The 57,475-nt window shown below is 71.3% G+C and carries 47 protein-coding genes, 2 pseudogenes and 1 riboswitch (2 of these 50 only partly in view); of the genes and pseudogenes, 17 read left to right on the top strand and 32 right to left on the bottom strand.

Annotated features, from left to right (window positions below; all coding sequences use genetic code 11):
• A protein-coding gene (locus LRD69_RS20005) for an SWIM zinc finger family protein (RefSeq protein ID WP_277327918.1) crosses the window boundary here: on the top strand, positions 1-461 show its final stretch. The gene continues 949 nt to the left of window position 1, outside the view; the window shows 461 of its 1,410 coding nt (coding positions 950-1,410); the start codon falls outside the window, past its left edge; it ends in the stop codon at positions 459-461.
• A gap of 16 nt (positions 462-477) precedes the next feature.
• On the top strand, positions 478-2,100 hold the full coding sequence (locus LRD69_RS20000; RefSeq protein ID WP_277327917.1) for a DUF5691 domain-containing protein: 1,623 nt from the start codon (positions 478-480) through the stop codon (positions 2,098-2,100).
• A 251-nt stretch (positions 2,101-2,351) separates the two neighbouring features.
• On the opposite strand, the gene LRD69_RS19995 is transcribed toward LRD69_RS20000, so the two are convergent.
• The gene (locus LRD69_RS19995; protein WP_277327916.1) at positions 2,352-2,765 is read right to left on the bottom strand and encodes a cobalamin B12-binding domain-containing protein; all 414 of its coding nucleotides are present in this window, start codon (positions 2,763-2,765) and stop codon (positions 2,352-2,354) included.
• Positions 2,766-3,127: 362 nt separating this feature from the next.
• Between LRD69_RS19995 and LRD69_RS19990 the strand changes: the two genes are divergently transcribed.
• Positions 3,128-3,991 carry an alpha/beta fold hydrolase gene (locus tag LRD69_RS19990; protein ID WP_277329802.1) on the top strand — a complete coding sequence of 288 codons (864 nt, stop codon included), beginning with the start codon at positions 3,128-3,130 and terminating at the stop codon, positions 3,989-3,991.
• A 360-nt stretch (positions 3,992-4,351) separates the two neighbouring features.
• On the top strand, positions 4,352-5,857 hold the full coding sequence (locus LRD69_RS19985; RefSeq protein ID WP_277327915.1) for a M23 family metallopeptidase: 1,506 nt from the start codon (positions 4,352-4,354) through the stop codon (positions 5,855-5,857).
• 65 nt (positions 5,858-5,922) lie between these two features.
• Here the strand turns inward: LRD69_RS19985 and pcrA are convergent.
• Positions 5,923-8,362 (bottom strand): annotated as a pseudogene (gene pcrA / locus LRD69_RS19980) (DNA helicase PcrA).
• A 271-nt stretch (positions 8,363-8,633) separates the two neighbouring features.
• A riboswitch (cyclic di-AMP (ydaO/yuaA leader) is annotated at positions 8,634-8,798 on the top strand.
• Between pcrA and LRD69_RS19975 the strand changes: the two are divergent.
• Complete coding sequence (locus tag LRD69_RS19975; protein WP_277327914.1) at positions 8,797-9,951, top strand: C40 family peptidase; 1,155 nt, start codon at positions 8,797-8,799, stop codon at positions 9,949-9,951. It overlaps the preceding riboswitch by 2 nt.
• Before the next feature lie 89 nt (positions 9,952-10,040).
• On the opposite strand, the gene LRD69_RS19970 is transcribed toward LRD69_RS19975, so the two are convergent.
• Positions 10,041-10,394: a hypothetical protein gene (locus LRD69_RS19970; protein ID WP_277327913.1), complete on the bottom strand. Its 354-nt coding sequence runs from the start codon at positions 10,392-10,394 to the stop codon at positions 10,041-10,043.
• Between the two features lie 361 nt (positions 10,395-10,755).
• Here LRD69_RS19970 and LRD69_RS19965 point away from each other — a divergent pair, with 361 nt between their 5' ends.
• Positions 10,756-11,808 carry a C40 family peptidase gene (locus LRD69_RS19965; RefSeq protein WP_277327912.1) on the top strand — a complete coding sequence of 351 codons (1,053 nt, stop codon included), beginning with the start codon at positions 10,756-10,758 and terminating at the stop codon, positions 11,806-11,808.
• A 59-nt stretch (positions 11,809-11,867) separates the two neighbouring features.
• Positions 11,868-12,641 (top strand): annotated as a pseudogene (locus LRD69_RS19960) (GNAT family N-acetyltransferase).
• 1 nt (position 12,642) lies between these two features.
• On the opposite strand, the gene LRD69_RS19955 reads toward LRD69_RS19960, so the two are convergent.
• The gene (locus LRD69_RS19955) at positions 12,643-13,338 is read right to left on the bottom strand and encodes a response regulator transcription factor (RefSeq protein ID WP_277327911.1); all 696 of its coding nucleotides are present in this window, start codon (positions 13,336-13,338) and stop codon (positions 12,643-12,645) included.
• The gene (locus tag LRD69_RS19950) at positions 13,322-14,620 is read right to left on the bottom strand and encodes an ATP-binding protein (RefSeq protein WP_277327910.1); all 1,299 of its coding nucleotides are present in this window, start codon (positions 14,618-14,620) and stop codon (positions 13,322-13,324) included. The genes LRD69_RS19955 and LRD69_RS19950 overlap by 17 nt, the downstream gene beginning before the upstream one ends.
• Positions 14,621-14,804: 184 nt before the next feature.
• On the opposite strand from LRD69_RS19950, the gene LRD69_RS19945 reads away from it, so the two are divergent.
• Positions 14,805-16,124, top strand: coding sequence for a PspC domain-containing protein (locus tag LRD69_RS19945; RefSeq protein WP_277327909.1), 1,320 nt, complete (start codon positions 14,805-14,807; stop codon positions 16,122-16,124).
• A 156-nt stretch (positions 16,125-16,280) separates the two neighbouring features.
• Here the strand turns inward: LRD69_RS19945 and LRD69_RS19935 are convergent, their stop codons facing one another.
• The 5 genes from LRD69_RS19935 to guaA form a co-directional block, all read right to left on the bottom strand.
• A complete protein-coding gene (locus LRD69_RS19935; RefSeq protein WP_277327907.1) occupies positions 16,281-16,790 on the bottom strand; it encodes a DoxX family protein in 510 nt (169 codons plus the stop codon).
• A gap of 624 nt (positions 16,791-17,414) precedes the next feature.
• Entirely contained in the window at positions 17,415-18,680 is a 1,266-nt protein-coding gene (locus LRD69_RS19930) for a hypothetical protein (RefSeq protein ID WP_277329801.1), read from the bottom strand.
• A gap of 113 nt (positions 18,681-18,793) precedes the next feature.
• Positions 18,794-19,591: a class II aldolase/adducin family protein gene (locus LRD69_RS19925; protein WP_277327906.1), complete on the bottom strand. Its 798-nt coding sequence runs from the start codon at positions 19,589-19,591 to the stop codon at positions 18,794-18,796.
• Between the two features lie 90 nt (positions 19,592-19,681).
• Positions 19,682-20,437 (bottom strand): class I SAM-dependent methyltransferase, encoded by a 756-nt coding sequence (locus LRD69_RS19920; RefSeq protein WP_277327905.1) that lies wholly within the window; start codon positions 20,435-20,437, stop codon positions 19,682-19,684.
• Between the two features lie 125 nt (positions 20,438-20,562).
• Positions 20,563-22,158: a glutamine-hydrolyzing GMP synthase gene (gene guaA, locus LRD69_RS19915; protein ID WP_277327904.1), complete on the bottom strand. Its 1,596-nt coding sequence runs from the start codon at positions 22,156-22,158 to the stop codon at positions 20,563-20,565.
• A gap of 358 nt (positions 22,159-22,516) precedes the next feature.
• On the opposite strand from guaA, the gene LRD69_RS19910 reads away from it, so the two are divergent.
• Positions 22,517-22,837, top strand: a complete 321-nt coding sequence (locus LRD69_RS19910) for a chorismate mutase (protein WP_277327903.1) — start codon at positions 22,517-22,519, stop codon at positions 22,835-22,837.
• A gap of 790 nt (positions 22,838-23,627) precedes the next feature.
• On the opposite strand, the gene LRD69_RS19905 is transcribed toward LRD69_RS19910, so the two are convergent.
• The 5 genes from LRD69_RS19905 to LRD69_RS19885 form a co-directional block, all read right to left on the bottom strand.
• Positions 23,628-25,454, bottom strand: coding sequence for a GMC family oxidoreductase (locus tag LRD69_RS19905; RefSeq protein WP_277327902.1), 1,827 nt, complete (start codon positions 25,452-25,454; stop codon positions 23,628-23,630).
• 49 nt (positions 25,455-25,503) lie between these two features.
• Positions 25,504-27,111: a succinic semialdehyde dehydrogenase gene (locus LRD69_RS19900; protein ID WP_277327901.1), complete on the bottom strand. Its 1,608-nt coding sequence runs from the start codon at positions 27,109-27,111 to the stop codon at positions 25,504-25,506.
• 146 nt (positions 27,112-27,257) lie between these two features.
• Complete coding sequence (locus LRD69_RS19895; RefSeq protein WP_277327900.1) at positions 27,258-28,916, bottom strand: serine/threonine-protein kinase; 1,659 nt, start codon at positions 28,914-28,916, stop codon at positions 27,258-27,260.
• Between the two features lie 150 nt (positions 28,917-29,066).
• The gene (locus tag LRD69_RS19890; RefSeq protein ID WP_277327899.1) at positions 29,067-31,865 is read right to left on the bottom strand and encodes a protein kinase; all 2,799 of its coding nucleotides are present in this window, start codon (positions 31,863-31,865) and stop codon (positions 29,067-29,069) included.
• 172 nt (positions 31,866-32,037) lie between these two features.
• Complete coding sequence (locus LRD69_RS19885) at positions 32,038-34,002, bottom strand: serine/threonine-protein kinase (protein ID WP_277327898.1); 1,965 nt, start codon at positions 34,000-34,002, stop codon at positions 32,038-32,040.
• Positions 34,003-34,121: 119 nt separating this feature from the next.
• Between LRD69_RS19885 and LRD69_RS19880 the strand changes: the two genes are divergently transcribed.
• Positions 34,122-35,192 carry a serine hydrolase domain-containing protein gene (locus LRD69_RS19880; protein ID WP_277327897.1) on the top strand — a complete coding sequence of 357 codons (1,071 nt, stop codon included), beginning with the start codon at positions 34,122-34,124 and terminating at the stop codon, positions 35,190-35,192.
• 16 nt (positions 35,193-35,208) lie between these two features.
• On the opposite strand, the gene LRD69_RS19875 is transcribed toward LRD69_RS19880, so the two are convergent.
• Positions 35,209-36,915 (bottom strand): glycerol-3-phosphate dehydrogenase/oxidase, encoded by a 1,707-nt coding sequence (locus tag LRD69_RS19875; RefSeq protein ID WP_277327896.1) that lies wholly within the window; start codon positions 36,913-36,915, stop codon positions 35,209-35,211.
• A 248-nt stretch (positions 36,916-37,163) separates the two neighbouring features.
• On the opposite strand from LRD69_RS19875, the gene LRD69_RS19870 reads away from it, so the two are divergent.
• Positions 37,164-38,426: a nucleotide sugar dehydrogenase gene (locus LRD69_RS19870; RefSeq protein WP_277327895.1), complete on the top strand. Its 1,263-nt coding sequence runs from the start codon at positions 37,164-37,166 to the stop codon at positions 38,424-38,426.
• Between the two features lie 105 nt (positions 38,427-38,531).
• Positions 38,532-39,131: a hypothetical protein gene (locus LRD69_RS19865; RefSeq protein WP_277327894.1), complete on the top strand. Its 600-nt coding sequence runs from the start codon at positions 38,532-38,534 to the stop codon at positions 39,129-39,131.
• 66 nt (positions 39,132-39,197) lie between these two features.
• Here LRD69_RS19865 and LRD69_RS19860 read toward each other — a convergent pair whose 3' ends face one another.
• The 4 genes from LRD69_RS19860 to LRD69_RS19845 form a co-directional block, all read right to left on the bottom strand.
• Entirely contained in the window at positions 39,198-40,322 is a 1,125-nt protein-coding gene (locus LRD69_RS19860) for a GuaB3 family IMP dehydrogenase-related protein (protein WP_072486665.1), read from the bottom strand.
• A 104-nt stretch (positions 40,323-40,426) separates the two neighbouring features.
• Positions 40,427-41,932 carry an IMP dehydrogenase gene (gene guaB, locus LRD69_RS19855; protein ID WP_277327893.1) on the bottom strand — a complete coding sequence of 502 codons (1,506 nt, stop codon included), beginning with the start codon at positions 41,930-41,932 and terminating at the stop codon, positions 40,427-40,429.
• 140 nt (positions 41,933-42,072) lie between these two features.
• Entirely contained in the window at positions 42,073-42,648 is a 576-nt protein-coding gene (locus tag LRD69_RS19850) for a sigma-70 family RNA polymerase sigma factor (RefSeq protein WP_277327892.1), read from the bottom strand.
• A 294-nt stretch (positions 42,649-42,942) separates the two neighbouring features.
• Positions 42,943-43,554 (bottom strand): response regulator transcription factor, encoded by a 612-nt coding sequence (locus tag LRD69_RS19845; RefSeq protein ID WP_003948568.1) that lies wholly within the window; start codon positions 43,552-43,554, stop codon positions 42,943-42,945.
• A gap of 414 nt (positions 43,555-43,968) precedes the next feature.
• On the opposite strand from LRD69_RS19845, the gene LRD69_RS19840 reads away from it, so the two are divergent.
• Positions 43,969-44,307 (top strand): WhiB family transcriptional regulator, encoded by a 339-nt coding sequence (locus LRD69_RS19840; RefSeq protein WP_277327891.1) that lies wholly within the window; start codon positions 43,969-43,971, stop codon positions 44,305-44,307.
• A gap of 70 nt (positions 44,308-44,377) precedes the next feature.
• Here LRD69_RS19840 and LRD69_RS19835 read toward each other — a convergent pair whose 3' ends face one another.
• Positions 44,378-45,268, bottom strand: a complete 891-nt coding sequence (locus LRD69_RS19835) for a LysR family transcriptional regulator (RefSeq protein ID WP_277327890.1) — start codon at positions 45,266-45,268, stop codon at positions 44,378-44,380.
• Positions 45,269-45,366: 98 nt separating this feature from the next.
• Here LRD69_RS19835 and LRD69_RS19830 point away from each other — a divergent pair, with 98 nt between their 5' ends.
• The 3 genes from LRD69_RS19830 to LRD69_RS19820 all read left to right on the top strand — a co-directional run bounded on the left by LRD69_RS19830 (position 45,367) and on the right by LRD69_RS19820 (position 47,890).
• Positions 45,367-46,041, top strand: a complete 675-nt coding sequence (locus LRD69_RS19830; protein ID WP_277329800.1) for an MOSC domain-containing protein — start codon at positions 45,367-45,369, stop codon at positions 46,039-46,041.
• Positions 46,042-46,075: 34 nt separating this feature from the next.
• On the top strand, positions 46,076-46,849 hold the full coding sequence (locus LRD69_RS19825; protein ID WP_277327889.1) for an SDR family oxidoreductase: 774 nt from the start codon (positions 46,076-46,078) through the stop codon (positions 46,847-46,849).
• A gap of 345 nt (positions 46,850-47,194) precedes the next feature.
• On the top strand, positions 47,195-47,890 hold the full coding sequence (locus LRD69_RS19820; RefSeq protein WP_277327888.1) for an ester cyclase: 696 nt from the start codon (positions 47,195-47,197) through the stop codon (positions 47,888-47,890).
• Positions 47,891-48,010: 120 nt separating this feature from the next.
• On the opposite strand, the gene groL is transcribed toward LRD69_RS19820, so the two are convergent.
• The 4 genes from groL to LRD69_RS19800 form a co-directional block, all read right to left on the bottom strand.
• Positions 48,011-49,636: a chaperonin GroEL gene (groL, locus tag LRD69_RS19815; protein WP_030914299.1), complete on the bottom strand. Its 1,626-nt coding sequence runs from the start codon at positions 49,634-49,636 to the stop codon at positions 48,011-48,013.
• Positions 49,637-49,736: 100 nt separating this feature from the next.
• Positions 49,737-50,045, bottom strand: coding sequence for a co-chaperone GroES (gene groES / locus LRD69_RS19810; RefSeq protein WP_037688098.1), 309 nt, complete (start codon positions 50,043-50,045; stop codon positions 49,737-49,739).
• A gap of 263 nt (positions 50,046-50,308) precedes the next feature.
• Entirely contained in the window at positions 50,309-50,650 is a 342-nt protein-coding gene (locus LRD69_RS19805) for a hypothetical protein (RefSeq protein ID WP_277327887.1), read from the bottom strand.
• Complete coding sequence (locus tag LRD69_RS19800) at positions 50,647-51,570, bottom strand: polysaccharide deacetylase family protein (RefSeq protein ID WP_277329799.1); 924 nt, start codon at positions 51,568-51,570, stop codon at positions 50,647-50,649. The genes LRD69_RS19805 and LRD69_RS19800 overlap by 4 nt, the downstream gene beginning before the upstream one ends.
• Positions 51,571-51,767: 197 nt before the next feature.
• On the opposite strand from LRD69_RS19800, the gene LRD69_RS19795 reads away from it, so the two are divergent.
• Entirely contained in the window at positions 51,768-52,946 is a 1,179-nt protein-coding gene (locus tag LRD69_RS19795) for a class I SAM-dependent methyltransferase (protein ID WP_277329798.1), read from the top strand.
• A 12-nt stretch (positions 52,947-52,958) separates the two neighbouring features.
• On the opposite strand, the gene LRD69_RS19790 is transcribed toward LRD69_RS19795, so the two are convergent.
• The 7 genes from LRD69_RS19790 to LRD69_RS19760 all read right to left on the bottom strand — a co-directional run.
• On the bottom strand, positions 52,959-53,324 hold the full coding sequence (locus LRD69_RS19790) for a hypothetical protein (protein WP_277327886.1): 366 nt from the start codon (positions 53,322-53,324) through the stop codon (positions 52,959-52,961).
• A gap of 168 nt (positions 53,325-53,492) precedes the next feature.
• Positions 53,493-53,624 (bottom strand): hypothetical protein, encoded by a 132-nt coding sequence (locus tag LRD69_RS19785; RefSeq protein ID WP_277327885.1) that lies wholly within the window; start codon positions 53,622-53,624, stop codon positions 53,493-53,495.
• A gap of 160 nt (positions 53,625-53,784) precedes the next feature.
• Positions 53,785-54,249, bottom strand: a complete 465-nt coding sequence (locus LRD69_RS19780; RefSeq protein ID WP_277327884.1) for a VOC family protein — start codon at positions 54,247-54,249, stop codon at positions 53,785-53,787.
• A 70-nt stretch (positions 54,250-54,319) separates the two neighbouring features.
• Positions 54,320-55,615: an RNA polymerase sigma factor gene (locus LRD69_RS19775; RefSeq protein ID WP_277327883.1), complete on the bottom strand. Its 1,296-nt coding sequence runs from the start codon at positions 55,613-55,615 to the stop codon at positions 54,320-54,322.
• Between the two features lie 67 nt (positions 55,616-55,682).
• Entirely contained in the window at positions 55,683-56,039 is a 357-nt protein-coding gene (locus LRD69_RS19770) for a YciI family protein (RefSeq protein WP_277327882.1), read from the bottom strand.
• Positions 56,040-56,143: 104 nt separating this feature from the next.
• Positions 56,144-57,139 (bottom strand): LCP family protein, encoded by a 996-nt coding sequence (locus tag LRD69_RS19765; protein WP_277329797.1) that lies wholly within the window; start codon positions 57,137-57,139, stop codon positions 56,144-56,146.
• Positions 57,140-57,277: 138 nt separating this feature from the next.
• A protein-coding gene (locus LRD69_RS19760; RefSeq protein ID WP_277327881.1) for a hypothetical protein crosses the window boundary here: on the bottom strand, positions 57,278-57,475 show its 3' portion. 78 nt of this gene lie beyond the right edge of the window; the window shows 198 of its 276 coding nt (coding positions 79-276); its start codon lies off the right edge, out of view — the gene reads right to left on this strand; its stop codon occupies positions 57,278-57,280.

The following is a 57,475-nucleotide window of genomic DNA, read 5'->3' as shown; positions in this document are numbered from 1 at the left end:
GCTCGCCCGGTCAGGCCCTGCCGGTGGGCGTCACGATCGACGCCGAGCTCACGCCGTACCGGGGGGCCGGGCAGCTCCGGGCGGAGCTGGGCGGGCAGTTCGGCGCGCCGTCACCGGCCGGCACTCCCCCGCCGGGCTGCACGGCAACGGCCGCGGTCGCCGCGTACGGGCACGCCCTGCAAGACGACCCATGGCTGGAGTCCTGGCCGGTCACCCTGCGCGCGGTGATACCGGTGCCGTCGGGCGACGGCTGGCAACTGGCGGACGCGCTGGACGGCACGGCCCTGCCCGTCGCCCCGGCCGCGCTGTCCCGGCCGGGCCTCTGGAAGCTCGTGGCGCTCTCCGGCGGCGCGCCGCTCACCGTCTTCGGCGAATGCGGCCACCGCGGCTTCGACCCGCTCGCGGCCTGGGCGGCCGACAACTCCGACGACGGTGCGGCCGAGACCGTGCCGCTCATCTGACCCTGGAGGAGGACCGATGCTCCGCACACGTACGACGTTCGGCACCACCGCACCGTGGGAAGAGCTCGTCACATCGGCGCTGCTCGGCACCGACCGCCGGCCGCCCGGGACGGGGGCCGGGGCCGGGGCCGGGCCGGTCGCGCTGCTGGACGCGGCGGCGCTGCACACGGTGCGACGCAGAGCCGGGCTGCTGCCCGCGGCCGCGGCCGCCCGGCCCGGGACTGCGCCCGCCGACCCTCGGCCGCCACTGCCGCCCGCTGCCCGGCGCAGGCTCGCACAGCTGCTGGCCGACCGGTCGGCGCCGGCCGGTGCGGGCGGCCGGCGCGGAACGGCTCCCGATCTCACGGAGCTGATCCCGCAGTGGCTGGCCGCCGCCAATCTGCGCGGCTACCGGGCCCCGGCCGCACTGCTGCCGGGGCTGCTGGACGCGGCCCGGGCACGTACCGACCTGCGGCCGCAGGCCCTGGCGTTCGCCGGGCCGCGCGGGCTGTGGCTGGCCGGGCTGAACCCCGAGTGGAAGTTCGCCCTGCGCGGCTCGTCCGGCGGCTCGCCGCTGCCCGACGTGACCGGCCCCGAGGCGGTGCGCCGGCTGTGGGAGGAAGGCCTGTTCGCCGAGCGCGTCGCCCTGCTCGGGGCCGTACGGGCGCATGATCCGGCCGACGCGCTCGCACTGCTGACCAGTACGTGGTCCACGGAGCGTGCCGAGGACCGGCTGATGTTCCTGGACTCGTTGCGCGCCGGGCTGTCCGCCGCGGACGAACCCTTCCTGGAGCAGGCCCTCGCCGACCGCAGCCGCAATGTGCGCGCGACGGCCGCCGAGTTGCTGTCCGCGCTGCCGGAGTCGGCGCTGGCGGGACGGATGGCGGCCCGCGCGTCGTCGTGCGTGGGCCCTGACCTGACAGCCGGCGCCGCGTCCGTCGCCGTGGAGGCGCCGCACGAGTGCGATGCCGCGATGCAGCGCGACGGTGTGGTGGCGGTGCCACCGTCCGGCCGGGGCGAACGGTCGTGGTGGCTGGGCCAGTTGGTCGAGGCGACTCCGCTGTCCACCTGGTCCGGGCGGTTCGGCGGCCGTACGGCGCGAGAGATCGTCGCCCTGCCCGTCGCCGACGGATGGGCCGAGGAACTGCACGCGGCCTGGTGCCGGGCAGCGGTACGGCAGCGCGACCGTGAATGGGCCCGCGCACTGCTGGGCGCCCCCTCGCTCCCCCCGTCGAACAGCCCCGGTACGGCGTCGCTCGCCGAGCGGTCGAAACTCCTCGCGACGCTGCCCGGGGCGGAACGGGCCGCGTGGGTGGCCGGCTTCGTCGCCGCGCACGGTCTGTCGGAGGCGTTCCAGCTTCTGGGTGTCTGCCCGGTCCCCTGGGCGGAGCCGCTCGGCAGATCGGTTGTCGACGCGCTCGACATCGCCCGCGACGCGGGCAGTTACCCGTGGAGTTTCAGCGGCGTCATGGGGCTGGCCGAGCGCTGCCTGAACCCGGCGGAGGCGAACCGCCTGGAGGTCCTGACGACCACCCCGGACGAGCCGGAAGGGGCGTCACCGGGCGCGGCCGGCTACTGGTCGGAGGCGTTCCGCCGCCTGGTCTCCACGCTGCGGCTGCGCGCGACGATGGACGCGGAGCTGATACCGGAAGCGGGGTGACAGGGCGACGGCGCCGTGTCCTCGGTCTCCGGACGGGCTCGGTCGCCCACCGGTCCGGAGGGCGGGGACACCGGCCGTCGAGGACGCGGGGGGGGGCCGGGCGGGGGACACCGCCGGCGGAGAACGCGGGCGGCCGGCGACACGGACGTCATCGCCCCTGCGTGGCGCGGCACGGCGCGCAGGGGGGACGTCCGCCCGCCGGCGTCGGTTCCGCCGGGATCGGGCTTCCCTGGATCAGGCGTCGCCCGGAATCAGGCTTCCGCAGGCTGGCGCACGTTCGCGTTGACCCAGTCGACGATCGATGCCGTCGTCGCACCCGGGGTGAAGATCGCTGCGACACCCTGTTCCTTCAGCGGTTCGATGTCCGCCTCCGGAATGATGCCGCCGCCGAACACCTTGATGTCCTCCGCGTCGCGGTCCTTGAGCAGCTCGATCACCTTGGCGAAGAGCGTGTTGTGGGCGCCGGAAAGGATCGAGAGGCCGATCGCGTCGGCGTCCTCCTGGATCGCGGTGTCCACGATCTGCTCGGGCGTCTGGTGGAGCCCGGTGTAGATGACCTCCATACCGGCGTCGCGCAGCGCCCTCGCGATCACCTTGGCGCCGCGGTCATGGCCGTCGAGGCCCGGCTTGGCCACCACCACTCGGATCGGACCGGTCACACCCATCACTGCCTCCACATGCGTCTCCCGTGCCTGAAGGGCCGGGGATGTGAACGAACGTTATCGACAGCATCCCGCAACGCGCCGTTTCGCGGTGGACCGGGAGGGGGAAATCACACCTGGGACATGTTCGCCAGGCGCCCTGCCGCATCACGGGCCACACCCGCCGCGCGGGACGGACGCCAGGGGAGCCGCTACGAGGTGGCTGTACCACCGCGCCGCCAGCCGCACGGCACGGCACGGCGGTACAGCTCGTCGGCCCAGGCCCGACCAGCCCGGACCCACACCTCTGTCACGGCGCCCCTGAGGGCATACGGGGACCGGAGCCGCCTCCTCGTGCGCCAAGCAGGAGGTCGGCCATGAAGGTCATGAAGGTCCTGCCTTTCCTCTCACCGCTGCTGCTGCGGCCATGTCTGCGCCGCACCTGGCTTTCATCGGCACTGCTCAGAGCCACCGCACTGGAGCTGATCGTCCTCGCCGGGCATGTGCTCCTCTACCCCGCAGGCATCACCAGCGAGCGACGGGACCCTTCGCACCCGTCCGAACCGTCCCCCGAACCGGCCGGCACGCCGGTCCTCCCCGTCGAGAGCCCCGACCGGCCGCCCGTGGTGCTGCTCCACGGCTTCATCGACAACCGCTCCGTGTTCGTCCTGCTCCGCCGCTCCCTCGCCCGGCACGGCTGGCACCATCTGGAGTCGCTCAACTACTCGCCGCTGACGTGCGACATCCGTACGGCCGCCGAGCTGCTCGGCCGCCACATCGAGGAGATCTGCGCCCGCACGGGACACCATGAGGTCGACATCGTCGGGCACAGCCTCGGCGGCCTGATCGCCCGTTACTACGTGCAGCGACTCGGCGGTGACCGGCGGGTCCGCACCCTGGTCACCCTCGGTACCCCGCACGGCGGCACGTCCGTCGCCCCGATGGCCAGCGCGCATCCGATCGTGCGCCAGATGCGCAGCGGCTCGGCCCCGATCGAGGAGCTGCGCCGGCCCGCGCCCGGCTGCCGGACCCGGTTCGTGAGCTTCTGGAGCGAGCTGGACCAGGTGATCATCCCTGCCGAGGCGGCCTGCATCGACCATCCGGACCTCGATGCGCAGAACGTACGCGTCAGCGGGATCGGCCACCTTGCACTGCCGGTCCACCCGGCGGTCGCCGCCGGGATCCGTGAGGCGCTCGAGTCCCCGGGAGCAACCTCCGGACTCGCTTCCGGTACCGCCTCGGTGGCCTGAGCGAGGCCCGCCCCTCCCCCGGGCAAGGCCCGCCCCTCGCCCTGGAGGCATCCGCCCCTGGTGACCCGGAAGTACCGGAGCCCTCACGCACAAGGTCGCCACGCCACGATGAGGCGGGTCCGTCACCCCCCGTCCCCGCCCGAGCAGGCCCGTAAATAGAACGCACTTCGAACATAGAGCCAAGGCTGTGTGCACAGTCCGCCGAAAGGCGGCCGATTGCCCGTTTCCTGAGCGGTCGGAGCCTGACGAAGATTGTCGCCGTCGCATACCGGCGGGTACAGTCGCGGCCACTGCTTTCCCCTGGGACCCCCTCCGGGCGCCCGGGCCCCAGGTCCTGCTGCCGAGGCGAGAGAGAAGTTGGTGAACGACCAGCACCCCTACGCCGGGTATGTCGGTGACGACAGCCACTCCACGGGCAGCTTCGACAACGACCCGCTCTTCGGCTCTCTCCCGGGCAGTTACGACGGCACGTACGACACCGCCGGGTACCACAGCGGCTACGACGCCGGACAGGCCGGATACAACGGTCCGTACGACTCCTCCCAGTGGGACGCGGGCGTGCAGCAGACCGTCTCGTACGACGCGTATGCCGCGTACGGGACCGAGCAGCCGCAGTACGACACCACAGCGACCTGGATGCCGGATGCCGCGGGCATCCCCGCGCAGGCCGGCGCCCCGGACACGTCGGGCCAGTGGGATACGGCCGACTGGCACCAGAACGGCCAGTGGGCGACGGCCGCCTACGACACCGGCGCGTACGACGCCACGGCCTGGAACACGGGCGCCACGCCCGACCACGAACAGCACGCCGCACACACCGTGCACGGCATGCAGGAGTCGTACGTACCCGAACAGAGCGCCCATGAGGTGTACGAGGCGCACGAGCCGTACGAGTCGTACGGGGACCAGGGTTCCTACGATCCGTACCGCACCGCCGAGTTCAGCGTCACCGACACCGGTCCCGACACCGCCGACAGGGACGCCGACACCGGCGGGGACACCGACAGCGACGACGGTGCCCACCCCCAGGCCGACGACGCCCCGGACATGGACCAGGCGACCGACCGCACCGCCGCCGACATCCCGCGCCCCGCAACCCGCCCCAGCACCCGTGGCGGCAGCCGCAGCCGGCGGCGCACCCCTGCGAAGCGTTCCGCGCTCCTCACCGTCGCCGTCCCGTCCGCCTGCGTGATGAGCGTCGCCGGTATCGCCGCCGCCTCCGTCAGCGGGCTCGGCAGCGGGGAGGACAAGGCGGACGACACGCTGTCGATGGCGGCCGCCGACCCCGGCACCGTCAAGCCGGTCGCCGCCAACAACAAGCTGGACACCCAGCTCGCCAACCTCAGCGCCGACGCGGAGAACTTCGCCGACCGCGCCAGCCGCACCCAGGAGCGCATCGACCTGAAGGAGCGGCAGGCGGCCGAGAAGAAGAAGCGCGAGGAAGAGGCCGCGCGCAAGGAGGCGCTGCGCCCCAAGTTCCTCCTGCCGATCACGCAGCACGGCCTCAGCGCCTACTTCGGCCAGGCGGGCGTCAACTGGATGTCCGTGCACACGGGCATCGACTTCCCCGTCTCGTACGGCACTCCGGTGATGGCCGCGACGGACGGCACGATCCGCACCCAGTGGAACAACGCCTACGGGAACATGGCCATCGTCACCATGGCCGACGGCACCGAGACCTGGTACTGCCACCTCAGCAGCACCAAGCTCCGCTCGGGCCCGGTCAAGGCCGGCGACGTCATCGCGTACTCCGGCAACTCCGGCAACTCCACCGGCCCGCACATGCACTTCGAGGTGCGGCCCGGCGGCGGGGCGGCCATAGACCCGCTGCCCTGGCTCCGCAGCCACGGCCTCGACCCCACCTGAGCGACCTGAGCAGCGCGGGCGCGGCGACGCCGCCGCGCCCGCCCCCGCCGGGACGGCTTCCGTTCCTAGAGCTTCTCCACCGGCGCGTACCGCAGCAGCAGCTTCTTGGGTCGCTCGTCCCCGAAGTCGACCGTCGCCTTCGCCTGGTCGCCGACCCCCTCGACCGCCGTCACCGTGCCCAGCCCGAACTGGTCGTGCGTGACCCGGTCCCCGACCGCCAGCGTGATCGTCGGCTTGTCCGAGGTGCGCCGGGTCGCGAAGCCCGAGGGACCCGAGCGCGAGCGCGACGAGGACAGCGACGACGTGATCCCCGAGGTCGGTCCGGCCGGGGCCGCCATCGGTCCGGTCCGCTTCCACTGCAGATGCCGGTCCGGGATCTCCTCGAGGAACCGCGACGGCGGGTTGTACGAGGGCTGTCCCCACGCACTGCGCATCGCCGCCCGGGTCAGGTACAGGCGCTCACGGGCCCGGGTGATTCCGACGTACGCGAGACGCCGCTCCTCCTCCAGCTCCTTGACCTGTCCCAGCGCACGCATGTGCGGGAAGACGCCGTCCTCCATGCCGGTCAGGAACACCACCGGGAATTCGAGGCCCTTCGCGGTGTGCAGCGTCATCAGCGTGATGACGCCGGAGCCGTCCGTGTCCTCGTCGGGGATCTGGTCGGAGTCGGCGACGAGCGCGACCTTCTCCAAGAATTCGGCCAGCGTGCCCGCGCCCTCCTCCTCGCCCCGCTCCTGCTCGAATTCGAGGGCGACGGCGGCGAGTTCCTGAAGGTTCTCGATGCGTGTCTCGTCCTGCGGGTCGGTGGACGCCTGGAGCTCCGCGAGATAGCCGGTCCGCTCCAGGACCGCCTCCAGCACCACTGCGGGGCCCGCGCCGGACTCCACGATCGTGCGGAGTTCCTCCATCAGCGTGTTGAACCGCTTGACGGCGTTCGCCGACCGGGCCGCCATGCCGTACGCCTCGTCGACGCGGCGCAGCGCCTGCGGGAACGTGATCTTCTCGCGCAGCGACAGGGCGTCGATCATCGCCTCGGCGCGGTCGCCGATGCCGCGCTTCGGCACGTTCAGAATGCGGCGCAGCGGGACCGTGTCCTCGGGGTTGGCGAGGACCCGGAGGTAGGCCAGGACGTCCCGGACCTCCTTGCGCTCGTAGAAGCGCACGCCGCCGACGACCTTGTAGGGCAGGCCGACGCGGATGAAGATCTCCTCGAAGACGCGGGACTGCGCGTTCGTCCGGTAGAAGACGGCGACGTCTCCGGCCTTGGCGTCGCCCGCGTCGGTCAGCCGGTCGATCTCGTCGGCGACGAACTGCGCCTCGTCGTGCTCGGTGTCGGCGACGTAGCCGGTGATCCTGGCGCCCTCGCCCGCATTCGTCCAGAGGTTCTTCGGACGGCGGCTCTCGTTGCGTTCGATGACCGCGTTGGCCGCGGAGAGGATCGTCTGCGTGGAGCGGTAGTTCTGCTCCAGCAGGATCGTCGTCGCGTTCGGGTAGTCCTCCTCGAACTGGAGGATGTTGCGGATGGTCGCACCGCGGAAGGCGTAGATCGACTGGTCCGCGTCACCCACGACACACAGCTCGGCCGGGCCGTCGGCCGGTCCGGCCGGACCCACCAGTTCGCGTACGAGCGTGTACTGCGCGTGGTTGGTGTCCTGGTACTCGTCGACGAGGACGTGCCGGAAGCGACGGCGGTAGTGCTCGGCGACATCGGGGAACGCCTGGAGCAGGTGGACCGTCGTCATGATGATGTCGTCGAAGTCCAGCGCGTTGGCCTCGCGCAGCCGGGACTGGTACATCGCGTAGGCCTGGGCGAGCGTCTTCTCGAAGCCGTCCGCGGCCTGGCCGGCGAAGGTCTCCTCGTCGATCAGCTCGTTCTTGAGGTTCGAGACCTTCGCCGTGAACGCCTTCGGCGGGAAGCGCTTCGGGTCGAGGTCCAGATCGCGGCAGACCAGGGCCATCAGCCGCTTGGAGTCGGCGGCGTCGTAGATCGAGAAGGACGAGGTGAAGCCGAGCTTCTTCGACTCGCGGCGCAGGATCCGTACGCACGCGCTGTGGAACGTCATGACCCACATCGCGTGGGCCCGCGGTCCGACGAGCTGCTCGACGCGCTCCTTCATCTCGCCCGCGGCCTTGTTGGTGAAGGTGATCGCCAGGATCTGGCCGGGGTGCACCCCGCGCTCGGCCAGCAGATGGGCGATGCGGTGGGTGAGCACCCGGGTCTTGCCGGAGCCGGCTCCGGCGACGATGAGCAGCGGTGACCCCGCATGCACGACGGCGGCGCGCTGCTCGGTGTTCAGCCCGTCGAGCAGAGCGGCAGCGTCGATGACGGGGCGGTGGGCGCCGTCCCGGTAGTACGCGTCCCGAGGTGGCGGGGGCGCGTCGAATACGCCCGCGAAGAGGTCCTCCGGCACCGCTTCGGGTGCGGAGTCCTCGGGGGGGCGGCGGGGGCTCTTCCTCCGAGTGCTGGAGGCCGGCCAGGAAGCTGTCGTCAAAGAGGCTGCTCATCGCTTGACGAGTCTAGGCCGCCGCACCGACACCGTGCGGGCCGCATGGTGAAGCACGGTGCGTGCGCGGGCAGACGCGCACGCACGTACGGGGACCATCCGGACACGCCACGTAACGAAAGGACAGGCTGGCGCGCCCGCACAGCCGCCCTGTCGCCAAGGTCACGAAAATGTATCGGGCATATCGAACATCAACCTTCACAGCAGCACCATGGGTTGGCTAGCGTGCTCCGACGGGCGGCCCGTACTCCCTCGAGGCGATCCACGCCGAGCGGGCGCCCGCGCCGAATCCGGGCTGCCTTCACGGCAGTTCGGAACCGGGGACCCATACGCACAACCGGGGTGAATCGGTCCATGTCCCCACTCGGACCGTAGGGCAGCCTTCCGTTCCGCCCGAACCCGACAGCTAACCCGGTAGGCGGTCCACGGAAGGAGATGCCTGCCTTGGCGTCGCACCGCAAACCGCGCACCCGGGTGCGCAGCACCACCCCCGCTGTCGGACTCACGACGGCCGCTCTGGCAGGAGTGACCCTGCTGTCCACGCAGAGCGCCACTGCCGCCCCGGCCTCACCGAAGCCCAGCATCGAGGACGTGCAGAAGAAGGTCGACGACCTCTACCGGCAGGCGGGCACCGCGACCCAGAAGTACAACCAGGCGAAGGAGGCCTCCGCCGCACAGCGGGGCAAGGTCGACGCCCTGCTGGACGACGTGGCCAAGCGTGCCGACAAGCTGAACGAAGCCCGCAGGGAACTCGGCAACTACGCGGCGGCGCAGTACCGCACCGGCTCCATCGCGCCGACCGCCACCTTCTTCCTGGCCGACGACCCGCAGTCGTACTTCGACCAGAACCAGCTGATGGACCGGATGGCGGGCCGGCAGCAGAAGGCCGTCACGGACTTCCGTACGCAGCAGGCCGCGGCGTCGAAGAAGCGGGCGGAGGCGGTGACGAGCCTGGAGGCGCTCACCGAGTCGCAGGACACCCTGCGGACCAGCAAGGAGGACGTCCAGAAGAAGCTGGGCGAGGCGCGCGCGATGCTGTCGAAGCTGACGGCCGAGGAGAAGGCGCGGCTCGCGGCGCTGGAGCGCAAGAAGGAGGCGGAGGCCAAGCGCAAGGCGGAGGAACTCGCCCGTCAGCAGGCCGAGGCGAAGCTCAAGGCGGACGAGGCGGCGCAGCAGGCCGCATCCGGCAGCGGCACGGGGACGAGCACCGGGACCGGTTCGGGCAGCAGCACCACCACGACGACGAAGGGTGAGAAGGCCCTCGCCTTCGCCCGCTCCCAGATGGGCAAGCCGTACGTCTGGGGCGCGACGGGCCCCTCCTCGTACGACTGCTCGGGACTGACCCAGGCCGCCTGGAAGGCCGCGGGCGTCGACATCCCGCGCACCACCTGGGACCAGGTCGAGATCGGCACCCGGATCGCGACGGCGGATCTGCAGCCGGGCGACCTCGTCTTCTTCTACGACGACATCAGTCACGTCGGCATCTACGAGGGCGACGGCATGATGGTCCACGCCCCGAAGCCGGGGGCGAACGTCCGCGAGGAGTCGATCTACTACATGCCGATCTACGGCAGCGTGCGGCCCGCCTAGCGCGCCCCGCAGCGCGGATTCATGCGCTCATGCGACGAGCCCCTGCGGAAGGATCCGCAGGGGCTCGTCCACCGGCCGGGAGGGCCGGCTCAGGTCCAGAGCGTCGCGATGAAGATGTTGGCGACCGTCAGCCCGCCGACCGCCGCGAAGACGCCCTTCTCGACCTTCTCCTCGTCCCGCTTGACGTAGACCAGCGCGAGGATCACGACCAGGACCGCGAGCTTCACGCCGATCTTGATGTTGTTGACCGGGTGGTCGTCCGCCTGGTTGAGCCCGACCAGCACGACACCGGTGACCAGCATGGTCAGCGCGCCGTGCAGCATCGCCGGGACGAAGCGCGCCGTGCCGGCACCCATCGCCTTCATCTGGGTCAGGAAGCCGCCCAGCAGGGAGGCGATACCGATGATGTGCAACGCGACGAAGACATTGATGAGTACGTCCATGGGGCCGCAGCCTAGCCGGGGCCATATCACCACTCTCCGGCGAGGTGGGGGTCTCCTCGGCATTTCAGTCGGGCCTGCATCGGCTGCCTGAACCCGGCGCGGTTTTCCCGGTCACTCGAGGACATCGCCTCGCCAAATTCAGGCAATAGCAGTCATTACGTCTCTCCTCCCTGTCCCGGGTTTAGCGTCCCTATCCAGGTGACCGGCTTACCGCCGCTCCGCACCCGGACGGCAGGAGGCCGGTCACCCCGCCGAAGAGTCCGGTGGCGGGCCGCTCCCCCTGTTGGCACCCCGCCGCCGGACCTCCGCGGGCCCGCCGGTAGGCCCCGACGGGCAGTCGAGAGCAAGGAACCCCGCCCCCGTGGCCGCTCATCGAAAACCCAAGCAGCTCCCGTGCACCGGCTCCGCTGCCCGCACCGCAGCCACCCTCGCCTTTGCCGGGGCTGCAACCGCTGCCGCCCTCCCTGGCTCCGCACATGCCGAACCACAGCTCACCCCCGCCCAGATCAAAGCGAAGGTGGACCGGCTCTACCACGACGCGGAGGTCGCCACCGAGCAGTACAACGGCGCGAAGGAGAAGGCGGCCACCGTCACCGAATCGCTGGGCGCGCTGCGCGACGAGGCCGCCCGCAGGACCGAACGTCTCAACGCCTCCCGCAACGCACTCGGTTCGCTCGCCGCCGCCCAGTACCGCACCGGAGGCATCGACCCCGCCGTCCAGCTGGCGCTCTCCTCCGACCCCGACCAGTACCTGGAACGGGCCTCGTACGCGGACCGGGTCGCCGACCGGCAGGCCGGCGAGGTCTCCAGAGTCCGACGGCAGGTCACCGAGATCACCCAGCTGCGCGCCGAGGCGAACGAGGAGCTGGCGGCGCTGGGCGCCCGCCGGGCCGAACTGAAGAAGCACCGGGCGACGGTCAGGACCAAACTGGCCGACGCCCGGAAGCTCCTGGACACGCTGTCGCCCGCGGAACGCGCCGCCTACGAGCAGTTCGGCACCGCACGCTCCGCCGATGGCCACGCCGATCGCAGCGCCCCGCGCGCCGGCGCCCAGGCCGCCCCCAACGCCCGTTCCGCGGAGGCCATCGCGTTCGCCTACGGAGCGCTGGGCAAGCCGTACGTCTGGGGCGCGACCGGCCCGTCCTCGTACGACTGCTCAGGACTGACCCAGGCCGCCTGGCGCTCGGCCGGCGTCTCGCTCCCCCGCACCACGTACACCCAGATCAACGCCGGGCAGCGCATCTCCCGCTCCGAACTCGCCCCCGGCGACCTGGTGTTCTTCTACTCCGGTGTCAGCCATGTCGGCCTGTACATCGGCAACGGCCAGATGATCCACGCACCGCACCCCGGCGCACCGGTCCGTATCGCGCCGATCGACCAAATGCCGTTCGCCGGAGCGACCCGGGTGGCATAGGCTCCGGCCTCCGCGGTCCGGAATTCCACCGGACCGGACCGGATCGAGGAGAACCGCACATGTCCATGGACGCCGACGTCCAGAGCCACATCCGCACGCTCGCCCTCCGCTCACCCGACCATCTCCGGATCGGCCCGTTCACGCTCCGCTACAACCCGAACTGGTCCCTGAAATAAGCGAATTACGCGATCCCGGACCGTGATGCCGAGCCGACCGCGGCCGATGTCCGGGAGCTCATCGCCGCCTTCCGCGAGCGGGGCCGGATGCCGCGTCTCGAGTATCTGCCGGGCGGCGCACCCGCGGTCGAACCCGCTCTGGTCGCCGCAGGTTTCACCGTCGAGAACCGGGCGCCGGTCCTGGCCTGCGCCGCCGGGGACCTCGCGGAGCCGAAGCCGGTGGACGCCCTCGTCATCGCCGAACCTGCCACCGACACCGAGTTCGACGTCGCCGCCCGCGTGCAGCACCACGGCTACGGCGGGACCGGGGAGCCCGAGGGCGGCGAAGCCGCATGGCTGCGCAACGCGGTGGCGGGCGGCGGAGTGGCGGCGCTCGCCCTGCTGGACGGCGTACCGGCCGGCGCGGGCGGCTGCTCGGTCCCGGTCGACGGCCTCACCGAACTGGCCGGTCTCGCCGTCGCCGACACCTTCCGCCGCCGCGGCATCGGCGCCGCGCTCTCCGCCCATCTGACCGCGACCGCGTTCGCGCGGGGCTGCCGGGTGGTGTGGCTGGAGCCGGCCGACGCCGCTGTGGAGCGCATCTACGCGGGCATCGGCTACCGCCGGATCGGCGAGAAGCTGAACATCTCGCTCGAGCCAGAACAGGAGAGCAGCTGACTCAGACCAGCCGTCGCGCCGTCGCCCACCGGGTCAGCTCGTGCCGGTTCGACAGCTGGAGCTTCCGCAGCACCGCCGAGACATGCGATTCGACCGTCTTCACCGAGATGAACAGCTGCTTGGCGATCTCCTTGTACGCGTAGCCGCGGGCGATCAGCCGCAGCACCTCGCGCTCACGCTGCGTCAGCCGGTCCAGGTCCTCGTCGACCGGCGGTGCGTCCGTCGAGGCGAACGCGTCGAGCACGAAGCCGGCCAGCCGCGGTGAGAAGACCGCGTCGCCGTCCTGGACCCGGAAGACCGAGTCGACCAGGTCGATGCCGGTGATCGTTTTGGTGACATAGCCGCGGGCGCCGCCCCGGATGACACCGATGACGTCTTCCGCGGCGTCCGAAACGGACAGCGCCAGGAACCGCACCGGGTTCTCCACCGCGCCCATCAGCGGGGCGCAGCGGCGCAACACCTCGACACCGCCGCCGCCCGGCAGATGGACGTCGAGGAGGACGACCTCGGGGCGCGTCGCCGTGATGACGGTGACCGCCTGGTCGACGTCGGCGGCCTCGCCGACCACCTCGACGCCGGTCTCCTCGGTGCGCCCGATCTCGGCCTGCACCCCGGTGCGGAACATCCGGTGGTCGTCGACGAGCACGACCCGTACCCGGCGCTCCGGGCCCCCGGCTGCCTCAGTGGTCTCCGTCATCGTTCGCCCTCTCCATCTCCAGTTCGACTTCCGTGCCCCCGCCGGGCACCGAACGCAGCCGCGCCGTACCGCCGTTGCGCTGCATCCGGCCGATGATTGATTCTCGTACGCCCATTCTGTCCGCCGGTACGGAATCCGGATCGAACCCCGGCCCCCGGTCCCGCACCGAGACGAAGACCGTGCGGCCCTCGACCTCCGCGTAGACCTGCACGGCACCCCCCTCGCCACCGTACTTCGCGGCGTTGACCATCGCCTCGCGCGCGGCCTGCATCTGGGCCACGAGCTTCTCGTCGAGCGGGCAGTCGCCGACGACGACGACCTCCAGCGGGACGCCGTGCTTGTCCTCGACCTCGGCGGCGGCGCGCTTGACCGCTTCGGCGAGGGTCTCCGGTTCGTCGCCCTCGTCCTTGCCGGTGCCCTCGGGGTTGTACAGCCAGTTGCGCAGTTCGCGCTCCTGGGCGCGGGCCAGCCTGCGGACCTCGCCCGGATCCTCGGCGTTGCGCTGGATCAGAGTGAGGGTGTGCAGCACGGAGTCATGGACATGGGCGGCGACCTCGGCGCGCTCCTGGGCCCTGATGCGCATCAGGCGTTCCTCGGAGAGGTCCTGGGTCATGCGTACGAGATAGGGGCCGGCCAGCAGCGCGATGCCGGTGAGGACCGCGATCGCCGCGGTGAGGACATTGCCGAGCTGGGCCGCGGAGCCGCGTACCACCATGAAGCCGGCGAGGCCCAGGCCGACCAGCGCGACCCCGGCCAGCCCGCGGGCCAGATGCAGCACTCGGCGGCGGCTGCCGACCTCCATCCAGCGGGCCCGCCGTGCGTTGTCGGCCTGCCGCCACACCAGGACGGAGCCGGCGCCGATCAGCAACGTCGGCCAGATGTAGCGGTCGGCCTTGCTGCCCATGTCGACGTTGCCGACGAAGACGACGGCGCCGATCAGCAGGGCCACCAGGGCGAAAACCTGCCCCTTGTCGGGCTTGCGGAGCCTGCGGCGGCCGTCGGCATCGGTCTCGAAGACGGAGCGCGACTCCTCGACGCCGCCGACGCCGAGCGGGACGACGATCCAGAACACGGCGTACAGCAGCGCGCCGAGACCGTCCGCGAAGAACAGGCCGAGGAAGGCGAACCGCACCCAGGCGACGGGCAGCCCGAGATGCCCGGCGAGTCCGCGCGCGACGCCGCCGAGCAGGCGGCCGTCGGCGCTGCGGTACAGCTTGCGCAGCGGCGGCTCCTCCGGGTCGGCGCTGACAGAGCTTGCGGCTCGGGGCGTGGCGGCTGACATGCTTCGATCGTCACACGCCGGGGCGGTGGGCGGCATCAGGGTCGGCCCCCCACTCGACCCTGAGACGACCGGTGGCACGGGGCCTCGACGGCCTCCCCCCTCAGGGTCCGCCGCGACCAATATCAGGGATCGGCCAGGGTCCGTGCCGGTGCCGCGGGTGGGCCCGGCCCGTCACCATGGAGCCATGACCGTTCCCCAGGACGCACCGCCCGGCGCCGCGCCGCCCTCCGCGCCGGGACCGCAGCTGCAGCGCAGCTCGCGGCAGAAAGTGGTGGCCGGGGTGTGCGGCGGACTCGGCCGGTACTGCGACGTGGACCCGGTGATCTTCCGGATCGTGCTCGGTGTTCTGTCGGTGACCGGTGGCCTCGGCCTGATTTTCTACGGCTTCGCATGGCTGCTGATCCCGCTGGAGGGCGAGGAGGAGAACGAGGCGCGCAAGCTGCTGTCGGGCCGGGTCGAGGGGGCATCGCTGATCGCGGCGCTGCTCGCCCTGATCGGCTGCGGGCTCTTCCTCTCCATGCTGGGCAACGGCGGCATGCTGGCGTTCTCCGCGATGCTGACACTCGCGGTCATCGGCTTCTGCGTCTGGACGCAGCACCGCAGGACCGCGGCCCCCGAGGACCCGCTGCATCCGGCGGCCGCGCAGGCGGCGGCGGACGCGCCGCCGGAGGTGAAGGCGCCGCCGTCACCGGCCGGCCCGTCCTGGTGGCGGGATCCGATCATCAAGGACGGCACCTCGGGGCCGGTGGCCACCGGCTATCTGTGGGGTCCGGCGGACGCGGTGCCCGACGACCGGACGGCACGGCCCCGCAGGGCGACGGCGGACACGCCGTACCGCGCGCCCGAGCGGGCGCGGGCGAACCGGGGGCCGCGCGCGATCGGCGGTCCGGTCTTTCTGCTCGCGCTGGTCGCGGGCGGTCTGGGCACCAGCCTGAGCTGGGAAACCCATCCGCTCGGTACGAGCCTGCAGTTCGGTCTGGCCGCGGCGCTCGCCGTGTTCGGCACCGGGATGCTGGTCAGCACGTTCCTCGGCAGGACCGGGTTCGGCACGGTCCTGCTGTCGATCATCACGGCGGCGCTGCTGGCCGGCGCGTCCGCCCTGCCGAAGGACATCAGCACCCAGTGGGTACGCGAGCACTGGCGCCCCGCCTCGGTCGCGGCGGTCCAGCCGCGGTACGAGCTGAGCTCCGGGCTCGGGGTCGGCACGCTCGACCTCACCCGGGTGCCGGTCCCGAAGGGCGACACGGTCCGGACGCAGGTGCGGGTCGGCGCGGGCCGGGCAGTCGTCGTCGTGCCGCAGGCGGTGACGGTCCGGGTGCGGGCGGAGGCCGGGCTCGGGGACATCCGGCTGCCCGCCGAGCCGCCGGGCGATGTGGATATCGCTCCGGCGCAGAACGAGCACCGGACGATCGCTCCGCCCGCGGGCGTCACACCGGCCGGCACGGTCGAACTGGACCTGGAAGTCGGCATCGGACAGGTGGAGGTCACCCGTGCTGCGTCATGAGATCCGGCCGGGCCGCGCGGTTGCGGGCATCGCGATGCTCGCCCTGGCGGCCGGTTACGCGGCCGACGCCGCGGGTAGCTGGGACGCCCCCTGGACGTTCTTCTTCCCGGTGCTCTTCGGCGGCCTGGGCATGGCCGCCCTCACGACGTGGGTGAGCTACCGGATCCGCCGGCGCCGCGCCGCGAGGAGCGCGTCCAGCGAGAACGACGCGGCTCCGCCGAGCACCAGCGGCAGCCAGGCCATGAGGTAGATCAGGTCGTTGCCGAGGTAGTACGGAGAGGCCTGCCAGCTCACGGTCAGCCAGAGACTGAGCGAGATCAGCGCCCCGCCGAGTGCGGCGAGCCGCGCCCACAGCCCGATCAGGGTGCCGATACCGACGGCGAGTTCGCCGAACGCGATGGCGTACCCGAATGCGCCGGGGTTCTTCAGCGAGAGGTCGACGAGTGCCGGTATCGCCGACGTGTCGCGTACGGCGCGCATCATCTCGCCGACGGAACCGGGCCCGCTCGCGCGGAAGAAGGAACTGTCCGTCAGTTTGTCGAGCGCGGCATAGATGAAGGTGACGCCGAGAAAGATCCGCAGCGGCAGCAGCGCATGCGTGCGCGCCAGCTCCCGCAGGTTTGTCGGCTCACCCAGACCACGCGTATTCGTGCCATATCCACTCATAATCGCCCCGCTCTCCGTCGACCCGTCACCAGACCATACGTACGCGGTGAACGCGCGGCTCACCCGACCTGCGGTTGGCTTGGGATGGTCTCCCCGGTCCGGGGCGGAGGGTTCCGTCCTCAATCGCCGGACGGGCTCGGGTGTCCGACCCGGGCCGTGGGGGCGTCGTCGCCTCTGCCCGGTGGCGGGTTGGGCGGTGCCCCTCCGGGGCGTCTCCTCGAGACTGGCGCGGAAACCGGCAACGCGGACGAGCCCGGCACGTGCGCCAGTCCCTGCGGGGACTCCCCTGCACGGCCCCACCCGCGCATCACTCGCGCCTGCGACCCGGTGGTCGGACATGAAGGCCCACCGGGCCGCAGCCGCGCACCGGCCGGTCCGGGGCCGTGCAGGGGGGTCCCCGCAGGACGACGAACGGATACCCGGGCTCGCCCGACGACGAACCCGAACGTTCGTCGTTCGAGGAGACACCCCGGAGGGGCCCCGGACCACCACCCACCGAACCAAGACGACCGCACCCCCGGAGAACCGCGCCGGGACGGACACCCCAAGCCCGTCCGGCGATTGAGGACGGAACCCCCCACCCCGGAACAGCGGCACCCCACAACGAACGACGACCCCGACGGCTCAGTCCGTGACGTCGATCTCGACCCGGTTCGTCTCCACCCCGGCGGCGGTCACGACCTGTACGTCGACGAGTCCGGGCTCGACCTCCACCGGCACCGGCACGGTGAGCACGGTGTCCGTCGGATTGGCGAAGCCGCCGGCGACCGGGACCAGCGGGACATGGACATGGACCCGGCCGATCCGTACGACCATGCGGGCCAGCCGGTCCGGTGCTCCTGCGCCGGGCGGTACGAAACCGGCGCCACGGATCTCGATGTCGTCACCGGTACGGATCGGCGCGTCCAGGTCCCCGGCCTCCCGGGCCCGTACGACGGACAGCACGACCGGACGCCCGCCCTCCGTGAACTTGCCGGCGAAGTACGTCGCCGCGGAGACGGCCACCAGCAGGGCCAGCCCCCAGGGCAGATCGGGCAGCTGCTCGGGACGGCGGGCCAGCCGCACCGCGGCGAAGAGCACGGCGGCGGCGCTCACCAGCACGTACTGCACATCGGTGAAGCTGCCCCGTCCGGAGTCGTCGGTGAGCAGATCGCCGGCGCGCGGCCGGTCGGCCCGCAGCTTCTGCAGCCGCCCGGCGACGGCGCGTACGGCCACGACCCGGCGTACGACCACGGCAATGGCGCACACCAGCGCCAGCGCGGTCAGCATCCCCGCGCCGCGCGCCAACTCCAGCCCGTCGATGAGCGCGTCGCGCTCCGCGTGCCCGGAGGCGCCCGCCATCTGGAGCGCGAGGACGAGTACGCAGAAGACGGCGAGCAGCACCCAGGCCACGGCGACCGCCCGGGAGGTGGAGAGCCGGTTGTCCTCGCCGATCAGCGGGGCGAGGATCCCGCCGCGTGCCCGGTGGACACGGGCGGCGCCGGTCAGCAGTCCCGCCGTGACGAGCGCGGCGAGCAGACCGGCGGTGCGGGCGGCCGACCAGCCCGCACCGATGGCGGTGGCGGCCTGCGCGAGGGCGAGCACGGCGACGCCTCCCCAGACGACGACCAGGGTGCGCACCCAGACCAGGTGGAGCCAGGCGTCGCCCGCCTCCCGGCTGCGTTCGGCGACCCCGCGGGCGGACTCGGTCAGCTCGTCGGAGACCCACTGGCGGGTCGCGAACGCGGACTGGGCGACACCGGTCGGCAGCCCCTGACCTGCGGCGAGTTCGTCCCGCTTGGCCAGGAAGGCGGCCACCGCGCGCCGATGCCCCTCGCGCGCTCCGTGCGGGCAGTCGCCGCACGTACAGCCACCGCCGTGTGCGCCTTGTCGTGCCTCGTCCAACGCCACGGAGAACGCCACCCTTTCCTGCCCCGACCGTTCCAACTGACCACTGATTGCTGCGAATTGTGCCGTACGGGAGGGGGTTGGCGCGCATCGGGCCCGCCGGAACGTGCGGATCGTCAGAACGTTCGAGCGATCCGCTTCCACAGCGGCTGGTAGTTGATCCAGGCCACCAGGTCGCTGCCGAGCTGCTCGCGGGTGGCCACCGCGTCCCGGTGCTCGATCAGGACCGGCTTCCCGGCCGCCCGCGCGGTGAGCTGCACCTGGCAGGAACGCTCCATCGTGAGGAACCACCAGGCGGCCGCGTCCACCGAGTCGCCCACGGTCAGCAGCCCGTGATTGCGCAGGATGATCGCCTTGTGGGCGCCGAGCGCGGCCGCGATCCGCCGCCCTTCCTCCTCGTCGACGACGACCCCGGTGTACGCCTGGTAGACCGCATGGTCCTCGTAGAACGCGCAGGACTCCTGGGTGATCGGCTCGATGAACTCACCGAGCGTGGACAGCGCCCGGCCGTGCAGGGAGTGGGTGTGCGCGACGGCGACGACGTCCGGGCGCGCCCGGTGCACCTGGGCATGGACGGTGAACGCCGCCTGGTTGACGTGGTGGCGCCCCTCGACGACCTGTCCTTCGCCGTTGACCAGGATCAGCTCGTCCGGCCGGAGCTCGTCGAAGGGGACGCCGAACGGATTGACCCAGAAGCAGGTGGTGAACTCCGGGTCCCGCACGGTGATGTGACCGGAGACGCCGTCCTCGTACCCGTACGCACCGAACAGCCGCAGCGCTCCGGCCAGCCGCTCCTTGCGGTAGGCACGTTCCTCGTCGAGCGACTGGTGGACGGGCGGCATCGCGAACTGCAGCTGTTCGACGGGTATCGGTGTGGGCTCGGGCATGGCGACTCCTCGGGGCTCCCAGGACATTCGGTCGGAAGCTACCGCCGGTCACCCCAGGTGGCCAGAGCGATCACGTACCGATTCAGGCACCGGTGCGGGTACGGGCCGGGACCCTGTTCACGCGCTGAGCACGAGGTAGGCGAGGCCGAGCGTCCCCCGGTAGCCCCCGTAGTAGCCGGTGCGCCGGTCGTCGACCGCGGCGACGACACCGTCGTGCAGCGGATGCCCCGGGTTGGCCAGCGCCCAGCGCTCGCCCCGGCCGATGTTGGCGTTCGCCTCGAAGAGGTCCCATTCACGCTGGTCGGCGACGGTGACCTGGAGCGGCCGCAGTCCGACGGCCTCGGCCTGCCGGATCAGCTCGAGCAGCGAACCGAAGTCCCCCGGTTCGGCCCCCAGCCCGGCCAGCGCCCGCTCGGACGGCTCGCGCTCCCAGAACCCTTCCCCGAACAGCACCCGCCCGCCGGGCCGCACGGCCGCCCGCAGCGCCTTCAGGGCCTCGGAGGTGGACCCGGGCCAGGCGTGCGAGGCCCCGATGGACACGGCCAGGTCGTAACCGCCGTCCGCCCACTCGGCGGCAGGAGTCTCATGGAACCGTACGCGCTTCGCGAGCCCTCGGTCCCCGGCGAGCGCCCGCCCCCGTGCCACGGCCTCGGAATCGGTCTCGACGCCGTCCCCGGTACTCCCGGGCGCCGACTCCACCAGCCGCATCAGTAGCTCGCCCCAGCCGCTGCCGAGGTCCACGATCCGCGCCCCGGGTGCGGGGGCGCAGGCCGCGACGAGCTGGGCGGCATGCTCCTCGGAGAGGGGAGTGTTCCAGGTCAGGCGGTCGTTGTGGGCGGCGGACAGCAGGGCGCGGATCTCATCGGCAGACATGAGGGCGCAGCCTGGCACAGGCGCGGAGGGCGGTGCCACCCACTTTCACGGGCGGCGGCGCGATACGACGATGCCGCCGCTCAGACGACTGAGCGACGGCATCGCATGGACCCTGCACGCAGGGGTTATTCCCACTCGATGGTGCCCGGCGGCTTGCTCGTCACGTCGAGGACGACGCGGTTGACGTCGGCGACCTCGTTGGTGATACGGGTGGAGATCTTCGCCAGGACCTCGTACGGCAGGCGCGACCAGTCGGCCGTCATGGCGTCCTCGGAGGAGACCGGGCGCAGGACGATCGGGTGGCCGTAGGTCCGGCCGTCTCCCTGGACGCCGACCGAACGGACATCGGCGAGCAGCACCACCGGGCACTGCCAGATGTCGCGGTCGAGTCCGGCCGCGGTCAGCTCCTCGCGGGCGATGGCGTCGGCCTCGCGCAGCAGGTCGAGCCGGTTCTTGGTGACCTCGCCGACGATCCGGATCCCGAGACCGGGGCCGGGGAACGGCTGGCGCTGGACGATCTCCTCCGGCAGGCCGAGCTCCTGGCCGACCATCCGGACCTCGTCCTTGAACAGCTGGCGCAGCGGCTCGACGAGCTGGAACTCGATGTCGTCGGGGAGGCCGCCCACGTTGTGGTGGGACTTGATGTTGGCGGTGCCGGTGCCGCCACCGGACTCCACGACGTCCGGGTAGAGCGTGCCCTGCACGAGGAACGCGACGTCCTCGCCGGCCGCGCCCGCCTCGGCGACGAGCTCGGCCTGGGCCTGCTCGAAGACGCGGATGAACTCGCGGCCGATGATCTTCCGCTTCTGCTCGGGGTCGGAGACCCCGGCCAGCGCGTTCAGGAACCGCTCCTCGGCGTCGACGACCTTCAGCTGGACGCCGGTGGCGGCCACGAAGTCCTTCTCGACCTGCTCGGTCTCGCCCTTGCGCATCAGACCGTGGTCCACGTACACGCAGGTCAGCTGGGAGCCGATGGCCTTCTGCACGAGGGCCGCGGCGACCGCGGAGTCCACGCCGCCGGAGAGGCCGCAGATGGCGCGCTTGGTGCCGACCTGCTCGCGGATCAGCGCGATCTGCTCCTCGACCACATTGGTCGTGGTCCAGGTCGGCTCGATGCCGGCGCCGCGGTAGAGGAAGTGCTCAAGGACCTGCTGGCCGTGCGTGGAGTGCAGCACCTCGGGGTGGTACTGGACGCCGTACAGCTTCTTCTCGTCGTTCTCGAAGGCGGCGACCGGCACGACGTCCGTGGACGCGGTGACGGTGAAGCCCTCGGGGGCGGCGGAGCACGCGTCGCCGTGCGACATCCACACCGACTGCTCGGTGGGCGTGCCCTCGAAGAGCGTGGAGCCGCTCTTGGAGACGGTCAGCGGAGTGCGGCCGTACTCGCGGGCACCGTTGTCGTCGACGGTGCCGCCGAGCGTGGTGGCCATCAGCTGGAAGCCGTAGCACATGCCGAAGACCGGGACCCCGGCCTCGAACAGCGAGCGGTCGAGGCTGGGCGCGCCCTCGGCGTACACCGAGGAGGGGCCGCCGGACAGGATGATCGCCCGGGGGTTCTTCGCCAGCATCTCGTCGACCGGCATCGTGGACGGGACGATCTCGCTGTAGACCCGGGCCTCACGGACGCGTCGGGCGATGAGCTGGGCGTACTGCGCGCCGAAGTCGACGACGAGGACCACGTCGGCTGCGGTGTCGGGGGCGGCGGGGGGTGCTGCTGGCACGGGGCGGCCTTCCGGCGGTGAGAGGGGGTCGGTTCTGCCGATTCTACCGGGGTTGCGAGGAAGACCCATTCGCGTCCGCCGGGACCGGGGTGCTCGGCCGTCCTCTTGGCGGCGTCTCACCATCCGGGCGCCGCGTTGGCCCACCGGCGGAAGCGGGTCCATACTGGCCCCATGCGTCAGCACACGACCTACGTCTTTACCTATGGCATCCGGCCCGCCGGCTGCCATGGTCGTGCTGCTTGATCCACTGACAAGCAACGTTCCAGGCGCCCCGGGCCGACAGGCCCGGGGCGTTCTGGCGTTCCGGGTCCGATCGCTCCGGGGGGCCGCACCCCACCAGGACACCAGGAGCCACGGAATGAACAGCACCACCGCCACCGTCACCGCGAACACGGAGAAGTCGCTCGCCGAGGAGACCGGCGCGCGCACCGACGAGGCCGCAGCGCTGATCGCCGGCGCCCGCGAGCGCATCGATTCACTGGACGACCGGATCATCGGGCTCGTCCAGGAACGGATGGCCGTCTCGGCGGTCATCCAGGAGGCCCGGATCACGTCCGGCGGCCGCCGGGTGAACCTCTCCCGCGAGATGGAGATCCTCGGCCAGTACCGCGATGCGCTCGGCAAGCCCGGCACCTCGCTCGCCATGACGCTGCTGGAGCTGTGCCGCGGGCGCGTGTGAGAGCGCCGTTCACGCCTGTGCGGGCCTCAGCTGTCCGCCGGCCCGTACGGGCCGCTGGGCTGTACAGGCGTATCTGCGTTCGGTCCGGCTCTCACCCGTACGGCGCGTGACCGGGCCCGCGGTGACTTCGTTGGTCCCGGTGTCCGTGCCAGCCAGGGGCGGCTTTCGAAGAATCCACGCGTGGCTCCGCTGGAGCGTGTGGCGTACTGCAGGTACGCCGTGGGACCGCGCCCCAGCGTGCGTGACCGGTCGGCAGGGGACAGCAGCCCGGTCACCCCAAGCGGTCGGCTTCGGGGACGCCCGGAGCCGGCCGTATCCGGTCGAACGGTTGCGCCGTGCGCAGCCCGTCCCGCACGACGCAAAGAGCGGGTCCCCTCGAAACGCACCCTCCCGACTTGGGTCGGCACCACCCATGCGCCCCCTGTGCGCCGGGGCACCGACCCGGCGCACCACTCCCCGCGGCGCTGCCCCCCGGCGCCGCCTCTCGGCACCGGCGCTGCCCTGACGTCGGTGCTGATCGACAAGGGCCCCGCGGACCGGTTCACGGTCCGCGGGGCCCTTGGTCATGTCACGACGCGAGGAGTGCGTGATCGGCATCACATAAGGATCCTGTGAACATCCGGGCAACCATTGCCCGGGACCACAGGTCATGCATGCGGAACAACCAGCCCCACCCGTGACAGCGCTGCGCTACGCGCGTCGTCACCAGTAGGCGTGAGGGGCTGCACTCGGAGGGGGGTGCAGCCCCTCTCTGCTGTCCTCAGCGCTCTCTCGTCTCCTCGTGCGCGGACTACTTCTTCTTCGGCGGGACCGCGGGCAGTCCCAGGAACGGCAGCTTCAGCGCACCGAAGGCCTCCTTCGGCACCGCCGGCGCCTTCGGCTCGACCGCGGCCAGCCGCTCGTATGCCTCTGCCTGTGCGGGACGCGGATCCGCCTCGCCCTTGTTGGGCCAGAACGACATGGCCCGCTCCGCCTGCGCCGTGATGGTCAGCGACGGGTTGACGCCGAGGTTCGCGGAGACCGCCGAACCGTCGACGACCGAGATGCCCGGGTGTCCGTACAGCCGGTGGTACGGGTCGATGACCCCGTCCTCGGCGCTCGCACCGATCGGGCAGCCGCCGAGGAAGTGCGCGGTGAGCGGGGTGCCCATGAGTTCGCCGACGTTCGACCCGGGGAAGCCGTTGATCTCCTCGGCGAGCAGTGAAGCGCTGCGCGTCGCCTCCTCGATCTGGGTCGGATTGGGCGCGCCGTGCCCCTGGCGGGCGGTGAGCAGGCCCTTTCCGATGCCACCGGGCTTGCGGTACGTGGTCAGGGAGTTGTCCAGCGACTGCATGACGAGGCCGATGATGGTCCGCTCCGACCAGCGGCGGTTGGAGAGCGACCGGACGGCGAGGACCGGGTGCCGGGCCATGCTGCCGAGCCAGCCCAGCACGCGGCGGCTGCCGTACGGCACCTGGAGGATCGACATCGCGCCCATGGCGTTGGAGCCCTTGCCGTAGCGGACGGGCTCGATATGGGTGTTCTCGTCGGGGTGGATCGACGAGGTGATGGCGACGCCCTGGGTGAAGTCGGCCTTCGGGGTGCCGTGCTTCTTGCGGTAGCGGCGGTCGCTGGTCTGCGAGCCGACGAGCGCCTCGGAGTTGGTACGGGTCAGCTCGCCGAGCCGCGCCGACAGCCGGGGCAGCAGCCCCTGGTCCTTCATCGTGTGGAGCAGGGTCTGGGTGCCGTAGGTGCCGGCCGCGACGACCACCCTGCGGGCGCGCAGCAGCGTCGGCCTGCCCTTCCTGCGGCGGTCCGTCGGGACGGTCGAGACGTGGTACCCGCCCTCGGGGTCGTCCGTGATCGCGACGACGGAGGTCATCGGGTGGATGACCGCTCCGGCCTTCTCGGCGAGGTGGAGGTAGTTCTCGTTGAGGGTGTTCTTCGCGCCGTGGCGGCAGCCCGTCATGCATTCGCCGCACTCGGTGCAGGCCTTGCGGTCGGGGCCCGCGCCGCCGAAGTACGGGTCGGCGACCGTGGCGCCGGGCTTCGCAGCGGCCGTGCCGTCGGCGTCCTTGCCGTCGCCGAAGAAGACGCCGACCGGGGCGAGGTGGAAGGAGTCGCCGACCCCCATGGCCTGCGCGGTCGCCTTCAGGTGGACGTCGGACGGGGTCATCGTCGGGTTGAGCCGGACCCCGAGCATCCGCTTGGCCTGGTCGTAGTACGGCGCCAGTTCGTCCTTCCAGTCGGTGATGGCGGCCCACTGCCGGTCCTCGAAGAACGGCGCCGGGGGCACGTACAGCGTGTTGGCGTAGTTGAGGGAGCCGCCACCGACGCCCGCCCCGGCGAGCACCATCACGTTGCCGAGCAGATGCACACGCTGGATGCCGAAGAGCCCGAGTGCGGGGGCCCACAGATAGTTCTTGATGTCCCAGGAGTTCTTGGGGAGCGTGTCGGGGGTGAAGCGGCGGCCCGCCTCCAGGACCCCGACCCGGTACCCCTTCTCGGTCAGCCGCAGGGCCGACACCGCACCGCCGAAGCCCGAACCGACGACGAGGACGTCGTAGTCGTACGCCGCGTCGTCATCGGTCTCGCCGGCCGGTCCGGCCTGATTCTGGGCAGGGCTGTCCTGGGACATGGCTCTCCTCGGTACGAAAAGGGCAGAAGGTGCCGCGGTGTGACGGGGATCAGCGCAGGCGGAACGCCTTCATCGCCTTCAGGCTGCGGCTCATGAACGCCGCGTACTTCTCGTCGTCCATCCCGAAGGACGGGGCGAGCGGGATCAGTCTCTGCTGGGCGACGGTCTGAGCCTCGGTGTACTTGAGGATGCCCTCGGAGCCGTGCCTGCGGCCGAGACCGGAGTCCTTCATGCCGCCCATCGGGGACTGCACGCTGCCGTACGCGGGGGCGTACCCCTCGTTGATGTTGACCGTGCCGGTGCGCAGCCGGGCGGCGACCCGGTGGCCGCGCTTGGAGTCCTTGGTCCAGACACTGGAGTTCAGGCCGTACGGGGTGGCGTTGGCGAGGTCGACGACCTCGTCCTCGTCGGAGAAGCGGTAGATGGAGACGACCGGGCCGAAGGTCTCCTGGGCACAGACGGCCATCGGCGCCTCGACGCCTTCCAGGATGGTCGGCTCGTAGAACAGCGGGCCGATGTCGGGGCGGGCGACACCTCCCGCGACGAGCGTGGCCCCCTTCTCGACGGCCTCCGCGACGTGCTGGGTGACGGTCTCCAGCTGGCGCTCGCCGACGAGCGAACCCATGTCGGCGCCGTACGCGAGGGAGTTGCCCAGCCGCATGGCCTTCGTACGGGCGGCGAACCGCGCCACGAAGTCGTCGGCGACCGACTCGTGGACGTACAGCCGCTCGATGGAGATGCAGAGCTGTCCGGCGGAGGAGAAGCAGGCGCGGACGGCGCCCGCGGCGGCCTTCTCCACGTCGGCGTCCTCGAGGACCAGCATGGCGTTCTTGCCGCCGAGCTCCAGCGAGACGCCGACCAGACGGGCGGCGGCGCCCTGGGCGACCTCACGGCCGGTACGGGTGGAGCCGGTGAACGAGACGTAGTCGGCGTGCTTGACGACCTCGGGCCCCACGACCGGTCCGTCACCGAGGACGATCTGGAACACCTCGGCGGGCAGCCCGGCCTCGATCAGCAGGTCACGGGCCCAGAGCGCGGTCAGCGCGGTCTCCGTGTCGGGCTTCATCACGAGGGCGTTCCCGGAGACGAACGCAGGCAGCGCATCGCCGACGGAGAGCTCGAACGGGTAGTTCCACGGCGCGATCTGGCCGACGACACCGCGCGGCTGGCGCAGCTCGGTGACCTTGGTCAGCGTCGGTACGACACCGGTGTGCCGCTTCGGCTTCAGATACGAGGACGCCCTGCGCCCGTAGTGCCGGGCGGAGACGGCGACCGCCTGCACCTCCTCGTGAGCGTGCAGCCGGGCCTTGCCGGTCTCCAGCTGGATGAGGTCGAGGACCTCGGCCTGCCGCTCGAGCACGAGGTCGTGGAAGCGCAGGAGTACGGCGGCCCGGGTCCGGACGGGGGTGGCGGCCCAGGCGGGCTGGGCGGCCCGGGCCCGCTCGAAGGCGGTGGCGACGTCCTCGGGCGTGGACTCCGGCAGGTCGGCCAGCTTCTCCCCGGTGAACGGCGTGTGGTTCGCGGTACGGCCGGAGCCGACGACACCGCGCGTCAGCTGCGCGATCACCTCGGGGGTCACCACATCGGCGGCAGTGCGCGCACCGGCCGGGGCCGCGGCCACGGGATTCGAACCTGGGGAACCTGCAGAGTCCGTCATGTGGGCGAGGGTATGTCCAGCCGCACGCTTTGGGTACCCGTCGGTAATAGGTTTTCACACTCCCCACAAACGAGCCAGTGATCACTGGCAACAAAGCCCCTGATCAGGGAGCTGTCGTGGTTCGCGGCCGGTGGAATCCGGATGATTCAGCCCGCGCCGCCGGGTGCGTGCCAGCCGCGCAGCATCGTGTCGAAGCGGTCCCGGGTGGTGTCCCAGTCGGCGGCCGGACCCGTCATGTACAGCGCGTATTCCGGGCCGCCCTCCTCCTCGTAATACATCTGGTCGATCGCGTGGCGGGGACCCGGGTGGTCCTTGGACTCGGTCCAGGTGAACTCCCATTGGGAGCCGGGCCGGTCGCGGTAGTTGTTGGAGTGGAGGGTCTTGCGCGCGTACCCGGGCAGCCGCCCCTCGAGGCTCTTCTCCAGGTTCAGCATGTGCATGTACGAGTTCTCGAAGTCGGGCTCCGGGTCGACGCTGATGCGGATGTAGTGGTCGCCGTCGTCCGGGGTGTAGTCGACGTTCTGACCGTCCGCCCGGCGCTTCCAGCCGTTGGGTACGACCAGGCTGAAGCCCTCGGGGTCGTTTACCCGGTGCCAGCCGTCGGGTACGGCCTTCGTGGACGGGGTGGGCTTCGACGCCTCGGGCGAAGGGCGCGGCGAACGCGCGGTGCCGTGGGCGGGGCCACGCCCGGTGGTCTCCGTCCCGGAGTTCTCGCCGTACTTCATCGCGGCCAGGCCGGCGCCGCCGCCGATCAGCGCGGCGAGGGCGACGACCAGGATCGTGGTGCGCCAGCGGCCGCTGCTGCGGCGGGTCACGGCGGCGGCGCTGTACTGCGGGGCCATGGTGAACTGCTGGTCGGGGACGAACGGTTCCGTGCCGGTGCCCGCGCCCGTACCGGCCGGGCCCATCGAGCGCAGGACCTCCTCGGGGACGCGCTGGGTCGGGACGTACGCCTGCGCGGCCCGGGGCTCGCGCCCCTCCATCGCCTCCAGCAGCATCCGCTCCGTCTCGGCCGCCGACGGCCGGTCCGCCGGGTCCTTGCGGAGCAGTGCGGTGATCACCGGCGCGAGCGCCCCGGCCCGGGCGGGCGGCGGTGGTTCCTCGGTGACGACGGCCTGCATGGTGGAGATCGGGGACGAACGGCGGAACGGCGAGCACCCCTCGACCGCCGCATAGAGCGTGGCTCCGAGGGACCAGAGGTCGGACGCGGGCCCCGGGTCCCCGCCGCGTACCCGTTCGGGCGCCAGATAGTCGATGGAGCCGACCAGTTCACCGGTCCTGGTGATGGTCGAGTCACCCTCTATCGCTGCGATACCGAAGTCGGTGAGCAGCACCCGGCCGTCGCGGGCAAGGAGCACGTTGCCGGGCTTGACGTCCCGGTGCAGCACACCGGCGCTGTGCGCGGCGCGCAGCGCGCCGAGGACATGGAGGCCGATCCTGGCCGCCTCGCGCGGCGCGATCTCGCCGCTCTCCTTGGCGGCGTCGGCGAGTGACGGCCCGTCGACGTACTGCATGACGATCCAGGGGCGGTTGTCGTACTCCACCACGTCATGGACGGTGACCACGCCCGGGTGGGTGATCCGCGCCGCCGCTCGGGCCTCCTTCTGGGTCCGGGCATGCAGCACGACCCGGTCGGCCTCCGCGACGTACAGCCCGGCGGTCAACTCCTTGACGGCGACCGTGCGGTGCAGCACTTCGTCATGAGCCCGCCAGACCTTGCCCATGCCACCGCGCCCGAGGACTTCACCGAGCCGGTATCTTCCGGCCAGTACCAGCCCCGCGTCCGTTCCCTGCGATCGATCCACGTGTCCCCGCCCCGTTTCCTTCGGCTGCCAGGTTACGGAGGGGATGTACGGCCACGGAACCTCGCATCGCTCACGAGACCTCACTGTGATGCTTGTCGCTCCGCCGCCCTGCTCGCCGGCAGGACGCCGACCGCGCTTTCTGCCGGTGGCTCAGGACGTCACCCGGTACGAGGCGATGGCCTGTTCGTAGATGGCCGTCACCTTGTCGCGCTCGCTGTCCGGGCCGAGTACCTGGAGCACGTGGTACCGCCCGTCGACGATCATCGCGAGGTTGCGGACGTACACTTCGCGCCCGGTGTCGTCCTGCCAGGTGAACTGGCCCTCCGCCATGGCCTGTCGGCCGACGTCGATACGGCGCAGCCCCGTCGCCGAGGACCAGCTGGAGTCGCGGAAGGGCTGCAACTCCCGTTCCTTGTCGCGCTGATAGGCCAGCGGATCGCCGCCGTTGGCCTTCACCGTGTCGCGCCCCGGCACGATCAGCAGGCTGAAGCCGTCACTGCCGTACCGGATCTGCCGGTCGGCGCCGGCCGGGCTGCGCTGCCAGCCCTTGAGCACGCCGACCTCGAAGCCCTCGTCGTCCTTGCGCAGGGTGTACCCCGGGGCGAGGGCCACGGCGGAGCGGCTGGTCTGCGGCTTCTGTGCCCCGGGCGACCGCGAGGGCTTCGACGTCGCGCCCGTGGGTGCGTCCGGATCGGTCGCACCGGGCGTGCGGCTCCCCGTGGCGGCCGGGGCCTTGCCCTTCGCGTCGGATCCGGCGCCCGCCTTGGGCAAGAACAGCACGGCGTACGCGATCGCCGCGATCATCCCCAGCAGGATCAGCGCGAGCAGCAGCCGACCGAGCCGCCTCGGTGCACGTCCCTCGCTGCCCGGCCGCGGACGGGGAGGGGTGCGCAGCGCCTTGGGTCCCTTGGGCTCCCGCGGAAGCCGGGGCGCCTTTTCGGCCCGTGCGCTCTCGAACCGGTCGGGTCGCTCCCTCGTCTGGCGGTGACGGCCGTGCGCCGATGCGCTTCCCAGGCGGCTGCGACGCCTGCGGACCAGCTCGCCGCGGCGGCGCACGACGGGCAGCCGGGTGTCGTCGACGGACGGCAGCGGTACGACGTCGAAACCGGCCTCGGGTTCGGGGGCCGACCGCACGAGGGAGCGCAGCCAGCCGCGCAGCTCCTCGAAGTCCGGCCGCTCGGTGGGGTCCTGGCGCAGCAGCGACTCGACGACCGGGCGCAGCGGGCCGCACTCCTCGGCGAAGGCGGGCGGTTCGCCGCAGACCATCTGGACGAGCTCGGCCGCATGCTCCTCGGGGTACGGGGCGTGGCCCTGGACGGCGCGGTAGAGCAGGGCGCCCAGCGCCCAGAGGTCGGTGGCCGGCCCGATGGGCGGCGCCAGCTGCCAGTTCTCGTGGACCGGCCCGGCCTGCTCGGGCGCCCAGCGCTCGGTGACGGCACCGACGACCGCGATCCGTGTCTGCCGGGCGCGTTCGGCGGCGAGGGGGGTGGCGGGGCCGCGGTAGGCGGGGACGGCCCGGCCCCCGGCGACGATGTCGTCCCAGCGGCCGGAGACCGCCTGCTGCGGCAGCTGCTGCGACACTGCGGCGCCGTGGCGTCGGGCGTCGGCGCGCAGGGCGTCCTCGTTGGAGCCTCCGGCGGGCACGGGGCGGCCGAAGCCGGCGCCGTCGCCCCACGTACCGGTCAGATGCATCCGCCGGCCGGGCGCCCCCTGTCCACGGCGGCCGCCGGTTCCTTCGTCGTCGCTGTCGTCGCTTTCGCCGCCGTACCGGCCGCCGTACTCGCCACCGTACGGAGCATCGCCCCGGCTGCCGTCCTCGTCGTCGCCCTCGTCGTCGTACGGATCGTCGGCGGTGGGGCCCCACCCGCCCGTCGGCTGCGGCCTGCCGGACCCGGGCGGTCCGGGACGCTGGGCGGGAAGGATTCGGGGCTCCTCCGCTCCCGCCGTCTCGCCTGTCCCGGCCTGTCGCTGCTCCTCGTTGACGCGCGCGGCGGCACGCGTTCCCGCCCGGTAGGCGGCGATGGCTCCGGCGCGCGCGGCCCGCAACTGCGCCGCACTGCCCGCGCGGGGAGGGTCGGGGTTCAGATGCGGCCGCACGGCTTCCAGTTCACCGGCGTGGCCGCGCGCGGCCGGCAGCCCGACCGGTGCGACCGGACCGGCGGACATGCCGGGATCAGCGGACCCGGACGGACCCGCCGGCCCGTCCGGGGCCACGGGCCCGTGCGGCCCGCCGGACTCGTACGGCCCCGCGGACCCGTGCGGCCCGGCGGGCGGCAGCGACGCCGCGGGCGGCACGTGAGGACCGGCCGCCGGCCCCGCCCCGACCGCGGGCGGTCCGTACGGGTCCTCGTCGTCGGGCTGCGGCACCGGTACGTACCCGCACAGTGCCTCCTCCGCCGCCCCGGACGCCAGGCCGGTCAGTACGACGCGCCCGTCGTCGCAGATCAGCACCGTGCGGACGGTGATGTTCCGGTGGGTCCAGCCGTGCGCGTGCAGCACCCGAAGGGCCGTCAGCACATCGGAGCCGATCTCGGCGGCCCGGTAGGGGTTCAGCGGCCGTTCGGCGAGCAGTGCGGCCAGCGGGCGCGCCGCGACGAGCTCACTCACGATCCAGAGCGATCCGGCCTCGGCGAACACGTCGAAGACCTGGTCGAGCCTCGGATGATCGGGCACCTGGGCGGCAGCCTGCGCGGCCTCGATCGCCCGCCGGACGGCGGGGTCCGTGGACCGTCGCACCGTTCGCCCGGTGGTGCGGCGGGCGGCCGACGGCGGTCCGTCGCCGTCCAGCATCTCGGCGTCGACGACCTCGGGCAACGGCACTTGGCGCACCAGGACTTCCTGGCCGCTGTACGTGTCGAACGCCCGGGTCTCGACCAGTTCGTACTCGTCGGACGGCGGCAGCGGCAGGCGGTATCGGTCGGCGAGCACCCGACCCGCGTAGTCGTCCACGACGCCTCCCCAGAGCGCGCTGTCCCCCCGGCCATGAGCCCCGTACCAACCCGTCAATTATGGTCACTTACCGTGCAATTGACCTATGGTTTTGGCTGCGTACGGTTCTCAAGCTCTCACCATACGTGGCATGTGCCGGGCGTGCGGCAGGGTCGACGCAAGCAGGTGCCGCTCAGTCCTTGGGCTCGAACGTCGCGAAGGCCGTCGCACGCAGGGTCCGGCACTCCTTGCTGTTCCACTCGCTCGCCTTGCAGCTGATCATGATCGAGTAGCCGTGCGTGGCATCGACCTTGAAACCGCGGTTCAGGATCCGGCTCCGCTGGCCGTGCTCGTCGCGCTCGAACTGCCAGTCGGCGACGGTCGGGTAGCCGTTGAAGTCGATCTTCTTTATGCCGAGGTGCCGGTAGCCGTTGCTGCTGGCCGCGACCGCGCCCTTCAACGCGTTCCACGCGGCGGCCGCGTCGCTGCCGGGAGAGCTGTTGTAGTCGATCTGGACGCGCGGGAAGCCACCGGCGACGTTGTAGATCTGGCCCGAGTTGCTGCCGGCGATCTTGTAGGGCGTGAAGTCCGCGGGCATGGCCATCGTGAAGTGGAACCGCTTGTTGGTGACCGTCTTGTACCCGTCGGGCAGTGCGCCGGCGTCCGAACCACCGGAACCGGAGCCGTCCGACCCCTTGCCCGAGTCGTCGCCCTTGCCCTCGTCCTGCCCCTGGCCGCCGCTCTTGTTCTCTCCCTGGGCCTGGTCCTTGCCGCTGGCGTCGCCCGTGCCGGTGTCACCGGAGCCGCCGCCTGCGGAGGCCCCGGCCGAGGCGGAGGTGTCGCCCTTGCCGCCGCCTTCGTCGTCCTTGTCGCCCCCGCTCATGGTGAGCGCAAGGACCGTGCCGAGAAGGGCGAGGACGACGGCGGCCGCGATGATCGCGAGCGTGCGGCGCGGGACCACGTCCGTGAGGGAGGCGCGGGCCGGTGCGCTCGACGAGCCGCCCGGACGCTGTGGCGGTACGCCTCCGACGGCGGAGGCCGGCGAAGCCGTGGGCCGGGCCGGAGCCGAAGAAGCACTCTGCGCAGCGGCGGGCGCGGACGCGTCGACAGCCACACCCGCACCGGCGCCGGGCGCCGTCTTCGCGTTCCGGACGGAGCGCAGCGCACCGCGCAGGCGGTCGCGCGCCCCCTCCCCCGTCTCCCCGGACTTCGACGTCCCCTTCGTGCGGGGGGCACCGATGACACGGGGCAGGGCCATCACCTGGGTGGAGTCGGCCGGCGGGGGCACGACCGGGGCGGGCTTGTCCGCGGCGTGGATCACCCCGTTGAGCAGTGCCCGGGCGCCTGCGTCGTCGAGTCGCTGCTCGGGGTCCCTCGCGAGGAGGCCGTAGATGACCTCCTCCAGCGGGCCCGCGTTCTTCGGCGGGTCGAGCGGCTCGGTCATGACGGCGGTCAGGGTGGCGATGGCCGACCCCTTGTCGTACGGCGGAGAGCCCTCGACGCTCGCGTACAGCAGTCCGCCGAGCGACCACAGGTCGGCGGGCGGTCCCGGCTTGTGGCCGCGGGCGCGCTCCGGCGAGATGTACGAGGGGGCGCCGACGAGCATCCCCGTCGAAGTGACGGACGGGTCACCCTCGACCTGCGCGATACCGAAGTCGGTCAGGACGACCCGGCCGTCCTCGGAGATCAGTACGTTGGACGGCTTCACATCGCGGTGCAGAATGCCCTCGCGGTGCGCCAGGCGCAGCACGTCGAGGATCGCGAGACCGACCTCGGCCGCGCGTCTGGGCGTCAGCACGCCGTCCTCGCGCACCACCTCGGCAAGGGATTTGCCCTCGATGAGCTCCATGACGATCCACGGCCGGTCGTCCTCGTCGACCACGTCATAGACCGTCACCGCGCCGTTGTTGCGGATCCGGGCAATGGCCTTCGCCTCGCGCAGCGTGCGCGTGATCAGCCGGCGCTTCTCGTCGTCGTCGATGGCCGACGGGAACCGCAGTTCCTTGACCGCGACCGTGCGGCCCAGCGTCTCGTCGACGGCGCGCCAGACCGTGCCCATACCGCCCCGGCCGAGCACCTTCCCGAGCCGGTACCTACCCGCAAGGAGACGTCCATCCGTGTCCCGTTGGGGCTCCCGTGCCTGCTCCGCCTCCGACATGCGTCCCCTCTGCGATCAACCCGCCCTGGCAGAGCGTTCATTGTCCCTCACCCCGGGACCGGTCATGGTGCCGGGTCCGTGGTCCGTCATGATGGGGCCGGAGGAAGGGACTCCGTGCCATGCCGATACTCAGGGCGCTGCTCGTCACCCCATTGGTGATTGCGCTGCTCGGCCTCGGATCAGCGAGCCTTCCCAGCGAACCACACCTCACGCCCGCAGCCTCCTACCTTCCCCGGCTTGTCGCGGAAGGCGGCGCTCCGGCCGCGGCACTCCTCGCCCGGAGCACGTCCGCCGCTCCGTACGACATCTACCGTTCGACCGGTCCCGGCATCCGGCGCCCGGACCGGTTCCGGGCCGGGAGCATCACCAAGACGTTCGTCGCGACGGTCGTCCTCCAACTGGCCGGGGAGCACAGGCTGCAACTGTCGGACACCGTGGACCGCCATCTCCCCGGGCTGGTGCGGGGGCACGGCAATGACGGCTCCCGCATCACCCTGAGCGCCCTGCTCACCCACACCAGCGGTCTCTACGACTACACCGACGACCCGGACGCCCGCCCCGTCTCCGCCACCGCCGCCGTCCGTACGGCCGTCGCCCACCGCCCCACGAACGCTCCCGGCGTCTACGCCTACTCCAACACCGATTACGTCCTGCTGGGCCTCGTCGTCCAACGCGTCACCGGGCACAGTTACGCCACCGAGATCCGCCGCCGCATCATCAACCCGCTCCGTCTCACCGGCACCTCGCTCCCCGGTGCCCGCACCGCGCTGCCCGCGCCGCACGGCCGCGGCTACTCCCACAACCCGTCCGACGGCAGCCTCCGCGACGTGACCGCTCTCGACCCGCGCACCGCGGGCGCCGCGGGCGAGCTCATCTCCACGCTCGCCGATCTGAACCGCTTCTACACGGCCCTGCTCGGCGGGCGGCTGCTCCCGCCCGCCCAGGTGAACTCCCTGCTGCTGAACACCGGTGCGGCCGACGGGACCTATGGCATGGGCATCTATCCGCAGAAACTCTCCTGCGGTATCACCGTCTGGGGTCACAACGGCCGTATAACGGGCAGTTATGTCCGTACCGCCGCCACACGCGACGGCCGGCACATCCTGACGTTCCGCATCAACACGGACGGCCTGTCCGATCCGTCCCTCGAACCGGCCCTCCTCGACGCCGAGTTCTGCCGACGTCCATAGACGCGCGCGGACCTGCTCAGATCGGCACGATGTCCGGCGCCCCGAGCCGCGCCGCGTCCGCCGCCTGGTCGTCCGGCTGGCGCTGCGACTCCCGCTCCGCCTGCACCCGCTTCTCGTAGTGCTCCACCTCCCGCTCGATCTGCCCCTTGTCCCACCCCAGGACCGGTGCCATCAGCTCCGCACAGATCCGAGCACTGCGCGTGCCCCGGTCGAAGGTCTCGATGGAGATCCGGGTCCGCCGTGTCAGTACGTCGTCGAGATGGCGCGCCCCCTCGTGCGAGGCGGCATAGACGATCTCGGCCTTCAGATAGTCGTCCGCCGACGGCAGCGGCTCGCCCAGTGAGGGATCGGCGGCGATCAGTTCGAGGATCTCCTCGGTCATGGATCCGAACCGGTTCAGCAGATGCTCCACTCGGGCGACATGGAGCCCGGTGCGGGCCGCGATCCTCGCCCGCGCGTTCCACAGGGCCCGGTAGCCCTCCGCGCCCAGCAGCGGGACGTCCTCCGTGACACAGTCCGCAACCCGCTGGTCGAGGCCGTGCACCGCCTCGTCGACGGCGTCCTTCGCCATCACCCGGTACGTCGTGTACTTGCCGCCCGCGACGACCACGAGCCCCGGCAGCGGGTGCGCCACCGTGTGCTCGCGCGAGAGCTTGCTGGTCGCGTCCGACTCGCCGGCCAGCAGGGGTCTCAGCCCGGCATAGACGCCCTCGACGTCGTCCCTGGTGAGCGGTGTGGCCAGGACCGAGTTGACGTGTTCGAGCAGATAGTCGATATCGGCGCTGGACGCCGCCGGATGCGCCTTGTCCAGGTCCCAGTCGGTGTCCGTCGTACCGACGATCCAGTGGCGGCCCCACGGGATCACGAACAGCACCGACTTCTCGGTCCGCAGGATCAGACCGGTCGAGGAGTGGATGCGGTCCTTGGGGACGACCAGATGGATGCCCTTCGAGGCCCGGACGTGGAACTGTCCGCGCTCTCCGATCAGCGCCTGGGTGTCGTCCGTCCACACTCCGGTGGCGTTGACCACCTGTTCGGCCCTGACCTCGTACTCCTCACCCGCCTCGACGTCCCGCACGCGTGCGCCGACAACCCGCTCGCCCTCCCGCAGGAAGCCGATCACCCGCGCCCGGTTCGCCACGTGCGCGCCGTATCCGGCGGCCGTGCGCACCAGCGTCGCCACATAGCGGGCGTCGTCCATCTGGGCGTCGTAGTACTGCAACGCCCCGACCAGGGCGTCCTTCTTCAGCGCGGGCGCGACCTGCAGGGCGCGGCGGCGGGAGAGATGCCGGTGCACGGGCAGCCCGCGGCCGTGCCCGGACGACACCGACATCGCGTCGTACAGGGCGACGCCCGAACCCGCGTAGAGCCGCTCCCAGCCCTTGTGCTGCAGCGGATAGAGGAACGGCACGGGCTTCACCAGATGCGGGGCCAGCCGCCCCAGGAGCAGTCCACGCTCCTTCAGCGCCTCCCGCACGAGCGCGAAATCGAGCATCTCCAGATAGCGCAGACCACCATGTATCAGCTTGCTCGATCTGCTCGACGTGCCGGACGCCCAGTCACGCGCCTCGACCAGTCCGGTCGACAGCCCTCGCGTGACCGCGTCCAGTGCCGTCCCGGCGCCCACCACGCCCGCTCCCACGACCAGCACGTCCAGTTCGCGCTCGGCCAGCGCGGCGAGCGCCTCGGCGCGCTCCGCGGGTCCCAGTGTCGCTGTCCTCACTGCTGCCTCCCGGTGGATCGGGGTGGTCGGGCACGGGGCTGCGGTCCGGCCGAGCGGCCGGGCGCCCATGCCCACCACTCGATTCTGTCTGTGGTCCGTGACTTCAGCCACCGCCTGTGGACAACACCCGGGCGACCGGAGCCGCACAATGCGGCATATAGGTCATATTTACGCCTAGTGTGACATTGCGCTGTCCTCAGCGGTTGCGCTTTCTGCTCTCATGGTCTTAGGGAAGGACGGCCACCCACATGCCCGCAGACCTCGCCGTCATCGGACTCGGTCACCTCGGCCTGCCCCTCGTCCAAGCCGCCGTCGCCGCCGGTGTCCAGACCGTCGGCTACGACACCGATCCCCGCCCGTACGCCGAACTCTCCGCCGGCCGCACCCCCGTCGAAGGCTCCCTCGCCGCATCGGAGATCCGCCGGATGCTCGCAGGGGGCTTCCGGCCCACCACCAACCCGGCCGAGCTGGGCCGGGTCCGTACCGCCGTCATCTGCGCGCCCACCCCCCTCGGCGCCGACCGCAACCTCGACCTCACCGCCGTCGGCGACGCCACCCGCGCCCTCGCCGCCCGGCTGCGCCCGCACACCACCGTCCTGCTGGAATCGGCCGTGCCGCCCGGCACCACCGAGAACTTCGTACGCCCCCTCCTCGAAGAGGGGTCGGGGCTGGTCGCCGGGCGCGACTTTCATCTCGCCTGCTCCCCCAGTCGCCTCGACCCCGGCAACCGCACCCACGTGTACACCAACACCCCCAAGGTCATCGGCGGCCTCACCCCGGCGTGCACCGAATCGGCCGCCGCCTTCTACGGGCGGCTCACGGACAAGGTCGTACGGGCCCGCGGGCCGCGCGAGGCCGAGATGACCAAGGTCCTGGAGACCAACTTCCGGCACGTCAACATCGCCCTGGTCAACGAGATGGCGGTGCTCTGCCACGACCTCGGCGTCGACCTCTGGGACGTCATCCGGTGTGCCGAGACCAAGCCGTTCGGCTTCCAGCCGTTCCGCCCGGGTCCCGGCGTCGGCGGGCACGGCGCCCCGGTCGACCCGGGCTTCCTCCCGTACAGCAGCCGCACCCCCGGCCACCCCCTGCGCATGGTCTCGCTCGCGCAGGAGATCAACGACCGGATGCCGAGTTACGTGATCCAGCGCTGCGCCACCCTGCTGAACGAACACGGCAAGTCCCTCCGCGGTGCCCGGGTCCTCCTCCTCGGCGTCACCTACAAGCCGGACCTCGCCGACCAGGAGGCCTCCCCCGCACGGGAGGTCGCCACCCGGCTGCTGGACATGGGCGCACAGATCGGTTACCACGACCCTCACGTCCTGGACTGGCGCGTGCGCGAACTTCCCGTACCGCGCGCGGACTCGCTGTACGAGGCGGCGGCGAGCGCGGACCTGACGGTCCTGCTCCAGCACCACCGCACGTACGACCTCCAGGGTCTCGCGGTGAAGGCCCAGCTCCTCCTGGACACCCGGGGCGCCACCCCGGCAGGAGCCGCGCATCGGCTGTGAGGGCGGTCCCCCAAGGATTTCGGTGGGAGATGTCGGAGGCGGCTGTTAGCCTGCGGCGTCACTTCTCGCACAGTCGTGCGCATCCGTCCCAGGGGGGATCCCATCATGAGCCAGTCCGTGCCGCCGTCGAACCAGCCGCAGCAGCCGTACGACGCCCAGCCCGGCGGCAACCCGTTCGCGGACCAGCAGCCGGGGCAGCCCGGTCAGTCCGGCGTCGCGACCGGCAATCCGTTCGCCGGTCAGCAGCCGGGCGAGCCCGGCCAGTTCGGCGGCGTGCCGTTCGCACCGGCCCCGGCGCCCGCGCGCAACAACGTCGGACTCGGCCTGCTCGCCGCCGTCGTCGCGGCCGTCGTCGCCGCGGGCATCTACGGCGCGATCATCGGCGCCACCAAGCACGAGATCGGTTACGCGGCCGTGGGCGTCGGCTTCGTCGTCGGCCTCGCGGCGGGCAAGGTCGGTGGCCGCAACCCCGTACTGCCGGTCCTCAGCGCCGTGCTCGCCCTGGTCTCCGTCTACTTCGGCCAGCTGCTCGGCGAGGCGATGATCGCCGCGAAGGAGCTCCCGGTCACCGTCTCCGAGCTGTTCTTCGACCACTTCGGCCTCCTGAACGAGGCGTGGAAGGCCGACGCCGGCCCGCTCTCCTTCGTCTTCATCGCGATCGCCGCGTTCGCCGCGTTCTCCGGTGCCAAGAAGGCCGCCGGCTGACCGGACCCATGCGGAAGGGCCCGGACCGCAGCGGCGGTCCGGGCCCTTCCGTACGTCCGGGAACGATCAGCGGCGGTGCTGCGAGTCCGCCACCGTCACCTCGACGCGCTGGAACTCCTTGAGGTCGCTGTACCCCGTCGTCGCCATCGCCCGGCGCAGCGCGCCGAAGATGTTCATCGAGCCGTCGGGGGTGTGCGAGGGCCCGGTCAGGACCTCCTCCGTCGTCCCGACGGAGCCCAGGTCGACCAGCTTGCCGCGCGGCACGTCCTCGTGGACGGCCTCCATGCCCCAGTGCCGGCCGCGGCCGGGCGCGTCCGTCGCGCGGGCCAGCGGGGAGCCCATCATCACGGCGTCGGCGCCGCAGGCGATGGCCTTCGGCAGGTCGCCGGACCAGCCGACGCCACCGTCCGCGATCACGTGCACGTACCGGCCGCCGGACTCGTCCATGTAGTCGCGGCGGGCCCCGGCCACATCGGCGACCGCGGTCGCCATCGGGACCTGGATGCCGAAGACGTTGCGCGTGGTGTGCGCGGCGCCGCCGCCGAAGCCGACGAGGACACCGGCAGCGCCGGTCCGCATCAGGTGCAGGGCCGCGGTGTACGTCGCGCAGCCGCCGACGATCACCGGGACGTCCAGCTCGTAGATGAACTGCTTGAGGTTGAGCGGCTCGGCCGCGCCGGAGACGTGCTCGGCGGAGACCGTCGTACCGCGGATGACGAAGATGTCCACCCCCGCGTCGACGACGGCCTTGGAGAACTGGGCGGTGCGCTGCGGCGAGAGCGCGGCGGCGGTGACGACACCGGAGTCGCGCACCTCCTTGATGCGCTGCCCGATCAGCTCCTCCTGGATCGGCGCGGAGTAGATCTCCTGCAGGCGGCGGGTCGCCGATTCCACCGGCATCTCGGCGATCTCGTCGAGGAGCGGCTGCGGGTCGGCGTGCCGGGTCCACAGGCCCTCGAGGTTCAGGACCCCGAGGCCGCCCAGCTCGCCGATCCGGATCGCGGTCTGCGGGGAGACCACGGAGTCCATGGGAGCGGCCAGGAACGGCAGCTCGAACCGGTAGGCGTCGATCTGCCAGGCGATCGAGACCTCCTTCGGGTCGCGGGTGCGACGGCTCGGAACGACGGCGATGTCGTCGAATGCGTACGCCCGGCGGCCGCGCTTGCCGCGCCCGATCTCGATCTCAGTCACGATGTGTGGCCTTTCCCTCTACGTCTGCGTTTCCCAGTATCCCCGACACACGGGTGAGGGGCGGTCCCGGTGTGCCCGGACCGCCCCTCACCTGTACTGATGCGTTACTTCCTGCTGTAGTTCGGCGCTTCGACCGTCATCTGGATGTCGTGCGGGTGGCTCTCCTTGAGGCCCGCCGAGGTGATCCGGACGAACCGGCCGTTGGCCTGGAGCTCAGGAACGGTGCGGCCGCCGACGTAGAACATCGACTGACGCAGACCGCCGGTGAGCTGGTGGACGACCGCGGAGAGCGGGCCGCGGTACGGGACCTGGCCCTCGATGCCCTCGGGGACCAGCTTCTCGTCGGAGGCGACACCCTCCTGGAAGTAGCGGTCCTTGGAGAACGACTTGCGGTCGCCGCGGGTCTGCATCGCCGCGAGCGAGCCCATGCCGCGGTACGACTTGAACTGCTTGCCGTTGATGAAGAGCAGCTCGCCCGGCGACTCCTCGCAGCCCGCGAGCAGCGAGCCGAGCATCACGGTGTCCGCACCGGCGACCAGGGCCTTGGCGATGTCTCCGGAGTACTGCAGGCCGCCGTCCCCGATGACCGGGACGCCGGCCGCCTTGGCGGCGAGCGAGGCCTCGTAGATCGCGGTGACCTGCGGGACGCCGATGCCGGCGACGACGCGGGTGGTGCAGATGGAGCCGGGGCCGACGCCGACCTTGATGCCGTCGACACCGGCGTCGATCAGCGCCTGGGCGCCGTCACGGGTGGCGATGTTGCCGCCGATGACGTCGACGCCGGACGCGTTCGACTTGATCTTGGCGACCATGTCGGAGACGAGACGGGAGTGGCCGTGGGCGGTGTCGACGACGATGAAGTCGACGCCCGCCTCGACGAGTGCCTGGGCCCGCTCGAAGGCGTCGCCCGCGACGCCGACGGCGGCGCCGACCAGCAGCCGGCCCTCGCTGTCCTTCGCCGCGTTCGGGTACTTCTCGGCCTTGACGAAGTCCTTGACGGTGATGAGGCCCTTGAGGACCCCGGCGTCGTCGACCAGCGGAAGCTTCTCGATCTTGTGGCGGCGCAGCAGCTCCATGGCGTCCACGCCGGAGATGCCGACCTTGCCCGTGACCAGCGGCATCGGCGTCATGACCTCACGCACCTGGCGCGAACGGTCCGACTCGAAGGCCATGTCACGGTTGGTGACGATGCCGAGCAGCTTGCCCGCCCCGTCGGTGACCGGCACGCCGCTGATACGGAACTTGGCGCACAGCTCGTCGGCGTCGCGCAGGGTCGCGTCCGGGTGGACCGTGATCGGGTCGGTGACCATGCCGGACTCGGAACGCTTCACCAGGTCGACCTGGTTGGCCTGGTCCGCGATGGAGAGATTGCGGTGCAGGACACCGGCGCCACCCTGACGGGCCATGGCGATCGCCATGCGGGCCTCGGTGACCTTGTCCATCGCGGCGGACAGCAGCGGGATGTTCACCCGCACGTTCTTCGAGATGTACGAGGAAGTATCGATCTGATCGGGCGCCATGTCGGACGCGCCGGGCAGCAGCAGCACGTCGTCGTATGTCAGCCCGAGCGTCGCGAATTTCTCGGGCACTCCGTCGACGTTTGCAGTCATGACACCTTCCCCAAATGGCCTTGATCGGTGCGGATGTCCATGCTAACGGCCTCCGGGGGTGTCTCATTCCACGAGCAAGATCACCCAGAGGTTCTGTAGCTTCGTACGGGACTCCGTCAGGGGGTGAAGCCGGTGCCGCACTACTGCTCGGCGAGGGCCCGCAGTCTGCTCAGCGCGCGGTGCTGGGCGACCCGGACGGCGCCCGGCGACATGCCGAGCATCTGCCCGGTCTCCTCCGCGGTCAGACCGACGGCGACCCGCAGAACCAGCAGTTCGCGCTGGTTCTCCGGAAGGTTGGCGAGCAGTTGCTTGGCCCAGGCCGCATCGCTGCTGAGCAGCGCGCGCTCCTCGGGGCCGAGCGAATCGTCCGGCCGCTCCGGCATCTCGTCGGAGGGCACGGCCGTCGATCCCGGGTGCCGCATGGCGGCACGCTGGAGATCGGCGACCTTGTGGCCGGCGATGGCGAAGACAAAGGCTTCGAAGGGTCTGCCGGTGTCCTTGTAGCGCGGCAACGCCATCAGCACCGCGACACAGACCTCCTGCGCCAGGTCCTCCACGAAGTGGCGAGCATCACCGGGCAGCCGGTTCAGCCGGGACCTGCAGTAGCGCAGTGCGAGGGGGTGGACATGGGCCAGCAGATCATGGGTGGCCTGCGCGTCGCCGTCGACGGCGCGATGCACCAGAGCACCGATCACCGTTGTCTCGTCGTCGCGCATCGGACCATGGTGCCTCGGCGCCGCTTCATCCGTGGCACCGCGTCCGTAGTTGTGCACCGAAGCGTTATGAGCGGGTGCGCCGGAAGTCATGTCCTGCGCCCTCCCCTTCCGCTCGACCGAATCGTTCCCGAGGAACTCCACATCTCAAGGATGCGGCATCGGCCGGGAAGCGTCACATGGCGCGGGGGCCGAGCGCCCGATCGGCGGTCCGGCACCCCGGCCGCCCCGCCCGCCGGAGTGCGGACGGGGATGCGGCCGACTACCGGCCATGGCCGGTCATCAGCGGGCCGGCCATCAGCGCACCAGGCCCCAGCGGAAGCCGAGCGCCACGGCGTGCGCCCGGTCCGAGGCGCCGAGCTTCTTGAACAGGCGCCGGGCGTGCGTCTTCACCGTGTCCTCGGAGAGGAAGAGCTCGCGCCCGATCTCCGCGTTGGAACGGCCATGGCTCATCCCTTCGAGCACCTGGATCTCACGCGCCGTGAGCGTCGGCGCCGCACCCATCTCGGCCGACCGCAGCCGGCGCGGGGCGAGCCGCCACGTCGGGTCGGCCAGTGCCTGGGTGACGGTCGCCCGCAGCTCCGCGCGGGAGGCGTCCTTGTGCAGATAGCCGCGGGCACCGGCGGCGACCGCGAGCGCGACACCGTCCAGGTCCTCGGCGACGGTCAGCATGATGATCCGGGCCCCGGGGTCCGCGGAGAGCAGCCGACGGACCGTCTCCACACCCCCCAGACCGGGCATGCGTACGTCCATCAGAATCAGATCCGAACGGTCGGCACCCCAGCGGCGGAGAACTTCCTCGCCGTTGGCCGCCGTCGTCACACGCTCGACGCCGGGCACGGTCGCAACCGCGCGACGGAGCGCCTCTCGGGCAAGCGGGGAGTCGTCGCAGACGAGGACGGATGTCATGACCGCCCTCCGCAGCTGATGCGCGTCACCTTGAACCTCCAGGCTGATACAAGTCGTCACCTGTGCGGTTGACACTCTCGGACATCTGCCCGATCGCTTTTTCCGTCAACCGCTTCCGCCCTCTCAACGATGGTCACTCGAAAGAGTTACGGGTCCGAAGACCAGGTTCGGCACTCTACGTGAGGGACCGCACACGGAGGAGAGCGGCGCGTGTCGTTGACCCATCAATCGACACTTCACCTGAAGGTATGCCCCATTTAGCGGGTTTTCTTCCCTTTTGCTGGTGTCTGTGGCTAGATTCGCAATCAGTCATATTTACATCTACTTACACCGTAGATGTACGGTCGCAAGGGCACGGTCAACGACGCACGACAACGACGTTTCCGACCCAGCATGGTTCTGAGGGGACAAGCAATGGCAGATTTCTCCCGCCTTCCCGGACCCAACGCCGATCTGTGGGACTGGCAGCTGCTGGCGGCCTGCCGTGGAGTCGACAGCTCACTGTTCTTCCACCCGGAGGGTGAGCGCGGGGCGGCCCGGAGCGCCCGTGAGAACTCGGCGAAAGAGGTCTGCATGCGATGCCCGGTACGCGCCGAGTGCGCGGCTCACGCACTGGCGGTACGCGAGCCCTACGGCGTGTGGGGCGGACTGACCGAGGACGAACGCGAGGAGCTCATGGGGCGAGCCCGCAACCGGTTCATCGCCACAGCAGGGGCGTCTACGGGGCTGGCCGCCCAGACAGGCCACGGCTGACGCTCCGCGCCGCACACCAACCGAAGAAACGTTTCAGCAGCTTCCCCGGGCCCGAGCCGGACGAGAGGCCCTAACGGGCGGCTGCAAGGGAGAGCTGGTCCAACGTGGCCGCCACGGCGGGGACCTGGGCCAGATCGGGCAGTGTCAGCGCGACGATCTCCCGCTCGATCGCAGGCTCCACCGTCACGGTGCGGGCCCCTTTGGGACGTACCGACCGGATCGCCAGTTCCGGCAGCACGGCCACTCCCAGACCGGCGCCGACCAGGCCGATCACCGCCGGATAGTCGTCGGTGGCGAAGTCGATCCGGGGCGTGAAGCCGGACTCTTCGCAGACCTCCACCAGCTGACGTCGGCAGCGCGGGCATCCCGCGATCCAGGACTCCTCGGCCAGTTCGCCGACCCCCACCGCCTCCGCACCGGACAGCCGGTGCCCGTCGGGGACCAGCCCGATCAGCCGGTCGGTGAGCAGCGGGCGGACGACCAGGTCGTCCCATTCGGCGCCCGACGTGCCGTAACGGAACGCCAGCGCGATGTCGCAGTCACCCTCGCGGAGCATTTCGACCGAGCGCGGCGGCTCGGCCTCGACCAGGGAGACCCGGGTCCCGGGGTGGGCCGCGCGAAGGGCGGCCAGAGCGCCGGGGACCAGCGTGGAGCTGCCGCTGGGGAACGAGACGAGCCGGACCCGTCCGGCCCGAAGTCCGGCGATCGCGGCGACCTCCTCCTCGGCTGCGGTCAGCCCGGCGAGGATGCCGGAGGCGTGACGCACGAGAGCCTCACCCGCCTGGGTGAGCCGCATCTCTCGACCCGTCCGGATCAGCAGTGGAGTGCCCGCCGAGGACTCCAGGGCCTTCATCTGCTGGCTGACCGCCGGCTGCGTGCAGCCCAGCTCGCGCGCGGCGGCGGAGAACGAACCGGTGGCGGCCACGGCGCGCAGGACACGGAGATGACGGGCTTCGATCACGCTTCAACCATAAGGCGCTCTTGGGGCTGATGCGAGATACCCGAGTGTGACTTTGAGGCGAAGTCGTTAGCGTTGCTCCCATGGAGCCGACGAAGTCGATGAAGTTGCTGACGGTGAACACGGGACGGCCCGTGGCGGTCGACCACACCGACGCCGCCGGCGGTGTCACGGGGATCGACAAGCATCCGGCCGACGGCCTGGTGCGCGTCACCGACCCCGGCCCCAAGGGCACCGGCGGCAGCGGACTGGCCGGGGACGCGGTCTGCGACCTGCGCCATCACGGCGGCAGCGACCAGGCCGTGTACGCATTCGCCCGCGAGGACCTCGACGCCTGGGAGGACGCGCTCGGCCGCCCGCTGGCCAATGGCGCGTTCGGCGAGAACCTGACGACCGCCGGGCTGGACGTGAGCGGCGCGAGGATCGGCGAGCGCTGGCGGGTGGGCCCCGATCTGGTGCTGGAGGTCACGTCGAGCCGCATTCCGTGCCGTACGTTCGCCGGTCACCTCGGCGAGAGCCGCTGGGTCAGGCGGTTCACGGCGGCGGCCGCCCCTGGTGCCTACCTGCGGGTGATCGAGCCGGGCGGGATACGCGCCGGGGACCCGGTCGAGATCGCGCACCGGCCGGACCACGACGTCACCGTGCAGTTGGAGTTCCTGGCCTCGACGACCCGCCGGGAGCTGCTGCCGCGGCTGCTCCCGGCCCGGGACACGCTCCATCCCGGGGTACTGCGTTCGGCCCTGAAGTACGTGAAGTCCGAAGCTGCGGGTGAGTGATCGGCGCGGTGGGTGTGGCATTAACGTGCCGCGTATGACGACTGCACTGATTACGGGCGCCACCGCGGGAATCGGGGCCGCCTTCGCGCGGCGGCTCGCGGCCGACGGGCACAACCTGGTGCTGGTGGCGCGCAACACCGAGCGACTCCGGGAGCAAGCCACCGAACTGCACGACCGGCACGGCATCGAGGCCGAGGTGCTGACCGCCGATCTGTCCGAGGACGACGGGATCGCCTCGGTCGAGGACCGCCTGACGGACCGCCGGCAGTCCGTCGACCTGCTGATCAACAATGCCGGGTTCGGCAACAAGGGCCGCTATCTGGAGGTGTCGACGGCCGATGAGCTGAAGATGCTGAAGGTGCACTGCGAGGCGGTCCTGCGGCTGACCTCGGCGGCCGCGGCCGGGATGAAGGAGCGCGGGCGGGGCGGGGTCGTCAATGTGGCCTCGGTGGCGGCGTTCGTGCCGCGCGGGACGTACGGCGCGTCCAAGGCATGGGTCGTGCAGTTCACCCAGGGCGCGGCGAAGGACCTGGCCGGGTCGGGGGTTCGGCTGATGGCGCTCTGCCCCGGTTTCGTACGGACCGAGTTCCATGAGCGGGCCGGCATGGGGACCGGCAACATCCCCGGCTGGATGTGGCTCGACGCGGACAAGCTGGTGGCGGCGGCGCTGGCGGATCTGGCACGCGGCAAGTCGGTCTCGATCCCGGACGCGCGGTACAAGACGCTGATGGGCCTGGTGAAGGTGGCGCCGCGCGGACTGCTCGGCGGGGTCACCTCCAAGACGGGCCGCAAGTACGGGCCGCAGTAGGGCGGGCGAGCCCGCACCGGGCCGGATGCCGCCGCGCAGCTCCGGGCCCTCGGCGATGCCTGCCGGGGCCGGGGCGCGCAGTGCCGCACCGGATGTGACGGATCCTCATGTCCGTCCGGACTCCCACCGTCGCACGGCCCGCCGGCTCCGCATGTCGCGGGGTCGCCGGATGACGAGCCGCACCGGACGACGGACGGGAGGGGCGGTTCGCGGCCGGCCCGCCCCGCGGAGCCGGTACGCGCCGGAGCCTGGATCGCGCGGCCCGACCGCCCGCCCGAACCGTCGCAAACCCCGCATCTCACTAAAATGGAACCATCCCATCGGCTCGCGGCACCGGGAGACACCATGAGATATGTACAGGTGATCGACTGCAAGACGGAGCGGTTCGATGACATGGACCGCCTCATGGACGAGTGGGTCGAACAGACCAAGGGTGCCCGGACCGCCACGCACAGCCTGACCGGCAAGGACCGCTCCGACGGGTCCCACTACGTGGAGATCGTCGAATTCCCGTCGTACGAGGACGCGATGACGAACTCCACGCTGCCGGAGACCGACCGGATCTTCCACGAAATGGTGGCGCTCTGCGACGGGATGCCCACCTTCACCGGGCTCGACGTGGTCCGCGAGGAACAGTTGAACCAGACACTGTCCCGTCGGTTCTTCCACGAGATCGCCGTCGGAGGCAACCTGGACGCCATCGACGAGGTGTTCGCCGCCGACTACATCGACCACGACGTCGCCAAGGAGGAGGACACCGTGATCGGGTCCGACCGCCTCCGGGACGACATCGCCGGCTGGCGGGCTGCCTTCGACTTCACCTTCGCCCTGGACCGGCAGATCTGCCAGGGCGACGACGTCGTGACGCTGTGGACCTGGACCGGCACCCACAAGGGCGACTTCATGGGCATCGCGCCGACGGGCAGACAGTGCACGATGACCGGCACCACGATCTTCCGGTTCAAGGACGGCAGGATCCAGGAGGGCTGGTGGCACGAGGACCTCATGGGCCTCATGCGCCGGCTCGACGCGCTCGACTGACCGCAGAGCACCGGCGGGCACCGCGCGCGGCCGGGAACGCCGAAGGCCCCCCGCGCCCGCCGCTGAGCAGCGGGAACAGGAGGCCTTCCAGGGCCGGCTGTGAGCCGGTACGGCTACGCGTCAGTGCGAGTGGCCGTGGCCGCCGTGACCGGCCTCGGCCTCTTCCTCGGCCGGCTTCTCGACGACCAGGGTCTCGGTCGTGAGCAGCAGCGACGCGATGGACGCGGCGTTCTCCAGCGCGGAGCGGGTGACCTTGACCGGGTCGATGACGCCGGCCTTGACCAGGTCGCCGTACTCGCCGGTCGCGGCGTTGAAGCCCTGGCCCTTGTCGAGCTCGGCGACCTTCGAGGTGATGACGTAACCCTCGAGGCCCGCGTTCTCGGCGATCCAGCGCAGCGGCTCGACCGCAGCGCGACGCACGACCGCGACACCGGTGGCCTCGTCGCCGGTCTTGTCGAGGTTGCCCTCGAGGACCTTGACGGCGTGGACCAGAGCGGAGCCACCACCGGAGACGATGCCCTCCTCGACCGCGGCGCGGGTCGCGGAGATGGCGTCCTCCAGACGGTGCTTCTTCTCCTTGAGCTCCACCTCGGTGGCAGCACCGACGCGGATCACGCACACGCCGCCGGCCAGCTTCGCAAGGCGCTCCTGGAGCTTCTCGCGGTCCCAGTCGGAGTCCGTGGAGTCGATCTCGGCCTTGATCTGGTTGACCCGGCCCTTGACGTCGCCGGGCTCGCCGCCGCCGTCCACGATGGTCGTGTCGTCCTTGGAGACGGTCACGCGGCGCGCGGTACCCAGCACGTCCAGACCGGCCTGGTCGAGCTTGAGGCCGACCTCCTCGGCGATGACGGTCGCACCGGTGAGGGTGGCGATGTCGCCGAGCATGGCCTTGCGGCGGTCACCGAAGCCCGGCGCCTTGACGGCGACGGCGTTGAAGGTGCCACGGATCTTGTTGACGACGAGGGTCGACAGGGCCTCGCCCTCGACGTCCTCGGCGATGATCAGCAGCGGCTTGGAGCCACCGGCCTGGATGACCTTCTCCAGGAGCGGGAGCAGCTCCTGGATCGAGCCGATCTTGCCCTGGTGGATCAGGATGTACGGGTCGTCGAGGACGGCCTCCATACGCTCCTGGTCGGTCACCATGTACGGGGACAGGTAGCCCTTGTCGAAGGCCATGCCCTCGGTGAACTCGAGGTCCAGACCGAAGGTGTTGGACTCCTCGACGGTGATGACACCGTCCTTGCCGACCTTGTCCATCGCGTCCGCGATGAGCTCGCCGACCTGCGAGTCCTGCGCGGAGAGCGCGGCCACGGCGGCGATGTCGGACTTGTCGTCGATCGGCCGGGCGGTCGCGAGGAGCTCCTCGGACACGGCCTTGACCGCGGCGTCGATGCCCTTCTTCAGGGCGGCCGGGGAAGCACCCGCGGCAACGTTGCGCAGACCCTCGCGGACGAGCGCCTGGGCGAGCACGGTGGCGGTGGTGGTGCCGTCACCCGCAACGTCGTTGGTCTTGGTCGCCACCTCCTTCACCAGCTGGGCACCGAGGTTCTCGTACGGGTCGTCGAGCTCGACCTCGCGCGCGATGGTGACGCCGTCGTTGGTGATGGTGGGAGCGCCGAACTTCTTGTCGATGACGACGTTGCGGCCCTTGGGGCCGATCGTCACCTTGACCGTGTCGGCAAGCTTGTTGACGCCGCGCTCAAGGGCGCGACGGGCGTCCTCGTCGAACTTCAGAATCTTCGCCATGGGAGCTGAGCTGTCCTCTCGAATGAAATGCGCCCCTGACCGCCCGGCTGGTTATTTCGCAGGGGGCCAGGGGCGCAGATCAGAAGCAAACGTGGGTGAATTACTTCTCGATGATCGCGAGCACGTCGCGAGCCGAGAGGACGAGGTACTCCTCGCCGTTGTACTTCACCTCGGTGCCGCCGTACTTGCTGTAGAGCACGATGTCACCGGTGTTGACGTCGAGCGGCAGACGCTCGCCGTTCTCGAAGCGACCCGGGCCCACGGCCAGGACGACGCCCTCCTGGGGCTTCTCCTTGGCGGTGTCCGGGATGACCAGGCCAGAGGCCGTGGTCTGCTCGGCGTCGAGCGGCTGGACCACAATGCGGTCCTCAAGCGGCTTGATGGCAACCTTGGAGCTGGTGGTCGTCACGATCCGGCCTCCCCCTTCGGAGATCTCGGGGTTAACTGCGGGGTTAACTGTCTTGGGGTGGCGACCAGGTGGATCCGTCGTCGCGGGTGCCGGACCTGCCAGTCGCGCAGTACTGCTGGCACTCTCCAGTGGGGAGTGCCAGACCTGAGACTATGACCGCGATTAGCACTCGGTCAAGCGGAGTGCCAATTGACCCCGCGCGTGGCGCAACGGCCACGGACGGGGCCATGGGCGCGAGCCCGGCATGATCCGCCGGACAGGCCCTAACGCCGGTCGCACGCGGCCGCCGCGTCCACCGCGTCGTGCGAGTCCGGCCGGGCCCGCCACCAGTGCCGCTTCCCCAGCGGCGGCGACGGCCGCACGTGCCCCGGATCCTGCGGTCCGCCCCACCGGTCGCAGGCGACGACGGCCATCGGCCCCAGCTCCCCGTGATCCCCTTGCACACCCGCCGTGGGCGCCGGGGCCGGGTGCGGGTGGTGCACCTTCTGCGCGGCCTTCCGGCCCAGCCGTTCGATCGGGTCGACCGACTGCGCGCACCCCGTGGCGGCGGTCAGGAGCGCAACGGCCGCCAGCACTCCGGCCAGCGGCCGGCGGGCCCTGCTCATACGTAGTCCTCCAGCCGGGCCACCGCGTACCCCTTGTCCGTGATGGTCTTCATGACCGCGCGGATCAGGTCGGCCATGGTGCCGCCCCAGTCCTTGGCGCCATGGAAATGCGTGAGGATGATGTCGCCGGGATGCAGATCGCGGTCCGGCTCCCGCCACTCCATGCGGTCGGGAAACGCCTCCTCGGCCCACAGCGGCACGGCCTTGATGCCGCAGGACCGCGCGATGCGCAGCGTGTCCCCGTTGTAGTTGCCGTACGGCGGCCGGAAGAGGGTGGGCCGCTGGCCGTACTCCTTCTCGAGGATGTCCTGCTGGCCGCAGATCTGGCGCTTCTGGTCGCTGTACGAGAGGCCGGGCAGATAGGAGTGGTCGACCGTATGGTTGTTGAGGGTGACACCCCGGTCCCGCGCCTCCTTGAAGTACCCGTAGTCGTTGCGCACCAGGTAGTCGCTGAGGAAGGCGCTGTACGGGATCTGCAGCTCCGACATCATCCGCAGCAGCTCGGGGTCCTTGTAGTCGCCGTCGTCGATCGTCAGGAAGACGATCCGCTCCTCGGTCGGGACGGTGGTGAAGACAGGAGGCAGCGAGTCGTCGCCGCCCTTGACCTCGAACCCCTTGCGGGTGGTGAGGTGTGGTTTCACGGCGGGCGGGTCGGGAGGGACCAGCGGGGTCTGCTCCAGCCCCCACCTCCTGGCGGCCGCGGCGCGGGCGGCCTGCGTCCGCTGCAGCTTCTCGGCGTACCCGGACGGATCGCGGGCTGGGCCGGCGGCCCGGCCGGGGGCGCCGGGAAGGCCGGCCGCGGCGCCGGCGGCCCGGTGCTCGGCGCGGCCGCCGGATCCCGGGGAACAGCCGGAGGCGACGGCGGTGACGAGGAGCGCGGCCATGGCCGCGCGGACCGCGCCCCGGCGCGCACCGCCCATACGGCGCCGCACCGGGACCGGCCCGCCCCTTTTCATGAGAATTCCCCCTTTTGTCGTACAAGATGTCTGGCGTCGCATATTGCCAGTAGCCGACCGCTCGCTCGGCCCGACAGCGCCGACGGACCCGCGCGGTCCCCCGGCTGGCCGACAATGGGCCGGTGAACGCCTCCACCCCCACAGACCCGCTCGCCTCCTTCATGGCCCTGCGCACCCCCGAAGGTGCGGCGCTCCTGGCCGACCTGCGGACGTACGACCCCGCCCAGGAGCTCGCCACCGCAACCCGGCTGCGCCGCAGCCACCCGGCCGCACTGGTGTCGGCGGCGCTGGGACAGGCACGGCTGCGGCAGCGGGCGGTGGCGAAGTTCGGTGCCGACGACGCGTACCGGATGTTCTTCACGCCGAACGGTGTCGAGCAGGCGACCCGCACCACGGTCGCCGCGTACCGCGCCGGCAGGTTCGCCGCGAACGGTGTCCGCAGCGTCGCCGATCTCTGCTGCGGGATCGGCGGTGACGCCCTCGCGCTCGCCCGTGCGGGCATCTCCGTCCTCGCCGTGGACCGCGACCCGCTGACCGCCGAGGTGGCCCGCGCCAACGCCGCCGCGCTCGGACTCGACGCCCTGATCGAGGTGCGGTGCGCCGATGTCACCGAGATCGACACGTCGCCGTACGACGCCGTGTTCGTCGACCCGGCCCGGCGCGGCGGACGCGGCAGGATCTTCGATCCGGAGGCGTACTCCCCGCCGCTCTCCTGGGCGACCGGCGCCGCACTGCAGGCCCCCCGCGCCGCGCTGAAGATCGCCCCCGGCATCCCGCACGAGGCGATCCCGGCGCAGGCGGAGGCGGAGTGGATCTCGGACGGCGGCGACGTGAAGGAGGCGGTGCTCTGGTTCGGCGAGGGGTTCACCGGGGGCTCGTACCGCGCCACGCTGCTCCCGGCCGGCGCGACGCTGTCGGCCCCGGACCCTCTGCCCGCCCCGCCCGTCGGCCCGGTCGGCCGCTATCTCCACGAGCCGGACGGCGCCGTCATCCGTGCGCATCTGGTCGCGGACATCGTGGCGCGGTCGGGCGGCCGGCTGATCGACGAGACGATCGCGTACGTCACGAGCGACGAGCCGTACGACTCCCCGTACACCTCGGCGTACGAGATCACCGACCAGCTGCCGTTCCACATGAAGAGGCTGAAGGCACTGCTGCGGGAGCGGGAAGTCGGTGTGCTGACCGTCAAGAAGCGGGGCTCGGCCGTCGAACCGGAGGAGGTGCGCCGCAAGATGAAGCTGCAGGGCCCGAACGCGGCCACCGTGTTCCTGACCCGGGTCGCAGGGGCGCCGACCATGCTGATCGGCCACCCCGTACGGCCGGACACCCGAAAGCCCTGAGGCCCGGGGTTCCTACGCCAGGTCGGTCAGGTCCTCGGCGTACACCTGCGAGAGCGGCTGCGGACCCACGTACTGCTGGCAGTTGCACTGCCCGGCTTCGAAGCGGACCGGCTTCTTGCTCTCGTCCCAGGCCGTCGGCACCTCGACCCGCTCATGGCACTTGCCCTGCTTGTCATGTTTGGCGAGGTGGTGCGTGCAGCCGCAGACCGGCTCCGGCGGCCGGTGCGCCGCCTCGACGGCCAGCCGCTCCTGCTTGCTCGCCTCCAGCAGCTCCAGCTTGCGTGTATGGCGGTTGCGCAGCGCCGTACGGACGTTGTCGACCGCCCAACCGAAGCCGCCCGTCCAGAAGATGATGAGCAACCACCAGTACCACTCCATCGGACCCTCCCCCTGTGCGGTTCCTGCTACGCGGCCAGGATAGGGGCGGGTCCAGCGGCGCGCGCCGCCTCCGGCGGAGAACTGCGCGGGACGTGGACCCCGCCCTGCCGGCCGCGGAACGGACGGGGGGCCGTCGCCGACGGGGAGCCCCGCCCGTCCCGGTCCGGTTCAGTGGTCCGGGCTGTGCAGGTACTCGTCGTACCCGTCGGACTCGGATCCCGCGTCGTCGTCGGCATAGGGGCTCTCGGTCCCCTCGGCCATCTCCTCCGCCTCGATGCTGTAGTCGTACGGTTCGGACATCGTGGCTCCTCTCGTGGCGGGCGCCGGGTACGCCCGCTCACCCGGTCAACGAACCGCCCGGACCGGCCGATGCGCCCGCGCGGCCGGACCGCCTCCATGCGGATGACCGGGGCCACCCCAGTGGCGTAAGGGCGACCGGCCGGGCGGGACGGACCTGCCGTCAGGCGCTCCGCAGCGCCTCGATGTCCAGCTTCTTCATGCCGAGCATGGCCTTCATGGCCCGGTCCGCCTTGGCCGGGTCCGGGTCGGAGAGCGCCTCGGACAGCCCGCGCGGGACGATCTGCCAGGACAGCCCGTACCGGTCCTTGAGCCAGCCGCACTGGCCCTCCTCGCCGCCGTCGGTGAGCTTGGCCCACAGCTCGTCGACCTCCGCCTGCGACTCGCAGTCGACGGAGAGCGAGATCGCCTCGGTGAAGGGGAACTGCGGGCCGCCGTTGAGTGCGACGTACTCCTGGCCTGCCAGCCGGAATTCGACGGTCATGACCGTGCCCGGCTCGCCCGGTGACGCCTCGGTGTAGTGCGAGACGCCCAGCACCTTCGAGTCCCCTCCGAAGACGGATACGTAGTGGTTCGCGGCCTCCTCGGCCTGGTTGTCGAACCACAGGAAGGTCTTGATCTTCTGCATGGTCTGCTCCTCGGCGACGCGTGCGGGTAGGGACCGGCTGTGCAAGGTAGACCGGACCGCCGCCCGGAACTCATCGCGGCGCGCCGCTCTTCTCCGGCGGGCCGCCCTCGCCGCCCTCCCCCGCCCGTGCCATCAGCAGCGCCCGTTCGCGTGCGTTACGGGTCAGTCCCGCCGCCCGGACGAACTCCGCCCGCGCCTCGTCCGCACGCCCCAGCCGCGCCAGCAGATCGCCGCGCACACTCGGCAGCAGGTGGTACGCCGCCAGCGCCGGGTCCCCGGCCAGGGCATCGACCAGCGCGAGCCCCGCCTCCGGCCCCTCGGCCATCGAGACCGCGACCGCACGGTTCAGCTCCACCACCGGCGACGGGGCCGCCCTGGCCAGCAGGCCGTAGAGCGTGGCGATGACCTTCCAGTCCGTCTCCTCGTACGTCACCGCGTGCGCGTGGCACGCGGCGATGGCCGCCTGCAGGGCGTACGGGCCGGGGGCGTCGCCCACCGCGTTCGCCCGCTCCAGGGCCGCGTACCCGCGCCGGATCAGCAGCCGGTCCCAGCGGGACCGGTTCTGGTCGGCCAGCAGCACGGGCTCGCCGCCCGGGCCCGTCCTGGCCGCGGTGCGGGAGGCCTGGAGCTCCAGCAGGGCGGCCAGGCCGTGCACTTCGGGTTCCTGCGGCATCAGTCCGGCCAGCACGCGGGCCAGCCGCAGCGCGTCCTCGCAGAGTCCGGGGCGCAGCCAGTCGTCGCCCGCCGTGGCCGCGTAACCCTCGTTGAAGATCAGGTAGATGACGTCGAGCACGGAGCCGAGCCGGGCCGCACGCTCGGCCCCGTACGGCACTTCGAAGGGGACGCCGGCCCGGCCCAGGGTCCGTTTCGCACGGACGATGCGCTGGGCGACGGTGGACTCGGATGCCAGGAACGCCCGGGCGATCTCGTCGGTGGTGAGGCCGCCGAGCAGCCGCAGGGTGAGCGCGATCCGGGCCTCGGTCGACAGCACGGGGTGGCAGGCCGTGAAGATCAGCCGCAGCAGGTCGTCGTCGATGTCGTCGGCGCCGGCGATGTCCTCCGGCCCGGGCGGCCGGACGTCCTCCAGGGTCCGTCCGACCTCGGCCAGCTTGCGGGCGTACGTCTCCTTGCGGCGGACCAGGTCGATCGCACGGTGCTTGGCGGTGGCCATGAGCCAGGCGCCCGGCCGCTCCGGGACGCCCGACTCCGGCCACTGTTCCAACGCGGCGACCAGAGCGTCCTGCGCGAGCTCCTCGGCGATGCCCACGTCCCGCACGATGCGGGCGGCCCCGGCGATGATCCGCGCGGACTCGATCCTGAACACGGCCTCGACCGCCGCGGTCGCGCTTGCTTCCGTCACGGCCACCCATCAGAGCAGCCGACCGGAGGCGGAGCAAGCGCGGCCGGGCCGGGTTCGAGGGCGGGTGCCCGCGTCAGGCCTCGGCGATCTCGCGGACCTCGGCGGTGACGGTCCAGTGCTGCGGGTGGATCTCCAGGAACCGCTTGGTCCACTCCAGGGCCTCGGCCTTGTCCTTGCACTGCATGAGCGCGTAACCGCCGACGACTTCCTTCGTCTCGGTGAAGGGACCGTCGGTGTAGCTCAGTTTGCCGTCCTCCCAGCTGACCCTGGTGCCCTGCGAGGTGGGGGCGAGCCCGGCGGTGTCCAGCATGACGCCCGCCTTGGTGATCTCCTCGAACAGCGCCCCCATGCGCGCCTCGAACCCGGGGTCGGGGGTCTGCGGGGGCAGGTTCTGCTCATCGATGCGGATCATCGACAGAAAGCGCGGCATTGCGACTCCTCGGTACGGGAGGGCGGGGGCTTTCCCTGCCTCTCACCCTTGCGTCGAACGGGAGAGGCCGCAATCGACACACCACCGGAAGAACTTTTCGGCTTCTATCGCAGGGATGCCCAGAGCTCGCTCGCGGCAGGCTCCCGGGCCACCACCCGGTTGGGGTCGGACGGGGCCGTGACGACGGGCATGGTGACCGTGGTCAGCCCGGTCGGGGAGATGGCCCCCAGGCTCTGCGCCAGACCCTTCAGCTCGCCGAGCGAGTCGAGGCCGGTGTCCGTGGTCAGGCTGTCGGTGATCGCGTCCGCCATCCGGTAGAGGCCTGCCGGGTCGGTCAGCAGACCGGTCTCCCCGGCCTCCTTCAGCAGCGCCCCGATCAACTGCTGCTGGAGCCCGATCCGGCCCAGGTCGCTGCCGTCGCCCACGCCGTGGCGGGTACGGGCGAAGGCCAGGGCCTCGGTGCCGTCGAGCCGGTGGGTGCCCGCCTCGAGATGCAGGTGGCTCAGGTCGTCGTCGATGTCCACGGTCGTGGTGACGCTCACCCCGCCCAGCGCGTCGACGAGGGCGGCGAAACCGGCGAAGTCGATCTCGATGTAGTGATCCATCCGGACGCCGGTGAGCTGCTCGACCGTCTTGACCGCGCAGACGGGGCCGCCCACCGCGTACGCGCTGTTGAACATCGCGGAGTACGCCGTCGACGTGGTGCCGCCCGAGGACGTCGGGCACGCGGGGCGGGTCACCAGGGTGTCGCGCGGGATGCTGACGACGGTCGCCTGCGTGCGGTCGGCGTTCAGGTGGACGACCATCGCCGTGTCGGAGCGGGCGCCGGTGCTGTCACCGCCGCCGAGCGCGGCGTTCCGGCTGCCGCTGCGCGAGTCCGACCCGAGGACCAGGATGTTCAGCACCCCGGTCGGGGGTACGGAGGGCGTCGCGGACACCGACGGGGCCGGGGCCGGGGAGACGGCCGGGACGCCGGCGGGCGCCCTGGCCGGCCGGTCGTCGCCCAGCGCGGCGTCGATGTCCACGCTGCGGATGTTCTGGTTCAGATGCCAGTACGCCCAGCCCGCCCCGGCCGCGGCGAGCACCAGCGCGCAGCCCATCACCGTCGCGGCCACCTTGAGCAGGCGGGGACGGCGTCTCTTGTCTCCGGTCACATGGACGAACGTAAGTCCGAATTATCGGGCCCGGAACCCCTGTTCGTTTTTCCTTCGGAAAATCTCAGGATCCCTCGAGTCTTCTCAGACCCGGCCGGTGTCCCGGTCCGCGACCTCGAACCGCCAGCGGTGCACCGCCCGGGTGATCAGCCCCGGCTCAGGCTCGGGCAGCTCGGGCAGCTCGTCGCCGTACGCCGCCTCCCACCACGTGATGACCAGCACCCGGTCCTGCGGCGCCCGCAGCAGCTCGTACCGCAGCGGCTCGTACACCAGCTCGCCCGC

This window comes from Streptomyces sp. JH14 (genome assembly GCF_029428675.1).
Taxonomy (GTDB): Bacteria; Actinomycetota; Actinomycetes; order Streptomycetales; family Streptomycetaceae; genus Streptomyces.
This window is presented reverse-complemented; position numbering and strand designations above follow the sequence as displayed.

Excerpts from the sequence above, each read along its gene's own strand:
- LRD69_RS20000 (WP_277327917.1), top strand. The coding sequence starts at position 478 with ATGCTCCGCACACGTACGACGTTCGGCACCACCGCACCGTGGGAAGAG.
- LRD69_RS19995 (WP_277327916.1), bottom strand. The coding sequence starts at position 2,765 with ATGGGTGTGACCGGTCCGATCCGAGTGGTGGTGGCCAAGCCGGGCCTC.
- LRD69_RS19990 (WP_277329802.1), top strand. The coding sequence starts at position 3,128 with ATGAAGGTCCTGCCTTTCCTCTCACCGCTGCTGCTGCGGCCATGTCTG.
- LRD69_RS19975 (WP_277327914.1), top strand. The coding sequence starts at position 8,797 with ATGCCTGCCTTGGCGTCGCACCGCAAACCGCGCACCCGGGTGCGCAGC.
- LRD69_RS19970 (WP_277327913.1), bottom strand. The coding sequence starts at position 10,394 with ATGGACGTACTCATCAATGTCTTCGTCGCGTTGCACATCATCGGTATC.
- LRD69_RS19955 (WP_277327911.1), bottom strand. The coding sequence starts at position 13,338 with ATGACGGAGACCACTGAGGCAGCCGGGGGCCCGGAGCGCCGGGTACGG.
- LRD69_RS19950 (WP_277327910.1), bottom strand. The coding sequence starts at position 14,620 with ATGTCAGCCGCCACGCCCCGAGCCGCAAGCTCTGTCAGCGCCGACCCG.
- LRD69_RS19945 (WP_277327909.1), top strand. The coding sequence starts at position 14,805 with ATGACCGTTCCCCAGGACGCACCGCCCGGCGCCGCGCCGCCCTCCGCG.
- LRD69_RS19935 (WP_277327907.1), bottom strand. The coding sequence starts at position 16,790 with ATGAGTGGATATGGCACGAATACGCGTGGTCTGGGTGAGCCGACAAAC.
- LRD69_RS19925 (WP_277327906.1), bottom strand. The coding sequence starts at position 19,591 with ATGTCCTGGGAGCCCCGAGGAGTCGCCATGCCCGAGCCCACACCGATA.
- LRD69_RS19920 (WP_277327905.1), bottom strand. The coding sequence starts at position 20,437 with ATGTCTGCCGATGAGATCCGCGCCCTGCTGTCCGCCGCCCACAACGAC.
- LRD69_RS19910 (WP_277327903.1), top strand. The coding sequence starts at position 22,517 with ATGAACAGCACCACCGCCACCGTCACCGCGAACACGGAGAAGTCGCTC.
- LRD69_RS19905 (WP_277327902.1), bottom strand. The coding sequence starts at position 25,454 with ATGTCCCAGGACAGCCCTGCCCAGAATCAGGCCGGACCGGCCGGCGAG.
- LRD69_RS19900 (WP_277327901.1), bottom strand. The coding sequence starts at position 27,111 with ATGACGGACTCTGCAGGTTCCCCAGGTTCGAATCCCGTGGCCGCGGCC.
- LRD69_RS19885 (WP_277327898.1), bottom strand. The coding sequence starts at position 34,002 with ATGTCGGAGGCGGAGCAGGCACGGGAGCCCCAACGGGACACGGATGGA.
- LRD69_RS19880 (WP_277327897.1), top strand. The coding sequence starts at position 34,122 with ATGCCGATACTCAGGGCGCTGCTCGTCACCCCATTGGTGATTGCGCTG.
- LRD69_RS19870 (WP_277327895.1), top strand. The coding sequence starts at position 37,164 with ATGCCCGCAGACCTCGCCGTCATCGGACTCGGTCACCTCGGCCTGCCC.
- LRD69_RS19865 (WP_277327894.1), top strand. The coding sequence starts at position 38,532 with ATGAGCCAGTCCGTGCCGCCGTCGAACCAGCCGCAGCAGCCGTACGAC.
- guaB (WP_277327893.1), bottom strand. The coding sequence starts at position 41,932 with ATGACTGCAAACGTCGACGGAGTGCCCGAGAAATTCGCGACGCTCGGG.
- LRD69_RS19850 (WP_277327892.1), bottom strand. The coding sequence starts at position 42,648 with ATGCGCGACGACGAGACAACGGTGATCGGTGCTCTGGTGCATCGCGCC.
- LRD69_RS19845 (WP_003948568.1), bottom strand. The coding sequence starts at position 43,554 with ATGACATCCGTCCTCGTCTGCGACGACTCCCCGCTTGCCCGAGAGGCG.
- LRD69_RS19840 (WP_277327891.1), top strand. The coding sequence starts at position 43,969 with ATGGCAGATTTCTCCCGCCTTCCCGGACCCAACGCCGATCTGTGGGAC.
- LRD69_RS19830 (WP_277329800.1), top strand. The coding sequence starts at position 45,367 with ATGAAGTTGCTGACGGTGAACACGGGACGGCCCGTGGCGGTCGACCAC.
- LRD69_RS19825 (WP_277327889.1), top strand. The coding sequence starts at position 46,076 with ATGACGACTGCACTGATTACGGGCGCCACCGCGGGAATCGGGGCCGCC.
- LRD69_RS19820 (WP_277327888.1), top strand. The coding sequence starts at position 47,195 with ATGAGATATGTACAGGTGATCGACTGCAAGACGGAGCGGTTCGATGAC.
- groL (WP_030914299.1), bottom strand. The coding sequence starts at position 49,636 with ATGGCGAAGATTCTGAAGTTCGACGAGGACGCCCGTCGCGCCCTTGAG.
- LRD69_RS19805 (WP_277327887.1), bottom strand. The coding sequence starts at position 50,650 with ATGAGCAGGGCCCGCCGGCCGCTGGCCGGAGTGCTGGCGGCCGTTGCG.
- LRD69_RS19800 (WP_277329799.1), bottom strand. The coding sequence starts at position 51,570 with ATGGGCGGTGCGCGCCGGGGCGCGGTCCGCGCGGCCATGGCCGCGCTC.
- LRD69_RS19795 (WP_277329798.1), top strand. The coding sequence starts at position 51,768 with ATGGCCCTGCGCACCCCCGAAGGTGCGGCGCTCCTGGCCGACCTGCGG.
- LRD69_RS19790 (WP_277327886.1), bottom strand. The coding sequence starts at position 53,324 with ATGGAGTGGTACTGGTGGTTGCTCATCATCTTCTGGACGGGCGGCTTC.
- LRD69_RS19785 (WP_277327885.1), bottom strand. The coding sequence starts at position 53,624 with ATGTCCGAACCGTACGACTACAGCATCGAGGCGGAGGAGATGGCCGAG.
- LRD69_RS19780 (WP_277327884.1), bottom strand. The coding sequence starts at position 54,249 with ATGCAGAAGATCAAGACCTTCCTGTGGTTCGACAACCAGGCCGAGGAG.
- LRD69_RS19770 (WP_277327882.1), bottom strand. The coding sequence starts at position 56,039 with ATGCCGCGCTTTCTGTCGATGATCCGCATCGATGAGCAGAACCTGCCC.
- LRD69_RS19765 (WP_277329797.1), bottom strand. The coding sequence starts at position 57,139 with ATGGGCTGCGCGCTGGTGCTCGCCGCGGCCGGGGCGGGCTGGGCGTAC.